Origin of the sequence: Pseudomonas fluorescens, assembly GCF_000802965.1 — a bacterium.
Lineage (GTDB): Bacteria > Pseudomonadota > Gammaproteobacteria > Pseudomonadales > Pseudomonadaceae > Aquipseudomonas > Aquipseudomonas fluorescens_A.
In genome coordinates this window covers 57672-115342 of record NZ_JSAK01000016.1, presented here as the reverse complement: position 1 = coordinate 115342, position 57671 = coordinate 57672, and the positions used below count along the sequence as shown (strand labels likewise).

Below are 57671 nucleotides of genomic sequence, written 5' to 3'. Positions count from 1 at the left end.
CTGCTGTGGCGGCCGTATGTGTTTGGTTTGCTGCGCAACACCCTTGCGCTGATGGTCGGCGTTACGCTGGCGTGCGGCGTGATCGGCCTGTCGCTGGCGTGGCTGCTGGAACGCAGTAATCTGCCGGGACGGCGGCTCTGGGGCGTGATTCTGTGCCTGCCGTTCGCCGTACCAGCGTTCGTCAGCAGCTTCACTTGGGTTTCGCTGAGCGCTCAGTTCGAAGGTTTGGGCGGGGCGATTCTGGTGATGAGCCTGTCCAAATATCCGCTGATCTTTCTGCCGGTCGCGGCAACCCTGCGCAATCTTGACCCGTCCCTGGAAGAGTCTGCCCGCACCCTCGGTCAGAATCGCTGGGGTGTGTTCTTCAAAGTCACCCTGCCCTTGCTCTGGCCATCGCTGCTTGGCGGCTCCCTGCTGATCGCCCTGCACATGCTGGTGGAGTTCGGCGCGCTGTCGATCATCGGCCTGCAAACCTTCACCACAGCGATCTATCAACAGTTTGAGCTGGAATTCAGCAACGCCAACGCCGCGATGCTGTCGGCGGTGTTGCTGGCCCTGTGCTTGATGCTGCTGTGGCTGGAATTGCGCGTTCGCGGCAAGGGCCGACACGTTCGCACAGGGCAAGGCGCAGCGAGGCAAGCGGAGCAGGTTCGTCTGGGACCGTGGGCGATCGCCGGACAACTTTACTGCCTGTTGCTGGCCATTATCGGCAGCGGCATTCCGCTGGGGATGCTGGCGTATTGGCTGGCCGTGGGCTCGTCGGCGGCATTCCCGGTGGCAGCCATCGGAGAAGCGCTGCTTTCGTCCCTGGCGCTGTCGCTGGGCGGCGCGGCGCTTTGCCTGGTTCTGGCGGTGCCGGTGGGACTGTTGGTCGTGCGATACAAAGGCCAATTGGCAATCTGGGCTGAACGCTTGCCGTATCTGCTGCATGCACTGCCAGGATTGGTCATCGCACTGACCCTGGTCTATTTCGCCTTGCACTATGTGCCAGCGCTGTACCAGACGTCGGCATTGTTGCTGATCGCTTATGCGCTGCTGTTTCTGCCGCTGGCTCAGGCACCGATCCGCACGGCGCTGAACAAGGCCGCACCGCAACTGGAAGAGGCGGCCCGTACGCTGGGTGCATCGTCGTTCAGCGCGTTCTGCCGAGTGACCCTGCCGATCATCTTTCCGGCGCTGGGAGCGGCGTTCGCGCTGGTGTTTCTGGATGCGATGAAGGAGCTGACGGCGACCTTGCTATTGAGCCCGACCGGGCTTAATACGCTGGCTACCGAAGTTTGGGCGCATACCGCGAATGTGGAATTTGCGGCGGCGGCGCCTTATGCGGCGCTACTGATATTGGTGTCGGGGTTGCCCGTCTACCTGTTAACGACCCGGATGTATTTGAGCCGCTGATAAAGCAAAAAGATCGCAGCCTGCGGCAGCTCCTACAGTGAAACGCGTATTCCCATGTAGGAGCTGCCGCAAGCTGCGATCTTTTGATCTTTAAGGCATCAAGCCCTGAACTGCCCCAGGCTCGCCTTCAACTGCGCCGCCAACCCATCCAGCACTTTGCCGCTGGCCGTGGTTTCCACCACCGCCTGAGCCGCTTTCTCGGCCTGCGCATGAATGGTCTCGACCCGACCACGCACCGCCTGTGCGCCTTGCGCCTGATGTGCCGCCGCCTGGGTCGCCAGACCGATCGCCGCATGCACTTGCTCCACCGACGCCTGCACTGATTGCTGCAACCGCGCACTGTCACGCAACACCAGCAAACCTTCGCTGGCCTGGCGCCCGGCCTGCCCGATCGCCGCCACCGCCTCGCGTGCGCCCTGCTGCAGCGCGACAATATGCGCCTGAATATCGCCCGTGGAGCTCTGGGTCTTGCTCGCCAGCGCCCGAACCTCGTCAGCCACCACCGCAAACCCGCGTCCGGTTTCCCCGGCTCGCGCCGCCTCGATGGCCGCGTTCAGCGCCAGCAGGTTGGTTTGCTCGGCGATCCCGTGAATCACCGTCAGCACCACTTCAATCTGCTCACTTTGCTGCGCCAATCGCTCGATGACTTGCGCCCCGGTATCGACCTGACCGGCCAACGCCTCGATCAGACCGCCGACTTTCGCCGAGGTCCGAGTGTTTTCATCAGTGGCCTGGCGGATATCCACAACCTGTTTCAAAGCCGCTTGCATGGCATGGCTTTCCGACTGAGCTTCGTCCGCCATCCGCGACAACGCACGCAGGCTCTCGGCCACTTCATCGCGCTGCAGGCCCGCCGCCGCATCGGCGCCGGCATTGCGCAGGGTCATGGCGCCGATTTCCACGCCGGTACGTTGGGCCACATCACCCGCCTCCCGCACGATCGGCTGCAATTTATCCACAAAACGGTTGACCGCCGAGGCCATGTCGCCGATTTCGTCCTTACTGTTGATCTGCACACGCTTGGTCAGATCACCTTCGCCAGCGGCCAGATCGTCCATGGCGGCAATCAGCATTTTCAGGCGGTTAACCACTCGACGCCCGAGTACCACGGCGAGCAACAGCAGAACGCCGGCGCCTACCAGCGCCAGGCCCATGCCGATGCGCCAGCGCAAAGTGGCTGCCGCTTCCTGCACGGTGCTGGTGGTGTTGGCTTTCATTTCAGAGGCGGTGGACTGAGCGGAGGTCAGGCGCGCACGCATTGCGGCTGCGCTGTCCGCCGCCGCGCCCTTGAGGCTGTCGCCCACCAGTTGATCGCTGCTGGCAATCAGGGCCGAGAAGCGCTTGTCGAGGGCCGCGAGATCGGTTTCCACCGAAGCCGTGGAGACACCCATCAAGACCTTGCCGATTTCCACGCCATTGGGATTGATCGAGGCCTCGAGGTAGTAGACCGACGGATCGTTCTTCGCCGCGTCCAACACCTTGTCCAGCGCCCGTTCACCCTGACCTTTTTCCAACAAGGCCTTGTTGATCGGATTTTCCCGGTTGAGGTAGCGCGTCAGGTGTTGACCTGTTGCGTCGTCGTACACGACGAACAACACGTTGGGATTGCGCTGCGCCCGGCGGGCGAATTCGGAAAGGGTCGGAACGTCGCTGTCCCACATGGCGCGGGGTGCGACCGACGCCAGAAGCTGCGCCATGTCATTGGCGGAGTCCTTCAGGTCTTTTTCCAGCGTGGCCCGCAATTGCGCCTGCTCCTCCTCCAAACGCGAGGACAAACCGGCCGTGAGTCGTTGACGCGTACTGGTGGAGAGGCTGTCGAGACTCGAGGTGACTTCACGCCCCGCCTGCTCAAGTTCGCCGGAGAGTTTTTGACTGTCCGCCCCCAGACGCACACCCAAGTCTGCTTCCAGCGCAGTCACTGTGCTCCGGGTCAGGGCAACAGCCACCAGCACCTGCACCAATAGGGCGATACCGAGGGTAACGAACACTGGCCGCAAGAGACGGCTTTGTAACAATGAGAGAACGGCCGACACTTGATATCCCTCTGCATAAGCGCCATTAAATTGATGGCACGCCAAAAGTGGCGTTTTAATCAAAGCTAATAGCAAAGGTCATGCCGTCCAACAGGCATAAACGACAAAGGCCCCGATTAAGGGGCCTTTGTGTTTTACATCAACAGCTTATCAGGCAAACGGATGGCGCAGAACGATGGTTTCGTTGCGGTCCGGACCCGTCGAAATAATGTCGATCGGTGCAGCGATCAGCTCTTCGACGCGCTTGATGTAAGCACGAGCATTAGCTGGCAGCTCTTCCAGGGTTTTGGCACCCACGGTCGACTCGGTCCAGCCAGGCACTTCTTCGTATACAGGCTGCAGACCTACGTAGCTGTCCGCATCAGTCGGGGCAACCGCATTACCTTGTGCATCTTTGTAGCCGACGCAGATATTGATGGTTTCCAGACCGTCGAGTACGTCCAGCTTGGTCAGGCAAATGCCCGAGATGCTGTTCACATCGATAGCGCGACGCAGGATTACGGCATCGAACCAGCCACAACGACGAGCACGGCCGGTCGTCGCGCCGAACTCGTGACCTTGTTTGGCCAAGTGCGCGCCGACTTCGTCGAACAGCTCTGTCGGGAATGGACCCGAACCTACACGCGTGGTGTAAGCCTTGGTGATGCCCAGAATGTAGTCCAGGAACATCGGACCAACGCCCGAACCGGTAGCAACGCCGCCAGCGGTGGTGTTCGAACTGGTCACGTACGGGTAGGTGCCGTGGTCGATGTCCAACAGGGAACCTTGGGCGCCCTCGAACATGATGTCTTTGCCAGCGCGACGCAGGTCGTGCAGCTCGGCAGTCACGTCCAGCATCAGCGGCTTGAGCAGCTCAGCGTATTCTTTGCACTCGGCCAGGGTCTTGTCGAACTCGATGGCTGGCTCTTTGTAGTAACCCACCAGCATGAAGTTGTGGTAATCCACCAGTTCACGCAGCTTGTCTTCAAAGCGCGGCATGTTGAGCAGGTCGCCCACACGCAGGCCACGACGTGCAACCTTGTCTTCGTAAGCCGGGCCGATGCCGCGACCGGTGGTACCGATCTTCAGCTCGCCACGGGCCTTTTCACGGGCCTGATCCAGCGCAACGTGGAAGGACAGGATCAGCGGGCAGGACGGGCTGATACGCAGGCGCTCGCGCACCGGCACACCCTTCTCTTCCAGCTTGGTGATCTCGCGCAGCAGGGCGTCAGGTGCAACCACCACGCCGTTACCGATCAGGCACTGCACGCCTTCGCGCAGCACGCCCGACGGGATCAGGTGCAAGACGGTTTTTTCGCCGTCGATCACCAGGGTGTGACCAGCGTTGTGGCCACCCTGGTAGCGCACTACGGCGGCAGCATGTTCGGTCAGCAGATCAACGATCTTGCCTTTGCCCTCATCACCCCATTGGGTGCCCAGGACTACGACATTCTTACCCATAACACTTGTCCTCATTCGCGCAAACTTGGTGCCGGCGGCAGCCGGCAGGAAAACTCAAGAAGCCAGTGGCGATACTTGCCAAAGCCCGTTCTGCTGAATCAATTGCCGGTCGCAGTCCGCTTCACGGGCGGCGGCCAAAGGTTGCCCAGGCAAAGCCTGAACGACACGCTGACCCTCACTGCGCAACTGGCAAACCTGCTGCCAGAGTGCCGCATCCGTACTGTCAGGCATCCAGATACCGCCAGACGGTAGCTCGATCTCAGCACGCCCCAGGGTCACCAGGGTTTTCAAATCGGTGGAGAAGCCGGTTGCCGGACGGGCGCGACCAAAATCGGCGCCGATGTCGTCGTAACGACCGCCCTGGGCAATGGACTGGCCAACACCCGGCACGAACACCGCGAACACCACACCGGTGTGGTAGTGGTAACCGCGCAACTCGCCCAGGTCGAAGTAAAGCGGCAGCTCCGGGAAACGCACGGACAGACGCTCGGCAATCGCCAGCAAATCGTCCAGCGCCGCGAGAACCGGGGCCGGCGCCTTGGCCAGACGCTCACGCGCAGCTGCCAGCACTTCACGACCGCCACACAGATCGACCAACGCCCGCAGCATGCCCGACAGATCGGTCGGCAGGCCTTCGGTCAAGGTAATGACCTCATCAATGGCCTTGCGTTGCAACGCATCGAACAACTGTTGTTCAACTTCACCGGACAAACCGGCGGCACGGGCCAGGCCGCGGTAGATACCGACATGCCCCAGATCCATGTGCACATCTGGCACATCGGCCAGTTGCAGCATGGCCAGCATCAGGCTGATGACTTCGACGTCGCTGCTCGGGCTGCCATCGCCATACAACTCGGCGCCCAACTGGATCGGGCTGCGCGAGGACGACAAGGCACGGGGCTGAGCATGCAGCACACTGCCGGCGTAGCACAGGCGGCTCGGACCTTCGCGACGCAGGGTGTGCGCATCGATACGCGCGACCTGTGGCGTGATGTCAGCGCGGAAACCCATCTGCCGGCCCGACTGCGGGTCGATGACCTTGAAGGTACGCAGATCCAGGTCCTGGCCCGCGCCGGTCAGCAGGGATTCCAGGTACTCGATATGGGGAGTCACGACGAACTCGTAACCCCAGCTCTGGAACAGATCCAACACCTGACGACGCGCGACTTCAATGCGCGCCGCTTCCGGTGGCAGTACTTCTTCGATGCCATCTGGCAGCAGCCAGCGGTCTACCGTTGCCATTACGCCATTCCCCTATGATCCGGGCGGCAAGCCTTTGGGCGAGCCTTGAGTGAAGCAGAAAATGATCAGCTCAGCGCAAACCCCGCGCATGAGCGACGAAGCGAAAAGCCTGAAATGGGCTTCGCCAAGCACTTTCCTCGTAAAACCTGTCGAGCCGTCAGGCTCGGGCATCCGCACAAAACAGCAATCAAACATGCAGACGCAAAAAAGCCGGGAATTTCCCGGCTGCCGCATCATACACACGTTTTCCCAAAGGATCACCCCGCCAGAGGTTTTAGCCGCCCGGCGGGATGAATCAGGTCAACGTCGTATCAAGGCTTGGCTTTTTCCAGGTAGTGGAAGAAGTCACTGCTTGGGTCGAGGACCATGACGTCGGATTTGTTCGCGAAGCTTTCACGGTAGGCACGCAGGCTACGATAGAACGCGTAGAACTCCTGATCCTGACCGTACGCCTTGGAGTAGATCGAAGCGGCCTGGGCATCACCGTCACCGCGAATCTCTTCGGATTCACGATAGGCTTCAGCCAGCAGCACGCGGCGTTGACGATCGGCGTCGGCACGGATGCCTTCAGCCAGCTCGTTACCCTTGGCGCGGTGCTCGCGAGCTTCACGCTCACGCTCGGTGCTCATACGTTCGAACACGCTACGGTTTACTTCTTTCGGCAGGTCGATGGTCTTGACCCGAACATCGACAACTTCGATGCCCAGTTCTTTTTCGGCCATCTTGTTCAGCGAAGCCGTGATATCCGCCATCAGCGCATCACGCTCACCGGACACGACTTCGTGCAAGGTGCGCTTACCGAACTGGTCACGCAGGCCCGATTCCAGACGACGAGACAGACGCTCGTCGGCAATCTGCTTCAGACCGGAAGTCGCGGTGTAGAAACGCTCAGCGTCCTTCACGCGCCACTTGGCGTAGGCATCGACCATTACGGCTTTCTTTTCCAGCGTCAGGAAGCGTTGCGTCGGTGCATCCAGCGTCATCAGGCGGGCGTCGAATTTACGCACCTGGTTAACGTAAGGCACTTTCACATGCAGCCCAGGCTGAACATCGGTCTGGACCACGCGACCGAACTGCAGCAACACCGCACGCTCGGTCTGAGCCACGATGTAGAAGCAGTTCCAGGCAGCGATCGCCACGACGACGCCGACAATAAGGGCGATCAGCGATTTATTGCTCATCAGCGACTCTCCCTGGTACGTGCTTGCTGTTGCTGCAGATCAGCTGCCGCACGCGCATTCGCTTCATTGCTGCTGGCTGCCGCGCCGGTCACCGGAGTGCTGGAGCTGCGACCACTTTCGACCATCTTGTCCAGCGGCAAGTACAGCAGATTGCTCTGGCCATTCTTGTTGCCGGTCACGAGAACCTTGCTGGTGTTGCTGAAGACTTCCTGCATGGTGTCCAGGTACAGACGCTGGCGGGTAACTTCAGGTGCCTTGCGATACTCGGCGACCAGTTTGGTGAAGCGATCACCCTCACCCTTGGCACGCGAGACGGTTTCGTCACGGTAACCATTGGCATCTTCGAGAATGCGCTGGGCCTGACCACGGGCTTCCGGCACGACGCCGTTGGCATAGGTTTCAGCCTGGTTACGCGAACGCTGCTCGTCTTCACGGGCACGGATTACGTCATCGAAGGCTTCCTGTACTTCACGCGGTGCCGCTGCGCTCTGCACGTTGACCTGGGTGACAGTGATACCGGTGCGATACGTATCCATGAAGCGTTGCAGACGCTCCTTGATTTCGCTGGCCATCAATTCACGACCTTCGGTCAGCACCTGGTCCATCGCGGTGGAACCCACCACATGGCGCAAGGCACTGTCGGTCGCGTGCTGCAGACTGATTTCCGGCTGATCGACGCTCAGCACGAAGTCCTGCAGGTTGCTGATCTTGTACTGCACGGTCAGCGGCACTTCGACGATGTTTTCGTCTTCGGTCAGCATCTGGCCTTGCTTGGTGTACGCACGCTCACGCGTGACGTTTTCCATGTACTTCTTGTCGATCGGCGGGAAATAGATGTTCAGACCCGGGCCGACAGTTTCGTAGTACTTGCCGAAGCGCAGCACCACGGCTTGCTCCTGCTCGTCGACTACATAGACCGCGCTGTACAGCCATACGGCCGCCAACACGACCAGACCGATGCCGAGCAGGCCGCCGAAGCCGCCACTCTTGCCCGATCCACCGCCGTCATCACCGCGTTTCTTACCACCACCGAACAACCCGTTGAGGCTTTCCTGCAGCTTTCGGAAGGCCTCGTCGAGATCTGGCGGCCCCTTGCGATCGCCGTTATTACGGCGCTTGCCACCCCAAGGATCCTGATTATTCGAGTTGCCACCCGGCTCATTCCAAGCCATAGCGCTCTCCATCTGATAAAGCAAAGACGCACCCACGGCGCGCCGACCAATGCTACAGAATGCCTGTCACCACGGCACAACCGCTTTCTCAGGCTTTTATTGCAAAGTGTGTTGCTCGATGAATTCCATCGGCTGCAATCCTTCGCGGCTTACCAGTCGATTCAACTCGACCCGGGGCAAACGAACGGCCAGCAAACTGATGCCTTCTTCGTCGTGTTCTTCTTTTTGCACCGCACCGAGTTCGAAAAACTGCGCACGCAGTCGAGCGAATCGTTGCGGCAAGCGCAGGGTACCGATAAACAAATCACCGCCGAGTAACTCGGCAATGGCTTGCTCAAGCAATTCCAGACCAGTGCCATCACGCGCAGACAGCCAGACCCGCTGGGGTTTGCCGTTTTCATCGCGCTGGATTTGTGGCTCAACGCCTTCAAGCAAATCGAGTTTGTTATAGACCTCGAGGATCGGCAAGTCCTGGGCACCAATCTCGCCCAACACCACCATCACTTGCTCGATCTGCAACATGCGATCCGGTTCGGCCGAGTCGATCACGTGCAACAACAGGTCGGAGTTGCTCGACTCTTCGAGGGTAGACCGAAATGCCTCGACCAGCTTGTGGGGCAAGTGGCGAATAAAACCTACCGTGTCCGCCAGGACAATCGGCCCCAGGTCGTCCAGATCCAGACGACGCAGGGTCGGGTCCAGCGTGGCAAACAATTGGTCAGCCGCGTAGACGTCGGATTTCGTCACGTTATTGAACAGCGTGGATTTACCGGCGTTGGTATATCCCACCAGCGACACGGTAGGGATATCTGCACGCGAACGGCCACGACGCGACTGCTCACGCTGGCTGCGCACTTTCTCCAGCCGGCCCTTGATCTGGCGCAGGCGAACCCGCAGCAAACGGCGGTCGGTTTCCAGTTGGGTTTCACCCGGGCCACGCATGCCGATACCGCCACCCTGGCGCTCAAGGTGAGTCCAGCCGCGAACCAGCCGGGTGCTCATGTGGTCAAGCTGGGCCAGTTCTACCTGGAGCTTGCCTTCATGGGTACGGGCGCGTTGGGCGAAAATATCGAGAATCAGACCGGTACGGTCGATCACGCGACACTCGAAAACACGTTCGAGGTTACGTTCCTGACTGGGCGTGAGGACGTGATTGAAAATCACCAGATCGGCTTCTTCGGCTTTAACCAGGTCGCGCAGTTCCTCGACCTTGCCGCTGCCAATCAGGAATTTGGCGGTTGGCCGATGACGCGGCACGTTAAAAAACGCAACGGTCTCGGCGCCGGCCGAATTAGCCAATTCCTGAAACTCCTGCGGATCTTCGCGCGCCTCAGGGTCCTGTCCATCCAAGTGAACGAGGATGACTCGCTCACCACCACCGTGGCGCTCAAAGAACAAAGGAGACTCCTATCAGGCGTTACCTGGCTCAGCATCACCCGCTTCCGATTCGGTTGCGCTAGGCAGACGAATTGGACGAACCGGCACTACTGTAGAGATAGCGTGTTTGTAGACCATTTGGCTGACGGTATTTTTCAGCAAAATAACGAACTGGTCGAAAGATTCGATCGTACCTTGCAATTTGATCCCGTTGACCAGGTAGATGGACACCCCAACTTTCTCTTTACGTAAAGTATTCAAGTAAGGGTCTTGTAGCGAATGCCCTTTTGACATGTGCCGCACTCCTTTAAGGATTCAATATAAAAATAGGTGAAAAAATGGCTTTGGCCGCCCCACCCCCAAGGATAGACGGCAATTGCAAGGACTCAGCTCAATATGGAGATGGTCCCCAAGTATTTCAAGGCGCGCGGCAGATTGTCGCAATCCAGGCTGTCCAGCCAGTGTAAATCAGCCCAACTGCGCAACCAGGTGAACTGGCGCTTTGCCAATTGGCGCGTGGCAATGATTCCACGCTCCTGCATCTCGGCTGACGTCAGTTTGCCATCCAGGTAATCCCAGACTTGTCGGTAGCCTACCGCACGTATAGACGGCAACCCGGCATGCAGGTCACTTCGCTTACGCAGGGCTACGACCTCGTCGATGAATCCCTGTTCCAACATTAAAGTGAATCTTTGTTTAATTCGCTCGTGAAGTACCTGACGATTTGCCGGAGCAATGGCCAAGTTCGCGACAGTATAGGGCAATTGTTGACGTCCCGAAGCGGCTGCTTCAGTACTTTGCGCAGATTGTTGCAAGCGTAGCTCAGTCATGCTCTGACCGCTCACGCGATATACTTCCAGTGCTCGACTGAGACGCTGCGGATCGTTCGGGTGAATGCGCGCAGCGGAAACCGGGTCGATGATCGCCAATTGGTCGTGCAAGGCTTGCCAGCCAAGGCGTGCAGCTTCTTCTTCGATCTGCGCACGGACCTCGGGGTCGGCTGCCGGCATGTCCGCCAGACCTTCGAGCAAAGCCTTGTAGTAGAGCATTGTGCCGCCTACCAACAGCGGAATTTTTCCTCGCGACGTGATCTCGGCCATGGCTTCGAGGGCATCACGGCGAAAATCCGCGGCCGAATAGCTCTCTGCCGGGTCAAGAATATCGATCAAGCGGTGCGGAAACTGCGCCAAAAGTTCTTTGGAAGGCTTGGCGGTGCCAATGTCCATGCCACGGTAAACCAGCGCCGAATCGACACTGATCAGTTCGCAAGGCAGGACTTTGGTGAGTTCGATGGCCAGGTCGGTCTTGCCGGCGGCGGTGGGGCCCATCAGGAAAATCGCAGGTGGGAACTGGTTCATCAACGACCGCGCAAAAACAGTTTGTCCAGATCGTCCAGGCCCAATTGGGTCCAGGTCGGTCGGCCATGGTTGCATTGACCGCTGCGCTCGGTGTTTTCCATGTCGCGCAGCAGACCATTCATTTCCGGCAGGGCCAGGCGCCGATTTGCACGAACCGCGCCGTGGCACGCCATGGTCCCAAGCAGTTCGTTGATGTGCGCCTGAATGCGATCGCTGGTGCCGTACTCCATCAGGTCGGCCAATACATCAGCGACCAACCGGTTGGCTTCCGCCTGCTTGAGCAAAGCCGGAATCTGCCGAATGGCCAGCGTTTCCGGGCCGAGGCGCTGCAATTCAAAGCCCAGGCGCTGGAACCAGGCGACATGCTCTTCAGCACAATCGGCTTCACGCTGACTGACCGCCAGGGATTCCGGCACCAGCAGCGGTTGCCCGCTCAAGCCTTCGCTGGCCATCGCGACTTTCAAGCGTTCGTACATGATCCGCTCGTGAGCGGCGTGCATGTCGACCAGCACCAACCCCTGAGCGTTTTCCGAAAGGATGTAGATGCCTTTGAGCTGCGCCAGCGCATAACCCAGCGGCGGGATGTCGTCTTGCCCGGCCGGCAGCGCTACCGCATTGGCCTCGGGCAACGGCGCGAAGAATTCGCGATAGGCCGCTTGCGCTTCAGCTACCGGCACACCGGACTGCGGGCGTGGCGTGTATTGATACTGATAACCGGCGCCAGCGCCTGAACCGGCAGGCGTGTTGAACGAAGGCTGAGCCTGTGGCTGCTCCAGCAACGCATTGGCCGCCAGGCGCATTTCGCCCTGTGGCCCGAATTCACCGGCATCCAGACCGGTCGGCCGAACTATCGCCGTCGCAACCGGCGCCGCCAGATGATCATCCGGCCGCACATCGCCCAAAGCACGGTGCAAAGTGCCGTAGAGGAAATCGTGAACCATGCGCCCTTCACGGAAGCGCACTTCGTGCTTGGTCGGGTGCACGTTGACGTCGACGCCGGTCGGATCGACTTCGAAAAACAGCACGAACGTCGGGTGCCGACCATTGAACAGCACGTCGCGATACGCCTGGCGCACTGCGTGGGCGACCAGTTTGTCGCGCACGGCACGGCCATTGACGAAGAAATACTGCAAATCCGCCTGGCTGCGGTTGAACGTCGGCAAACCGACCCAACCCCACAAATGCAGGCCATTGCGCTCGATTTCGATCGGCAGCGCCTGCTCCAGGAAACCCGGGCCGCAAATCGCCGCCACGCGCCGGGCGCGGGCCGCGTCATCGTGGGCCTCATGCAGGCTGAGGATGGTCTTGCCGTTGTGGCGCAGGTGGAACGCTACGTCGAAGCGTGCCAGGGCCAGACGCCTGATCACTTCTTGCAGGTGATCGAATTCGGTTTTTTCGGTCTTGAGAAACTTGCGTCGCGCCGGGGTGTTGAAAAACAGGTCGCGAACTTCCACCGAGGTGCCCACCGGATGGGCTGCCGGTTGCACGCGAGGCGCCATGTCCCGGCCTTCGGTCTCGACCTGCCACGCCTGATCGGCATCACGGGTGCGCGACGTCAGGGTCAGGCGCGCCACGGAGCTGATCGACGCCAGCGCCTCGCCACGAAAACCCAGGCTCATGACCTGTTCGAGGTCTTCCAGGTTGCGGATCTTGCTGGTGGCGTGACGCGCGAGGGCCAGCGGCAGGTCATCGGCAGAAATACCGCTGCCATCGTCGCGTACCCGCAGCAGCTTGACGCCGCCCTGCTCCACATCGACATCGATACGCTTGGCGCCGGAGTCGAGGCTGTTTTCCAGCAACTCCTTGATCACCGAAGCCGGGCGTTCAACCACCTCACCGGCGGCAATCTGGTTCGCCAGTCGCGGGCTGAGCAGCTCGATGCGAGCGCCGTTGAGCACGACCTGATTCATTCTTTGGCCGCCAGGTCATTACCCGGGATGGTCAGGTGCTGACCGATCTTCAGCTCATCGCTCGACAGGTTGTTCGCACTGCGCACGGCGGCCGGGGACACCTGATAACGCACGGCGATCATCGCCAGCGTCTCGCCCGGGCTTACCCGGTGGTCGCGGGGCCCCTGAGCAATTTTGCCAGAGTCACGCAGCCAGGCGATGTAAGTGCCCGGCGGCGGGTTTTGCTGGAAGAACTGCCGCACGCCGCTGCTGATCGAACGCGCCAGCGCCTGCTGGTGAGTCGCTGCCGCGAGTTTCGAGGCTTCGTTGGCGTTGGAGATAAACCCGGTTTCCACCAGGATCGACGGAATGTCCGGCGACTTCAGCACCATGAACCCGGCCTGTTCGACGCGCTGCTTGTGCAGCGGCGTGACCCGGCCAATGTTGCTCAGTACTTTTTGACCGACGTTGAGACTGGAGGTCAGGGAAGCCGTCATCGACAGATCAAGCAGCACGCCAGCGAGCATGCGGTCCTTGTCGTCGAGGCTGACGTTGCCGGCGCCACCGATCAAGTCGGAACGGTTTTCACTGTCGGCCAGCCAACGGGCAGTCTCGGAAGTCGCGCCGCGATCAGACAGGGCGAACACCGAAGCACCGAAAGCTGCGGCCGAAGGCGCGGCGTCGGCGTGGATCGAGACGAACAGGTCGGCGCCCTTCTTGCGGGCGATTTCGGTACGGCCACGCAACGGAATGAAATAGTCGCCGGTGCGGGTCAATTCGGCGCGGAAACCTTTCATGCCGTTGACCTGGCGTTGGGTTTCACGGGCAATCTGCAGCACCACGTCTTTTTCACGCTGACCGCGAGAACCGGAAGCACCAGGGTCTTCGCCACCGTGACCAGCGTCGATCACCACAACGATGTCGCGTTTGCCGGCCGGGGCTGGCGGCAACTTGATTGCCGGTTCCGTCGGCGTGACCGGCACGGCAGGCACCGTGGCCACCGAAGGCGTCGGTGCTGGCGGCGGCGCGGCATCGGCCGGGTTATCGAACAGGTCGACCACCAGTCGGTTGCCGTACTGGGCGTTGGGGGCCAGGGAGAAACTTTTCGGAGTAACGGCCTTTTTCAGGTCGATGACCACCCGCAGATCGGTCGGCGTGCGCTGTGCCGAACGCATCGCGGTGATCGGAGTGTTGGAGGTGTTAACGTTCAGCGGTGCGCCAAGGGACGCGCCGTTGATGTCGATCACCAGGCGATCCGGTGCCGACAGGGTAAAAACACTGTGCTGGACGGGACCGGTCAGGTCAAACACCAGTCGAGTGTTGTCCGGCGCCCGCCACAGGCGAACACTGTTGACCTTCGTCTCGGCCACAGCGTCGACGGTCACCGCCAAAAACAACACCCCTACGGCAGCAACCAACGCGCGAAAGCGCATACCTAACCCCATCATTTATTTGGATTCCAATGCCAAAGCGGCACACCACGACTCGCCACGCGAGCCCTGGGACAAAATTTTCAGCGAACGCCCGCTGTCTTGCGGGCTAATGGTAATGGTCAGGTCAGGCTTTGGCAAAAAGCCTGCACCCTTGTCGGGCCATTCGATCAGGCACAACGCGTCATCTTCGAAGTAGTCGCGAATGCCGAGGAACTCCAACTCTTCCGGATCGACCAGACGGTACAGGTCGAAATGGAAGGCGCGAATGTCGCCAATCTCGTAGGGTTCGACCAATGTGAACGTCGGACTTTTTACCGCCCCGACATGCCCAAGCCCGCGAATAATCCCCCGCGACAGCGTGGTTTTCCCCGCGCCCAAATCCCCTTCAAGAAAAATCAGACCGTGCCCTTGTGTCGTTTGGGCGATGCGCGTACCAAACGCGGTCATCGCCGCTTCATCAGCCAGGTACAGGGTTACTTCAGACACGGTGCTTGCTCCTCCAACAACTGACGAATGGCCGGGATCAGATCACTGGCCGCCAGCCCACGGCCAAATTTACCTTGTTGCTCGCCGGCATTGGCGTGCAACCAGACCGCCAGGCACGCGGCATCAAACGCTTTCATGCCCTGAGCAAGCAACGCGCCCACCAGACCGGCCAGCACATCGCCCAACCCTGCGGTTGCCATCGCCGGATGACCTTGATGACACACGGCCAACTGACCGTCAGGGCTGGCTATCAAACTGCCGGCGCCTTTGAGCACCACGACCGCTGTATATTTTTTGCTCAAGGCATGAGCCGCCGCAGGGCGATCGGCCTGGATTTGCGCCGTGGTCATGCCCAGCAATCGCGCCGCTTCACCCGGATGCGGTGTGATCACACACTCCTTGGGCAAAGTCACACGTTCCTCGGCCAACATGTTTAGCGCGTCGGCGTCCCAGACTTGCGGCAACGGGGCGTTGGCGGCGGCTGACAAAAGACTGCGCCCCCAACCGGCCTGCCCCAGGCCTGGTCCGACGACCAACACGGAAACTTTTTGCAGCAATTCCATCAGCTGATTGGCCGACGAAGTGCCCAATACCATCGCTTCGGGGATTCTCGCCAGCGCGGCTGGCACATGTTCGCTACGCGTCGCGACGGAAACCATGCCGGCACCGCTACGCAGCGCACTTTGCGCACTGAGCAGGATCGCACCACCCAAACCGCGATCGCCACCGATCAGCAGCACATGGCCGAACTTGCCTTTATGGGAAGCGGGTGGACGCGCGGCCAAGCGCGGCAGATTGCCCACTGTCAGACGACGAGCACTGATTGGCGCGCCTTCAAGTAACTGCGGATCGGCGTGCAAGTCGTTGAATACCAATTCGCCCACTGCATCCGCTGCATCGCCGGTGAACAGCCCCAGTTTCAAACCAATGAAAGTGACCGTCAGATCGGCGCGCACCGCATGGCCGAGTCGACGACCGGTATCAGCGCACAGCCCCGACGGAATATCCACCGCCGCCACTGACAAGCCACTGGCATTGATCGCGGCGATGGCGCTGGCAAACGGCTCACGCACTTCACCGGTCAGGCCGGTGCCGAGCAAGGCGTCCAGCACAACGCCCTGCAGTTCCGATTGCACGGTCCAGGGTTCGATGGACACTTTGGCCGATACCGCCTCGGCATGGGCCAACGCCGCATCACCCTGTAGCCGCTGGGGATCGCCCACTGCCAGCACCCGAACCGACCAACCGGCGCGCTGCGCCAGCACCGCCACCAGATAACCGTCGCCAGCGTTGTTACCGTGACCGGCCAGCACGCTCAATACATTGGCCGTCGGCCATTGGCGGACCAGCGCACGCCAGGTCGCCCGCGCCGCGCGCTGCATCAATTCGAAGCCCGGTGTGCCGGCCGCGATCAGGCTCGCATCGAGTCCTCGGACCTGCTCGGCGCTATACAGCGCGTCGGGTAAATCATCTTTAGTGTGCGGCATGCGTCTTCGGGCTCCGATGTCTGGCAGAATTATACGCACCTCAGCTCCGGTTTCTCTCGCCTCATGCCCGCAATTACCACAGACCTGCCCGCCCTCGCCCAATCCATCAAGGACTGGGGCCGCGAGCTGGGCTTCCAGCAAGTCGGCATCAGCGGTCTCGACCTGGGCGAGCATGAGCAGCATTTGGAGCGCTGGCTCGAAGCTGGCTACCATGGCGAAATGGACTACATGGGCGCCCATGGCAGCAAACGCTCGCATCCGGAAGAGCTGGTGCCGGGCACGTTGCGCGTAGTTTCCTTGCGTATGGATTACCTGGCGGGCGACACGCAAATGGCGCACATGCTCGCCCAACCGGAAAAAGCCTACGTCTCGCGTTATGCCTTGGGCCGCGATTACCACAAATTGATCCGTAAACGCGTGCAGCATCTGGCGGAAAAAATTCAGGCGGTGATCGGTCCGTTTGGTTATCGCGCGTTCGTCGACAGCGCTCCAGTGCTGGAAAAAGCCATCGCCGAACAGGCCGGCCTGGGCTGGATCGGCAAAAATACCCTGGTCTTGAATCGCAAGGCCGGCAGTTACTTCTTCCTCGCCGAACTGTTCGTCGATTTGCCGCTGCCGGTGGACCCGCCCCACGCCACCGAACACTGCGGCCGTTGCAGCGCCTGCCTCGACATCTGTCCGACCAACGCCTTTGTCGGCCCATACGTACTGGACGCCCGACGCTGCATTTCCTACCTGACCATCGAGCTCAAAGGCGCCATCCCCGAAGACCTGCGACCACTGATCGGCAACCGGGTGTTCGGTTGCGATGATTGCCAGATCGTCTGCCCGTGGAACCGCTTCGCCCGTCCGTCCGGCGAAAGCGACTTCAAGCCGCGACACAACCTGGACAACGCCGAACTTGCCGAGCTGTTCATGTGGGATGAGGAAAAATTCCTGAGCAGCACCGAAGGCTCGCCCCTGCGCCGCACCGGTTACGAAAACTGGTTGCGCAATCTGGCGGTGGGGTTGGGCAATGCGCCTTCAACGATTCCGGTGGTGGAAGCCCTCAAGGCGCGGCGTGAACATCCGTCCGAACTGGTCCGCGAACACGTCGAGTGGGCCCTGAAACAACACGGACTCCTGTAGGAGCTGCCGAAGGCTGCGATCTTTTGATTTTGATTTTTTAAGATCAAAAGATCGCAGCCCTCGGCAGCTCCTACAGGGATGGCGGTGTCAGGCTTCGTCGTTGTAGACGAATTTGGGCATTTCCCAGTGGAAACGAATGGCGAGCAAGCGCAACAGAAATCCGCCAAATAACGTGATCAGAATCGCCTGCTCTCCCGGCAAATTCAGGTACAGACAGAGCATGTAACACCACGCCGCGGCGAACGAAACGCTGGCGTAGAGCTCACGGCGGAAGATCAGCGGAATGTCGTTGCAGAAGATGTCCCGCAGGATCCCGCCAAACACCCCGGTGATCACCCCGCTGACCGAGGCGACCAACATGCCATGGCCCATTTCCAGGGCAGTCATGCAGCCAATCAGGGTGAAGGCCACCAGACCGACGGCATCGAGCACCAGAAACAGCGAACGCAAATGACGCATCCAGCGTGCGGTGAACACCGTAACCATCGCCGCGATGGAGGTCAGCACCAGGTATTCCGGGTGTTTTACCCACGTCAGCGGGTAGTGGCCGAGCAACACGTCGCGCACCGAACCACCACCCAGCGCCGTCACGCAAGCGATCAGCACCACGCCGAACCAGTCCATGCCGCGACGGCCCGCAGAGAGCGCGCCGGTCATGGCTTCGGCGGTGATGGCGATCAGGTAGAGCATCAGCAACATGGTAGCGATCCTTGCAAAAAGGCGCGCAGTCTACTCACTTCCCCAAGGCACCAAAAGAGGGCCTAAGAAGGTAATGTGGCGAGGGAGCTTGCTCCCGCGGGAGTGCGAAGCGCTCCCTTGCATTCTTCCAGTCAGACCGCATTTGCAGTCCTTACGACTGCTGCGCAGCCGAGCGGGAGCAAGCTCCCTCGCCACAAAAGCCCCGCGCCAGCCACCGAATCAGAACTTGATGAAGTGCTTGCGGTAGTGCTGCAACTCGGCGATGGACTCGCGGATGTCGTCCAGGGCCAGATGAGTGCTGCCCTTCTTGAAGCTGTCGCGCACGTCCGGCGCCCAGCGCGCGGCCAGCTCTTTGAGCGTGGACACGTCGAGGTTGCGGTAGTGGAAGAAGCTTTCCAGCGATTTCATGTGGGTATAAAGGAAGCGACGGTCCTGGCAGATGCTGTTGCCGCAAATCGGCGACTTGCCCTTCGGCACCCATTTCTCCAGGAAGGCGATGGTTTCAGCTTCGGCTTCGGCCATGCTGATGCGGCTGTCGCGTACGCGTTGCGTCAGGCCCGAGCCACCGTGTTGACGGGTATTCCACTCATCCATGCCGGCGAGAATTTCATCGCTGTGGTGAATAGCGATCACTGGGCCTTCGGCCAAAGTGTTCAAATCACTGTCGGTAACGATAGTGGCCATCTCGATGATGACGTCGGTATCAGGGTTCAGACCGGTCATTTCCAGGTCGATCCAGATCAGATTCTGCGGGTTTTGCATGTGTAGGCTCCCAGGTAATGCTGCGCAGTTTAGCCTAGGCCGGTGGCCGGGCGTGCTAAACTCGCGGCCGTTTTACCTAATCGCTGCATTCTTGATACGGAACACCCATGGCCAAACGCCAACTCAATCGTCGTCAAAACTGGCGCATCGAAAAGATTCAGGGCGAACGCGCTGCCCGCGCCGCCAAACGCGAGTCCTCGGCTGTCGAGGCACTTGAGGGCGGCGACCTGGGCCCGGAACAGACGGGCCTGGTGATCGCGCACTTCGGTGTGCAGGTCGAAGTCGAGGCCCGCGACGGCGCATTGGCCGGCCAGGTGTTCCGTTGTCACCTGCGCGCCAACCTGCCGGCGCTGGTGACCGGCGACCAGGTTGTCTGGCGTGCCGGCAACCAGGGCATCGGCGTGATCGTGGCGCAACTGCCGCGCAACACCGAACTCTGCCGTCCAGACAGCCGTGGCCAGCTAAAGCCGGTGGCGGCCAACGTCGACATGATCGTGATCGTCTTCGCCCCGCTGCCCGAGCCTCACGCCAACCTGATCGACCGCTACCTGGTAGCCGCCGAACACGCCGGCATCAAGCCGCTGCTGTTGCTGAACAAATTCGACCTGATCGACGAAAACAACGCACCCGCGCTGAATGCCTTGCTCGCGGTTTACCGCACGCTGGGCTATCCGGTACTGGAAGTGTCGGCCCATCACGGCAACGGCATGGAACAGTTGCAGAAGCAATTGGACGGGCGCATCAGCGTGTTCGTCGGCCAGTCCGGCGTCGGCAAGTCGTCGCTGGTCAACAGCCTGCTACCGGAAGTCGAAACCCGCGTCGGCCCGTTGTCCGAGCTGTCCGGCCAGGGCACTCACACCACCACCACCGCGCGACTGTTCCACTTCCCCGGCGGCGGCGAGCTGATCGACTCCCCGGGTATCCGCGAATTCGGCCTGGGCCATGTCAGCCGTGCCGACGTCGAGGCCGGGTTCATCGAGTTCAACGACCTGCTCGGCACCTGCCGCTTCCGCGACTGCAAGCATGACCGCGAACCCGGTTGCGCCCTGCTCAAGGCCCTCGAAGATGGCCGCGTTCAGCAACAGCGCATGAACAGCTACCGCTCGATCATCGCCAGCCTGCCAGAAAACGGCTATTAAACAGACGTGCCGACCGCCCCGCTGCAACGGGGCGGCCGGGCGTCTGTTTCGTCTTACAAAAATCCCGCCGCTTTAAACGTCAGACGTCTGCGTAGGACGTTTGCCCGAACATTTGCAGGGCATTTCTGATTCGCCGCGCAAGCCTTGTTAGCGCTCGCCAATTGCATACATTCGAGCCCTCTTCGCGTTCAAGCGACATCGAGGGACACCCATGCAAACCTATCATCTGTTCATCAGCCATTCGTGGAACTACTCCGACGCCCACGACAAACTGGTGAAACTGCTCACCGCGCATCCGACCTTCACCTTCAAGAATTTCTCGGTGCCACCGCATAACCCAATTGTCGGCGCGCAAACCGACAAACAACTCATCGAAGCCATCGAAAACAAGATCCGCCCCTGCTCTGCCGTACTGATCATGGCCGGGATGTATTCGACCTACAGCAAGTGGATCAACAAGGAAATCGAGATCGCCAAGCGCATGGGCAAGGTGATCATCGCGATCAAACCGTTCGGCGCCGAGCGCATTTCCACGGTGGTGCGTGATGCGGCACATGCCGAATGTGCGTGGAACACCAACAGCATCGTCAGCAGTATTCGTCAGCACACGGCGGTGTAACCATGCGCAAGGGACTGTTTATCGGCATCAATAACTACGCCCATATTTCCCAGCTAAGTGGCTGCAACAATGACGCCATGGCCATGGCCTCGGTGCTCAAGACTGACGCCAACGGCGATCCGAACTTCAAGAACATCGTGCTGACCTCCGCCGAGGATTACCTGAGCCGGGAAAAACTCGAAGACCAGATCCGCGAGCTGTTTTCCGGGGACTGCAATGTGGCGCTGCTGTACTTCGCCGGTCACGGCAGCTTCGACACCGACACCGACGAAGGCATGTTGATCCCGCAGGACTACAAGAGCGCCAAGGACGGGATTCGCCTCAGCGACATCCTCAACTGGGCGAGCAAAGCCACGAAGATCAAAAACAAAGTGATCATTCTCGATTGCTGCCAGGGCGGATCAGCGGGGGAAATACGCGCATTGCGCAGCGAAAGCAGCGTGATTGGCGAGGGCATGACCATTCTCACGGCGTGCAAAAAACAAGAGCCGGCAATGGAAGGCGCCGGGCACGGCGTCTTCACAGGTTTGCTGCTTCAGGCGCTGCACGGCGGTGCCGCGAACATCCTCGGCAAAATCACCCCGGGCAGCCTCTATTCATTTGTCGACAACGCCCTCGACGCCTGGGAACAGCGGCCAGTGTTCAAGACCAACGTTTCGCAGTTCATTTCCTTGCGCGAAGTCTCGCCACTGATCCCCAAGGAAATCCTGCGCAAACTGCCTGACTGGTTCGCCGAAGCGGAATCGGTGTACCCCCTCGCCCCCAGCTTTGAGCCCACCGAGCCTGAATTCAATCCAGAGCACGGCGAAGTCTTCGCCCAACTACAAAAGTGCAACCGCCACAGCCTGATCGAGCCGGTGGATGCCGAGCACATGTATTACGCCGCCATTCATTCCACCGGATGCCGCCTCACCGCCCTCGGCGCCTATTACCGTGAACTCGCGATCAAGGGACATTTCTGATGCCAGTGTTTATCAGCTACCGCCACATGGATCGCGCCCATGCGATCAACATCAACACGCGCCTGATGCAGGCGAACATCAAGACCTACCTCGACGTGCTGGACCCAGAATCCCAGACCACCGATGACATCACAGGCGTCATCACCCGCAACATCACCGAGTGCACGCACCTTCTGGCGGTAGTTTCGGAAAAGACCGCATCGTCCTGGTGGGTGCCGTTTGAAATCGGCGAAGCGACGATCAGCAATCGACGCATCTGCTCGTTCAAGACCGGTCCGACAGAGCTGCCGCTGTTCCTGGACAAATGGCCGAAGCTCACCAGCGACAAGGACATCGAGTTCTTCATTGATGCTTATCGCAACGAGGTGACGCTCAAGCGTTCAATCGCGCTGGAATCGGTGACCGGAAGCGAATCCGCGCGCACGTTCAACAAGACCAATGCTGATCGATTCCACAGTGACTTGAAGTCCAGGATCAATCGTGGTTTCTGAGGTCAATGCGCATCGATTTATTCCGGTCACGCCGATGGTCCGCGTAATCGTTCATCGCCAGCAAGCCGGCTCCTACTGGACTTCGAGAACGGGGCTTTTTCTTTGGGGAAAAGGACTTCACTGCCCCCCGGAAAAATGCAAACAACGCAAAACTTGTAGGAGCCGGCTTGCTGGCGATGGTCTCAAGTACGCCGAGTGGGTCCAGACAGCCCGCGTCATCGTTAACGACGATCGCCAGCAAGCCGGCTCCTACAGGAGGGGAAACGCGGTACTCCTGTAGGAGCTGCCGAAGGCTGCGATCTTTTGATCTTGATGCACCACAACAAAAAGCCGACATCTCTGTCGGCTTTTTGTTGTCGATCACTGCTTCGGTGGTTCACCCGGTTTCGGCGCCGGATCATCGAACAGGTTCAGACGCTCACGAAGTTCATGTGCCGGCAACGGTTCCTTGTCCGCCGGCAACGCATTCGGATCAGCTGGCGTCGCTGATTCAGTTGCCGGAGCAGCCGAACCTTGCGGCGCATCAGGTGCCGGTTCCGCCCCCTGCGAACCTTCGATAGCACGCTGGGCTTTCTTGGTCAGCACGATGATGTCGATACGACGGTTCACCGGATTGAACGGATGTTCGCGGTCGAACAGCGCCGACGAGGCGTAACCCACCACACGCGCCACTTGCTGGTCCGGATAGCTGCCCGCCACCAGCGCACGGCGAGCGGCGTTGGCACGGTTGGCCGAGAGTTCCCAGTTACCGAAATCGCCGGTGCCGATGTACGGCTTGGCATCGGTGTGGCCGCTGATGCTGATCTTGTTCGGCACCGCTTTGATCGTGTCGGCCATGGCCAACAGGATGTCTTCGAAGTACGGCTTCAGACGCGCCGAGCCCGAGTCAAACATCGGCCGGTTTTCCGCGTCCACGATCTGGATGCGCAAGCCGTCCGGCGTGATCTCGAACAGGATCTGGTCTTTGAATTTCTGTAGCTGCGGATTTTCTTCGACCTTGTTCTGCAATTCTTGCAGCAACAGTTCGAGGCGCTCCTTCTCGACCATCTCGGCCATGCCTTCGACCTGTTCGGCGTCGACGGTCACCTTGTCCGGCTGCGGCTGGGATTTCACCTCGGGGTTGAGGGTGTTTTCCGGCGCCAGGGTCGGTGTGCCGCCCAAGTCAATAATGTACGGCGTGCCGCTTTCGGAGAAGCCGATCGGGTCCTTGAAGTAACCGGCGATGGCGATCTTCTGTTCCGGCGTGGCCGTGGACAACAGCCACAACACCAGGAAGAACGCCATCATCGCCGTGGCGAAGTCGGCGAAGGCGATTTTCCAGGCGCCCCCGTGATGCCCGCCGGCGATGCGCTTGACGCGCTTGATGATTATCGGCTGGTTATTTTCCATTTCTTAGCGACCACGAACCGCTTGTTCCAGCTCGGCGAAGCTTGGACGGTGCGCCGGGTACAGAACCTTGCGCCCGAACTCCACGGCCAGCGACGGCGGCATGCCGGAAGCCGAAGCCACCAGCGAGGCCTTGATGGCTTCGTAAACGTTCAGCTCTTCCTTGGCATCGTGGGCCAGGGAATGAGCCAGCGGGCCGAAGAAGCCGTAGGCGGCGAGAATACCGAAGAAGGTACCCACCAGTGCCGCACCGACGTGCAGGCCGATGGACTTCTGGTCGCCCTCACCCAGGGACGCCATGGTCACCACGATACCCAGTACTGCAGCGACGATACCGAAACCGGGCATGGCGTCGGCGATGCCGTTCACCGCGTGGGAGGGGTGCTCCAGGTCTTCCTTGAGGCTGTACAGTTCCATGTCGAACAGGCCTTCCAGCTCATGGGGAGCCATGTTGCCGGAGGACATGATGCGCAGGTAATCGCAGATGAACGCGGTCATGCGCTCGTCCTTGAGGACTGCCGGGTACTTGGCGAAGATCGGGCTCGCGGCGGCGTCTTCGATGTCACCTTCGATGGCCATCATGCCTTCGCGGCGGCTCTTGTTGAGGATCTCGTAGATCAGGCCCAGCACTTCAAGGTAGAAGCCGTGGTTGAAACGCGAACCGAACATGCTCAAAGACTTCTTGAGCACGTGCATCGTCATGTAGCCGGGGTTGGCCTGCAGGAATGCACCGAGGGCCGCACCACCGATAATCATGACCTCGAAGGGTTGAATCAGGGCGGCAATTTTGCCGTGGGAGAGCACGTATCCGCCGAGCACGCTCGCGAATACGACGATGATGCCGATTATTTTAGCCATAGGTAGGAGAGCACTTACTGAGTCGGGTTCAAGGTCATATTCGGAAGTTAAAAAATCTCTTCTTCTACTTATCGGCAAAACTGCGCCAGACTATAGCCAGTTCAGGCGAAAAGCCAATTTGACCCGCTCCGGGCACCGTTAACGCTGACGATGATCGCCTCCAGACATGCCTAACGAAACGAACGTTCCGACGCTAAAACCGACCACTCTCGAAGGCTGGGTCAAGCTTCTCGATGGCGTGCGCCTGCCGGTTCCGCAACACAGCCATGACCGCGTCAGCCGGGCGATCCGCAACAGTCGCAGCTCGCTGCGCGACATCGCCGAATTGATGCAGGACAGTCCGGCCCTGGCCTTGAGCGTGATCCGCGAAGCCAACCGGCACACCCATGGCAACATGACCGAGCCGGCGGAGAACCTTGAAGTCGCGATCAATCGTCTCGGTTTGAAGCGCACCGAAGAACTGCTTGAGCGGTTGCCCGCGCTACCGCAGGCCGAGATTCCGAAAGCCCTGCGCCAACTGCAAATGATCAGCCAGCACGCCACGCAACAGGCCAACGGTTTTTTTGCCAGCCGCCTGGCGCGCCTGTGGCAGGACATCCACTGGGGCAGCCTGCTGTTTCTGTCGCCGCTGTGGCCATTGGCGTTGACTCATCCGCAATTGCTCGAAGAGTGGGAGTTGCGGGTCATCTATAAAGGTGAGTCGGCGCGAAAAGTCGAAAAACAGCTGTTTGGCGTGCCCCTGCTGAAAATCGGCCTGGCCCTGGTAGACATCTGGCGCCTGCCCATTTGGGTCCAGCAAGGCTATCGACTGCTGCTGACCGAACAACGGGAACTGGTGAAAGTCCTGCGCATCGCCCGCGACAGCGAGCACCCGTTGCGTCAGCAAAACCGCCTTGACGACGATCCGAACCTGCGCCGCTGGCTCAATCAACCGGCCAACACCGTGTTGCTGGCCAACGGTCTGGCGTTGTCGGCGCAACAGGCCTGGGACAGTCCGCACAGCGAGCGCTGGCAATACCTGACCAGCCTTTACCTGCAAATGCCGATGGATGAGTTGCAGCAACAGTTGCACCAACAGGCGGCGAACAGCGCACGGCATCACGCCATGCCTGACCTTTGGCACCCCGCCGAAGCGCTGATCTGGCCGTGGGGCATGAACCGCGTTCACGCCGGGTTGCTTGCGGCGCCAGCGCCTACCGCTGAAGACTTGGCGAAGTGGCGCAAGCAATGCGCTGAATTGCTGGTCGAGCCGAGTCGATTCACCAATGCCATGCACCTGACCACGTCCGCCCGTGACGCACTGGTCGCGTGTGGCATGCGCCGAGTGATGATTTTGATGGCCGATCGCACACACGCCAATCTGCGAGTACATCAGACCGCTGGATTACCGAAAGAAGTGGCCGGGCTTAATTTCGCGGTCAGCCAAGGCAACGTGCTGCAACGCCTGCTCGCGCAACAGGCTCAGGTACGCCTGACGCCGGCGAACAACGCGCAATTTTCTGCCCTGCTACCCAACAACCTGCGTGCGCAATTCAGCGGTGAACATCTGCTGCTACGCTCGCTGGTCAACAATGGCCGGGTGATCATGATTGTGGTCGCGGATCAGGGCGGCGGGCCGTTTTCGGAAATCACCGTGCAAGCCTTCGGCAAAACCGCGCAGTGCATCGAAAAAGCGCTGCACAGCTTTAGTGAACGCGGCAAATGAGCCTGCGTTACAATCCTCCCTTTTGTGCCCTGGAGACCTCACATGTCTGACTTCTCTGGCTTGCCGCTGGTAATCGAACCGAGCGACTTGCTCCCTCGCCTCGACGCCCGCGAACTGATCCTGGTGGACCTGACCAGCAGCGCCCGCTACACCGAAGGGCATATCCCCGGCGCACGTTTTGTCGATCCGAAACGCACGCAACTCGGTCAGCCGCCGGCGCCAGGCCTGATGCCATCGCAAGCGGCACTCGAAGCGCTGTTCGGTGAGCTGGGACACAACCCCGACGCGGTCTACGTCGTGTATGACGACGAAGGTGGCGGCTGGGCCGGGCGCTTTATCTGGCTGCTGGATGTCATTGGCCACAGCAAATACCACTATGTCGACGGCGGCCTGAAATCCTGGCTGGCGGAAGGCTTTCCGATGTCGATCCAGGTCCCGCCAGCGGTCGGCGGTCCGGTCAGCCTGACCCTCCACGACGAACCGACTGCCACCCGTGAGTACCTGCAAAGCCGTCTCGGCGCCGCCGACCTGGCGATCTGGGACGCACGCGGGCCGCTGGAATACTCGGGCGAGAAAGTGCTGGCCGCCAAGGGCGGGCACATTCCCGGCGCAGTCAATTTCGAATGGACCGCGGGCATGGATCAGGCGCGCAACCTGCGCATCCGCAGCGACATGCCGCAGATCCTCGAACAACTCGGCATCACGCCTGACAAAGAAATCATTACCCACTGCCAGACCCATCATCGGTCGGGCTTCACTTATCTGGTGGCCAAGTCCCTCGGTTATCCGCGGGTCAAAGGCTACGCCGGTTCCTGGGGCGAATGGGGCAATCACCCTGACACGCCTGTCGAGCTTTAAGGTTTTTAAGGACACCCAATGAAAGAGCGTTTGTTTATCCTCAGCCAGTACCTGCTGCCCCACCACTTGCTCTCGCGACTGGCCGGCTGCATCGCCGAATGCCGCGTGCGCTGGTTCAAGAATGCGTTCACCGCGTGGTTCGCCAAGCGTTATCAAGTGGACATGTCCCAGGCACTGGTTGAAGACCTGACCGCCTATGAGCATTTCAATGCATTCTTCACCCGTGCTTTGAAAGACGGCGCGCGCCCACTGGACGAAACACCGGGCGCGATCCTCAGCCCGGCGGATGGTGCGGTTAGCCAACTCGGCCCGATCGAACACGGTCGCGTGTTCCAGGCCAAGGGCCACAGTTTCAGCGTGCTGGAACTACTGGGGGGCGACGCGGCAAATGCTGCACCTTTCATGGGCGGTGATTTTGCGACTATTTACCTGTCGCCGAAGGACTACCACCGCGTGCACATGCCACTGGCCGGGACCCTGCGCGAGATGGTCTACATTCCCGGCCGGATTTTCTCGGTCAACCAGACCACTGCTGAAAACGTCCCGGAACTGTTCGCCCGCAACGAGCGTGTGGCGTGCATTTTCGACACCGAGCGCGGGCCGATGGCCGTGGTGCTGGTGGGCGCAATGATCGTGGCGTCGATTGAAACCGTTTGGGCCGGCCTGGTCACGCCGCCGAAACGCGAACTGAAAACCTTCCGCTACGACGAAGCCGCCCGTGCGCCGATCCACCTGGAAAAGGGTGCGGAACTGGGTCGCTTCAAACTGGGTTCGACCGCTGTCGTGCTGTTCGGGCCGGATCAAGTGCAGTGGGCTGAAGAACTGGCGGCGGGTTCGCCGGTGCAGATGGGTCAGGGTATGGGCCTGCCAAAAGCATAACCCGTGTGCTGGAACGCGGTGCGCCTGGCTCACCGCGTTCGCAAACCTGTAGGAACCGGCTTGCTGGCGATGGCGTCATCAAGAACCCCATCGCCAGCAAGCTCCTACTATTTACAACTGTCCGTCGCGATCGCGAAAGCCCAGCAAATACAGCACGCCATCCAGCCCAAGGGTGGAAATCGCCTGTTTCGCCGACTGTTTCACCAGCGGTTTGGCACGGAACGCCACGCCCAACCCGGCGATCGCCAGCATCGGCAAATCGTTGGCTCCGTCACCGACCGCAATGGTCTGCTCCAGACGCAACCCTTCCTTGTGCGCCAATTCCTTCAGCAAATCAGCCTTGCGCTGCGCATCGACAATCGGCTCGATCGCCACGCCGGTGACCTTACCGTCGACCACTTCCAGTTCGTTGGCAAACACGTAGTCGATACCCAACTTGGCCTGCAATTGCTTGGCGAAGTAGGTAAAGCCACCCGACAGAATCGCAGTCTTGTAACCCAGACGCTTGAGTTCGGCGAACAGGGTTTCGGCACCCTCGGTCAGACGCAAGGACGCGCCAATCGAGTCGAGCACGCCAACATCCAGACCTTTGAGCAAGGCCAGGCGCTCTTTGAAACTGGCGCGGAAGTCCAGTTCGCCAGCCATCGCCCGCTCGGTGATTTCCGAGACTTTGTCGCCTACACCGGCAGCCTTGGCCAACTCGTCGATGACTTCGGCTTCAATCAGGGTCGAGTCCATGTCGAACACCGCCAAACGACGATTACGACGGAACAGCGAATCTTCCTGGAAGGCGATGTCGACGTTCAGTTCCTGGGCCACGCTGAGGAATTCGGCCCGCAGCGCCTGCGGATCGGCCGCTTCGCCACGCACGGAGAATTCGATGCAACCCTTGCCCTTGTCGGCCGGAGTGTCGAGCGGCATGCGCCCGGACAATCGATCGATGTGATCGATGTTCAGGCCATATTTGGCGGTAATCGAACTCACGGCCTGCAATTGCCCGGCGGTCACTTTGCGGGTCAGCAACGTCACGATGTGGCGTTTTTTGCCCTGGTTACCGACCCACTGCTGGTAATCCTCTTCGGATACCGGCGTGAAACGTACTTGTTGATCGAGCTCGTAACCCTTGAACAGGATGTCCTTGAGCACCGACTTGCCTTGCTCGGTGTCGGGAATTTCAACCAGGATGCCGAACGACAAGGTGTCGTGGATCACCGCCTGACCGATGTCGAGAATGTTCACACCACCCTGGGCCAGAACGCCGGTAATGGCCGCAGTCAGACCCGGACGGTCGACTCCCGTGATGTTTATCAGGACGATTTCGCGCAAGGCGCACCCCCGCAGGTGGAAAAAAACCGCATTCTACCCACTTTCAGTGACCATCGGGCACCGTGAGCGCTTTGACGGCCTAGGGCCTGTCGCTATACTGCGCGTCAACTTCACGGACAAAGAGCCGAGCTCAAGTGAACCGGCCCACGCCAGTAAAAACCGATAACTTCTTCCTGCTGATCTTCCGGGCACTGCGTCACCGCCGTGTTCCGATTGCATTACGCATCGCCAGCCATAACGTGATCCTGGTCGCTCTGGCCCTGGTCATCTACGCCTGCGTGATGGGTTTGCAGTTCAAGCAGGCCATGCACGAGCAGGCGGATGCGCTGGGCGAAAGCCTGACCACGCAGACGGCCACCTCGGCCACCGAGCTGTTGGTGTCCAACGACATCCTCAGCCTCAACGTGCTGCTCAATAACCTGACCAAGAACAAGCTGGTGGCTCACGCCGCCATCTATAGCGTGGATAATCGCATCCTCGCTGAAGCCGGTCAGCGTCCCAAGCACGGTCTGTTGGGCGAAGCCGAAGGCATGTACCAGAGCAAGATCACGTTCCAGGACGTGACTGCCGGGCAGCTGCGCATCAGCCTGGACATGGATCAGTTCCAGCAACCGATGACCATCAGCCTGCAAAGCATGGGCATCCTGAGCGCGATTCTGCTGGCCTTGTCCCTGGCCTTGAGCTTGCGCCTGGGCCGGCACATCTCCACGCCGCTGCTGCAATTGCGCGTGTGGCTGCGCAATATCGACGAATACACCCCGGCCACCGAGCGTCAGGACGAGATCGGTGACCTGGCGCGTCAGCTGCACGCCAATTTCGCACCGGAGCCAGCGCCCGTACCGGAACCGGAACCGGAATTCGAGGATACCGAAGACGACGAAACCGAACCGGGCTTCGAAGTACGCAACCTGCGCGATCCGAGTTTCGACGAAAGCCGTCCAGTGGCCGCGATGAAAGCGGCGCCCCGACGCGTTGTCAGCACCGTCGAAGACGATGACGACGACGCCTTCGCCGACTTGCTCGATGACCCGGTAGAAAGCGCACCGAAGCCAGCCGTTAAACCGGTAGCCTCGAACGTGCCGCAGCACAGCGCCGTACTGGCCGTGCAACTGGGTTCTCAGGAGCAACTGCGTCGTCTGCCACGCACACGCCTGGAAGAACTGCTCAAACGCTACCGCGATTGTCTCGACCAGGCCGCTTCGCTCTATGAGAGCGAAATGCACACCCTGAACGATGGCAGCACGCTGATGCTGTTCCACACCGAAGACAGCGGCGACGACTACCTGACCAATGCCATTTGCTGCGGCGAGTTGCTGCGCGCGCTGGGTCATCAATTGCAGATCGAAGTCGCCGACAGCGGCATCACCCTACAATTGCAGCTGGGCCTGACCCTGGGCGACGAGTTGTTCGGCCTGAGCCAGATCGACCTGCTGCTGACCGATGCCGCTCAGGACGCCCTGGCCTTGTCGCAACACAGCCGCAACCTGCTGCTGGTGGAGCGCAAGATCAGCGACGACGCACTGATCCGCCAACGCGCGCGGATCCGCCCGATCGCCAGCCCTGAAGGCGCTTGCTGTGTGGAGCGGCTGATGGAGCCTTATCCGTCGATGCTGGAACGGCAGTTGGCGCGGATGCACGAACGCCGGGCGTAAAGACCCGTTATGAAAAAGCCCGCAGACGAGTGATCGTCTGCGGGCTTTTTGTTGCCTGTCCTGGCGCTATCGCCGGCAAGCCAGCTCCCACAGTGATTGATGTCGCACACAAAATCAGCGCTCAACAGATAACCTGTGGGAGCTGGCTTGCCAGCGATGAGGCCATCAGCCGCACGGAAGCCTCCAACCGCCAGAAACAACAAGGCCCGCATCTACGCGGGCCTTGTTTTGAATCCTTCCAGGCTTAGAAGCGAAACACTTCCATATCCGTCCGGATCGGTGCAGCCATCGGGATCTTCGGCTGTTTTTCCTGTTCCGCCGCAGGTGCCACAGGCTTGGCCGCCGCTTTTTTAGGCGCTTCGGCAATCGGCGGCTGGTTAGCCAATGGCTTGAGCGCGACCGACAGCTGTTCGGCGAGTTTCTGCAACAACACACCTTGAGCCTGAACCTGAGCCGCCGTACCGCCAGCGTGCTGTTCCTGCAAATGGATGATGCGGTTATCACGCACCTGACCGCGACGGTCGATCAGACGCCATTGCGCATCGAGGATCGCCGGTTGCGACTCACCCGAGTCCAGACGCGTGATGGTCAGCAGAACCTGAACATCCGGCGTGAAGCCTACCGTTGCGGGCGCGAGCACCACACGCTGGCTGTCCAGATGACCAGCCACCTGACGCAGCAACAGTTGATCGATGTCGGAAGACAAACTGCCAGCCCAACGACCGTCGGTCGAGGCTTGCAAGCTGCCATCCGGTTGACGCTGCAACAGGGTTTCGCGTTGCAGGTAGTCGGCAACGACTACCGGGCCCAGCAATACCGCCATGCCCGCACTTTGCGCAGGCGCAACCGGACTTCCGCTGTCCAGTTGATACAGCGACACCGGCTGGTGAACGCTGCAACCCGCCAGGCCTAAAACGCCAGCGAGCATCAAAATAAAAGGAAGGCGCAGAGCAGTCATCGTCCCATCCAGGTGGCCGCCACAAGGCTGACCACAGTGAAAATACTCAATAAATATGAAGAACGCTCGGCCACGCCGGCGCTTGAAAGGCCATATCATCCGTGAATATGCGTTCCGACTCCAGCGCCAATGCGTCGATCTACGCGTTAAATCGTAGATCGAGGCCTCTAGGACGCTTAATTGAGGTTTTCGACGAGCAGCGCATCTACCCTCTGGAAGCCGCGTGGCAGTTTGTTACCACGACGGCCACGTTCACCTTTGTAGTGTTCGAGGTCGTCCGCTTTCAGTGACAAGGTACGTTTTCCGGCCTGTAGCACCAATGTAGCGCCATCCGGCACAACGGCGATGTCCGTAACATACTCTTCGCGACTGGCCACACGCTCACCAGGAATCCCGATGATCTTGTTGCCTTTGCCCTTACCTAATTGTGGCAGATCGCTGATCTTGAAGATCAGCAGGCGACCTTCGGTGGTCACCGACGCCAGCCAGTTATGTTCACGATCGGCCACCGGACGCGGCAGGATCACCTTGGCGTTGTTTGGCAGGCTCAACAGCGCCTTGCCCGCCTTGTTCTTGGCCTGCAGGTCTTCACCCTTGACCACGAAACCGTAACCGGCGTCCGACGCGATGACGTACAGCGCATCGTCTTCCGGCATCAGCACGCATTCGAAGCTTGCGCCTGGCGGCGGCGTCAGACGACCGGTCAGCGGTTCGCCCTGGCCACGGGCCGATGGCAACGTGTGCGCGGCCACCGAATAGCTGCGACCGGTAGAATCGATAAACACCGCAAACTGGTTGGAACGCCCCGGCGCCAAGGCCTTGAAACCGTCCCCGGCCTTGTAGGAAAGCCCGGTGGCGTCGATGTCGTGGCCCTTGGCGGAGCGCACCCAGCCCTTTTCCGACAGCACGACGGTGACTTTCTCGTTCGGCAGCAGATCGTGCTCGGTCAGCGCCTTGGCTTCAGCGCGCTCGACGATTGGCGAGCGACGGTCGTCGCCATAGGTCTCGGCGTCCTTGATCAGCTCGGTACGGACCAGTTTTTTCAGTTTGGCTTCGCTGCCCAGCAGGGCTTGCAGCTTGGCTTGCTCCTTGAGCAGTTCGTCCTGCTCGGAGCGCAGCTTCATTTCTTCCAGTCGCGCCAATTGACGCAAACGGGTGTCGAGAATGTAGTCGGCCTGGATTTCGCTCAGGGCGAAACGCTCGATCAGCGCGGCTTTCGGATGTTCCTCGGTGCGGATGATGTGAATCACTTCATCCAGGTTGAGGTAGGCGATCAACAAACCGTCCAACAGGTGCAGGCGACGCTCGACCTTATCGAGGCGGAATTGCAGGCGACGACGCACGGTCTGCACCCGGAATTCCAGCCACTCGACCAGCAAGGCCCGCAGGTTTTTCAGCTGCGGCTTGCCGTCCAGGCCGATGATGTTGATGTTGACCCGATAGCTCGATTCCAGCTCGGTGCTGGCGAACAGGTGCTGCATCAATGCATCGTGGTCGAAGTTTTTGCGAGCGCCCGGAATGATCACGATCCGGCACGGGTTCTCGTGGTCGGATTCGTCGCGCAGGTCCGCGATTTGTGGGGCTTTCGACGGTTTGGCCTGCATCATCGCGGCGATCTGTTCCAGCACCTTGGCGCCGGAAACCTGATGCGGCAGCGCGGTGACGATGATGTCGCCGTCTTCGATGTGGTACACGGCGCGCATCCGCACCGAGCCCTTGCCGGTTTCGTAGATTTTCAGCAGGTCGGCGCGCGGCGTGATGATTTCCGCTTCGGTCGGGTAATCCGGACCCTGGATGTGTTCGCAGAGCTGTTCGACCGTGGCTTTGGGCTCGTCGAGCAAACGCACGCACGCCGTCGCGACTTCGCGCAGGTTGTGCGGCGGCACATCGGTGGCCATGCCCACGGCGATGCCGGTGGTGCCGTTGAGCAGGATGTTCGGCAAACGTGCCGGCAACACCAGCGGCTCGTCGAGTGTGCCGTCGAAGTTCGGCCCCCAGTCCGCCGTGCCCTGGCCCAATTCGCTGAGCAGCACTTCGGAGTAACGCGAAAGCCGCGCTTCGGTGTAACGCATGGCGGCGAAGGATTTGGGATCGTCCGGCGCACCCCAGTTGCCCTGGCCGTCCACCAGCGTGTAGCGGTAGCTGAACGGCTGGGCCATGAGGACCATGGCTTCGTAGCAGGCCGAATCGCCGTGGGGGTGGAATTTACCGAGCACGTCACCGACGGTACGCGCCGATTTCTTGTGCTTGGAATCGGCGTCCAGCCCCAACTCGCTCATGGCATAGATGATGCGCCGCTGTACCGGCTTCAGGCCGTCGCCGATATGCGGCAAGGCACGGTCCATGATCACGTACATGGAATAGTTGAGGTAGGCATTTTCGGTGAAGTCAGCCAGCGATCGGCGTTCTACGCCATCTAAGCTGTCTGCAAGGATGTCGCTCATGCGGGCCTCATCGGTTCGTTGTCTGGCGCAGCAGCATGGTGCCACCGCGCTGGGTAAATTCAAGTTTGTTCAGTGCGCTCATGCCGAGCAGCACTTGCTTGCCATCCAGGCCTGGCACGACGATGGCGCGCACATCGCGCAGCACAATATCGCCCAGTTGCAGCCGATCGACGCGGGTTCGATAACCCTCGGTACGACCGTTGGCGGTGCTCAGGGTTACCCCGAAGCCTTGTTCCAGTTTCAGCCGTTCGGCCATTTGCGCCGGGATCGCCACATCGGTCGCCCCGGTATCGAGCATGAAATCCACCGGCTGACCGTTGATATGGCCGCTGGCGACGAAATGCCCCTGGTCGTTGCTGACCAGTTTCACTTCGATAAAACCTTCGCCCTGCTCCGAGCTGACGACCACGTTGGGATTTTGCTGACGCTCTTCCCACTGACCAAAAAACCGTGTCGCCAGAAACAGCGCGGCGCACCACGCCAGCACCATCATTACCCGGCCAGCGCGTTTGCCCGGTGTTTGCTGACTCATGGCCTGGCGCTCCAGCCACCGTCAGGCGCGGCAAAGCGCCAGACAATCGGCCGTTTCTCGCCGTCGGCGCGAGCACCGTCGTTGTTGTCGATACCGATCCATGCGCCCTCGGTGTCCACCACCAGCGCTTCCGCCAGACCATAGGGTTGTGGATAGCGCCGATTTTCCTGCAAAGCCTCATCGGCAAACGACCAGCAGCGCTCGACCTTGGCCGACACCGCGTCGCGGCGGCAAATCTCGAACGCGTTGCGCTCAAGGGTAAACAACTTGCCGTTGAACAATGACAGATCGGCAAAGTCCCGGGAAACCGCTTTGGCCTTGGGAAATTGCGGTGGCTGCATTTCCACGCCAGCCTCGCTCAGCAGTACGCAACCACCATCGCAGTCCCAGACGGTTTGCTGGCGCTTGATGGAGATCAGGCCACGGCGCTCGCGCTCGGCGGCCAGCCACAATTGGTCGCCCGCCGGGTTGATCGCCAGCCCTTCGAACAGCGCGTTGAAGTGCAACAACATGCCGCTGGCCCGCGCTTCGCGGACCATGAGCGGTGAAATCTTCAGCCAGGTGGCCGGCCCCGTTAGCGGAATTTGCAGCACGGCGGCATGGGATTCACTGACCACGTAGCGATTACCAGCGCTGTCGCAGGTGATGCCTTCGAAATCCAGGTCACCACCACGCACAAACGCCGCCAGCCAGGCCCGCGAACGCAATCCCCAGGGCAAGCCACTGGCGGGTACCGGAGGTGCGCCGATGCCCACGGCTTCGGCGCGCCAGACGTTGCCCCCGGTATCGAGACGGTAGATCTGATCGTCGTCGCGGTCGGACACTGTCCACAGTTCCTTGCCGCACTGGGCCAGCCCCGACAGATTGCCGCCGCGCATGCCGTCGACGGCATGCTCGGACAATAGACGCAACTGCGGCGTCGGCTCGGCAGACACCGTCATCGAGGTCAGCAGCAACGCACACGCCAGGGCAAAGCCCAGACGCATCAGCCCAGCACCTCCGCCAGGTTGCCCTTGGACTCCAGCCAGGTCTTGCGGTCGCCCGCGCGTTTTTTCGCCAGCAGCATGTCCATGATTTCCGAGGTCGCCTCGAAATCATCCAGGGTCAATTGCACCAGACGCCGGGTGTTTGGGTCCATGGTGGTTTCGCGCAGTTGAGGCGGGTTCATTTCACCCAGACCTTTAAATCGGGTGACCTGCGGCTTGCCGCGTTTCTTCTCGGCCACCAGGCGATCGAGAATGCCGTCGCGTTCGGCTTCGTCCAGGGCGTAGTAAATCTCTTTACCCAGGTCGATGCGGTACAGCGGCGGCATGGCGACGTAGACGTGACCGGCATCGACCAGCGCGCGGAAGTGCTGGACGAACAAGGCGCAGAGCAAGGTTGCGATGTGCAGACCGTCGGAGTCGGCGTCGGCGAGGATGCAGATTTTGCCGTAGCGCAGCTGGGTCAAGTCTGCCGCGCCCGGATCGACACCGATGGCCACGGCAATGTTGTGCACTTCCTGGCTGGCCAGCACTTCGCTGCCATCGACTTCCCAAGTGTTGAGGATCTTGCCGCGCAACGGCAGGATCGCCTGGAATTCCTTGTCCCGCGCCTGCTTGGCCGAACCACCGGCGGAGTCACCTTCCACCAGGAACAGCTCGGAGCGCATCGGGTCCTGCCCGGCGCAGTCAGCCAGTTTGCCCGGCAGAGCCGGCCCTTGGGTGATGCGTTTGCGCTCGACTTTCTTGCTGGCCTTGAGGCGACGGCCGGCGTTGTTGATCGCCAGTTCCGCCAACAGCAAGCCGGTTTCCGGGTGAGCGTTGAGCCACAGGCTGAACGCATCCTTGACCACGCCGGAAACGAACGCCGCCGCTTCGCGAGACGACAGACGCTCCTTGGTCTGACCGGAGAATTGCGGCTCCTGCATTTTCATCGACAGCACGAAGGCGATGCGTTCCCAGACGTCTTCCGGCGCCAGCTTCACGCCGCGCGGCAACAGGCTGCGGAATTCGCAGAACTCGCGCATCGCATCGAGCAGGCCTTGGCGCAGACCGTTGACGTGGGTGCCGCCCTGGGCTGTCGGGATCAGGTTGACGTAGCTTTCCTGCACCGCGTCGCCACCTTCCGGCAACCACAGCAGCGCCCAGTCCACGGCTTCCTTGTTACCGGCCAGGCTGCCGCAGAACGGCTCGTCCGGCAGACGCTCGAATTCGCTGACCGCGTCGACCAGATAGGAACGCAGGCCGTCTTCGTAATGCCATTCGACTTTCTCGCCGGTGGCCTTGTCTTCAAAACTGACCAGCAGCCCCGGGCACAGGACGGCCTTGGCCTTGAGCACGTGCTTGAGGCGGCTGATGGAGAATTTTGGTGAGTCGAAGTACTTCGGGTCCGGGGCAAAGAACACGCTGGTCCCGGTGTTGCGCTTGCCCACAGTACCGACGATTTCCAGCTCGGTTTTCTTGTAACCGTCGGCAAAGGTCATCTGGTATTCGTTGCCGTCACGCTTCACGCGCACCCGGACTTCGGTCGACAAGGCGTTGACCACTGAAATACCCACCCCGTGCAGACCGCCGGAGAACTGGTAGTTCTTGTTGGAAAACTTGCCGCCCGCGTGGAGCTTGGTGAGGATCAGCTCGACGCCCGACACGCCTTCTTCCGGGTGAATGTCCACCGGCATGCCACGGCCGTCATCGCTGACTTCCAGCGAATGGTCGGCGTGCAGGATGACCTGCACCGATTTGGCGTGCCCGGCCAAGGCTTCGTCGACGCTGTTGTCGATGACTTCCTGGGCGAGGTGGTTCGGCCGACTGGTGTCGGTGTACATGCCGGGGCGTTTGCGCACCGGGTCGAGGCCCGAGAGGACTTCGATGGCGTCGGCGTTATAAGAGCTAGCGCTGGGAGTGGCCATGGGGTCTCGTCGTCAGTGTGTCAGTGATAAGGGGCGAGATATCACAGGGCAGTGAAATCAATCGCCTGATACAAATCGGCGCCAATGCCGGCAAAACTCAGCATGGCGGGAAGCTGTGTGGCAAACCCCTGGAAACTATGGTCGCCGCCGGCCTGGATCCGCAAGGCACAGGCCCGGTAATACTGTTGGGCGAGGCGATAATCCAGCGTTTCGTCACCGGTCTGCAACCACACCTGATAGCGCTGCGGGTCCTGCGGTGCCGGCACTTCCAGTTCGGCCAGGGCCGTCACATGGTCGTGGGTCAGCTCCCAGGCCTCATCGGTATACAGGTTTTTCTGTGTCCCCAGAAACCCGTCGAACATCCGGTGCGGGCTGACAGCAGGGTTGATCAACAGGGCCTTCAGGCCATGGCGTTCGGCCAAGTGAGTCGCATAGTAGCCGCCGAGTGAGCTGCCGACCAGCAGTGGCCGCCCGAGCGCTTCAATCGCCTGCTCCAGCTGACCGATGGCTTCGCGGGGATGGTGATGCAGGGCCGGCACCCGCAGTTGATCGCTCAAACCCAGGCGCTCCATCACTGCGCTCAACTGCGTGGCCTTCTTTGACGCAGGCGCACTGTTGAAACCATGGATATAAAGGATCGAGCCGGACATTTGAACTCCCTGTGCGTCGGGTAAAGAGGCGGAGTTTACAGGGAATCGGGGATAGATATAGAAATCGGCGGCGTCTGTGCGGACGCCATCGCGAGCAGGCTCGCTCTCACATTGATTCTGCGTTGACCACTAATCCCTGTGGGAGTGAGCCTGCTCGCGATGGCCGCGCCCCGATATATGGAAATGACCAATATGTCAGTAGCCGTTTGAGCCGTAATCGACCTGGAAGTCGAAGCCAGTCACGCGCTCCACGCCCGTTTCCAGCCGTCCATCCGGCAACAACCGCAACCAGCGATACCCTGGTGCCTGCTCCCCGACCTTGAAATCTTCGCTGCCCGGCTCGAACTGAATGCAGGTCGACGGCGAGGCGATCAGACGCACGCCGTTACGCATTTGATCGATTTCCTGATGCACGTGCCCCCACAGCACTGCACGCGCCTGCGGAAAACGATCGAGCACTTCAAAAAAGGCTTCTGGATTGCGCAAGCCTATCGGCTCCATCCATTCGCAACCGATCGACACCGGATGATGATGGAAACACACCAGATGATGGCGCTCGGGCGCTTCGCTCAGCGCCTGGGCCAGCAACTGCAACTGTTCATCCTGCAGAAACCCTGGCACCGAGCCCGGCACGGCGGAATCCAGCAGCGTGACCCGCCAGTTACCGATATCCACCACCGGTTCCAGCAAAGCACTTTGCACCGCGGCCTCGGCCATGATCCGCGGCTCGTCGTGATTGCCGGGAATCCAGCGCGCCGGCGCATCGAGTTGCCCGGTCTGCTCTCGAAACTGCTGGTAGGACTCCAGCGTGCCGTCCTGGGATATATCGCCGGTGGCCAGGATCAGGTCGATCTGCGGCTGCTGCGCGCGCACCAGTTCGATGACTTTTTGCAGACTGTCGCGAGTATTCATGCCCAGCAGCGTACCGTCCGCCTCGGCGAACAGATGGCTGTCGGAAATTTGCACCAGCAACGCCGGATCGGCGGTGGTCAGGGTGGATACGCTCGGCAAGGTGGTCTCCCAGGGCGTGATCGCGGGATTGGATAATGGCGCAATTATGCTGGGGGATGATCGAAAATGGGAATCCGTGAACCTGACGCAGTTCACAACAACGTTAACGGACCACTTCGTACTCGTGCCCCAACGCCAGGCAATGGCTCAACCATTCGCCCAGGAACATGTTCAGTTGGGCCTTTTCGTCGGGTTGGTGCATCGAGGCGTTCGGATAAGGATAGATGCCACGAAAGCGTCGCGCATGTTCGGCGCTGACCACTTCGGCCATGCAGGCGTCGTGATACACCTGCACTTCCAGTTGCGGCACCGGCAGCCACGGCAAGCTGTGTTCCTGGCGCACTTGCAGGGTCGTGGTGTACGGACAGACCTGCAGCACTTCCAGCGCCAGCACGCCGAGCATCTGCTCGCCATGGGTCACGGCGATGCGCCGCGCGGCGGGCTCGCTGCGCATGTCCGGCAGCAGTCGCATCAGGCGCGCATAGTTCGCCTCACACGAGGCTTGCAGCCCCACGAGGTCAACCCGATAGCGATCGCGCAGCTTGTTTACGACCATAACCCCCTCACTTCAACGCGGTTCAGTGCCAGCCATTGCAAGGCAATGATGCTGGCCGCGTTGGCAATACGACCGTCGCGCACGGCTTGCAGGGCATCTTCGAAAGCCCACACCGTTACGCGGATATCTTCTGCTTCTTCCTCCAGCCCATGCAGGCCGCCGACCCCGGTTGTCTCGCAACGCCCCAGGTACAAATGCACGAATTCATTGCTGCCGCCCGGCGATGGAAAATATTTGGTCATCGGCCACAGCGCCCCGAATACAAGCCCAGCTTCCTCCTGCCCTTCGCGGTGAGCAACTTCTTCCGGCACTTCATCCTTGTCGATCAGACCAGCGACCAGTTCGACCAGCCACGGATTGTCGGTCTTGCCCATGGCGCCGACCCGGAATTGCTCGATCAGCACCACTTCGTCACGCTGCGGATCGTAAGGCAGTACGCAAACCGCGTCGTGGCGCACGAATACTTCACGATTGATCTCGCGACTCATGCCGCCGGCGAACAATTCGTGGCGCAAGTGCACGCGATCAAGCTTGTAGAAGCCCTCGTAGCACTTTTCGCGCCGAACGATATCAACGGCGGTCGGAATGGCGTTGGCAAAATCAGTCATGACAATCCTCGTAACGACAACGAGGCTCCAGCCTCGACTTCGCGCCATCCTAACGCGCCCGTGACGTTTGATGCAGCCCCTTTCCCGTCAGCGGGATAGACGGTGAGGGAGAAACCCACTCTAATTAGCTTAGTGGCGAACTGACTGCTCCGTTGACAGTCGAAGCGGGTAACTTTTCGCCTTTCCCTGTTTTATGAAGGACAACCATGTCGCTTTTTAAAATCGCCTCCGTGGCCGCCATCGCCCTGACCCTGGGCGCTTGCCAGAGCCTGTTCCAGCCCAACTATCGGGCGCCGCTGGAAACCACCCGCGACGCCACTGAACAGCTCAAGCCAGGCTGCACGGACCAGGACTGTCCGCTGGTGAACATCGACACCCTGCACTTCCCCGCCGAACCTGCACTGGACGGCATCATCGAAAAACGCTTGCTGCAAATGACCCGCACCTCGCCCGACGCCCCGGTGGCGCCGACGCTGGCAGCTTATCGCGAACAGTTTTTGCGCACCGCCGGCCCGCGCAACAGCATTTACTTGCAGGCCAAGGTACGTGAGCAGCATGACGGCTTGGTGATCATCGAGTTGTCCAGCTACCTGGACACCGGCGGTGCCCATGGCACGCCGGGTCGGGGTTTCATCAACTATTCGCGTCAGCAGCAGAAAGTGCTGACGCTCTCGGACATGCTGGTGCCCGGCCAGGAAGAGGCGTTCTGGAAAGCGGCGCAGGTGGCGCACAACAGCTGGCTGATCAGCACCAAGCTCGATCAGGAACCGGAGTTCGTGAAGAGCTGGCCGTTCCAGAAAACCCAGAACGTGGCGCTGACCTATGGCGGGGTGATCCTCAAGTACGAAACCAGCAGCATCGCGCCGTACGCGCTGGGCCATGTCGAACTGAAGATCCCCTACCCTCGCCTGAACGGCATCATCAAGCCCGAGCTGTTTCCCGGCCGTAACTGAAGGCCCGGCCCAGCACGAGCTGAAGCAGCCCTGCCAGGATCAGCGCCGGCAGGGTTGCACCAACGTCCGGATACAGATTGGCCAGCAAATGATAGGTGCTGACACCGCCCAACCAGGCGAGCAGCGCCGGCCAGCGCAATGCGGCTGACGCCACCTGGCCACTGCGTTTGCGCAGGATGAAGTGATCCACCAGCACCACGCCGAACAACGGCGCAAACACCGAGCCGATCAACAGCAGGAAGTTCTGGTACTGAGCCAATGGCGCCAGCAAGGCGATAAGGGTACAGACCACACCGATGGCCAACGCCAGGTGTTCGACTTTCAGGCGCAACAGAATCCCGCTCGACACCGCCGCCGAGTGAATATCGGCAAAGGCGTTTTCCGATTCATCCAGCAGAATCAGCAGCAGCGGAATCCCCAGGCCGGCACCGGCCAGCGCCAACAGCAAGGCATTGACTTCACCGCTCGGCGCGAACGCCAGGGTGTAGGCCACGCCCAGGCTCATCAGCCAGAAGTTACCGATAAAGAAACCGATCGCGGTGCCACCGAAGACATTCTTCGCCCGCTTGCCGAAACGCGAGTAGTCGGCAATCAGCGGCAGCCACGACAACGGCATGGCGATGGCAATGTCGAAACCCACCGCGAACGGCATCGAGCCATCGCCGGCCTGGGCCCACAACGCGGCCAGATCAGCCTTGGCGAACAGGTTCCAGGTCAGCCAGATGCACGCGGCCAGCAGCAGCCAGATGCCCCACTTGCGCAGGATCTGCCGTACGAAGGTCAACGGACCGCTGACAGCCAGCAAGGTTGCCAATGCACCGAAGAACAGCGTCCACAGCATAGGACTCGACAGCAGGCTGCCTTCGCTGAAGGCCTTCGCGCCCAACAGGCTGGCGGCATCGCGCATGACGATGATTTCGAACGAACCCCAACCGATCAGTTGCACCAGGTTCAGCACCGCCGGCAGGCTCGCGCCACGTTTGCCGAGGCTGAGCTTGAGTGCTGCCATGGACGACAGGCCGGTGTCGCTGCCGATCACGCCGACGGCGGCCAGCAGCAGAACGCCGACCAGCGTGCCTAGAAAAATCGCCAGCAACGAGCCGGAAAGCCCCAAACCTGGCGCCAACAGTGCGCCGGTCTGCAGCACCATCAGGCCAATGCCGAGGGAGAACCACAGGGAAAACAGATCACGGCCGCCGAAGACACGTTTGTCGGTCGGCACCGCGATATCAGGTGAGTAAGTGCTGGGTTGAATGCTCAAGGGCGTTATCTCAGAGGGACATTTGTTGTTGTGGTCTGCACGGTCCTGTAGGAGCTGGCTTGCCAGCGATCAAAGCGACGCGGTGCATCAGGTGCACCGCCATCGCCGGCAAGCCGGCTCCCACAGTTGGCATCAAACTTTCTGGTAAAGCTGACTGCCTTCCTGCTTGAAGCGCTCAGCCTGCTCAGCCATGCCTTGGGCGACGTCCACGTCAACCGCTTCGATCCGCTGGTTGGCCGCGTACTCGCGGACTTCCTGGGTGATTTTCATCGAGCAGAATTTCGGCCCGCACATCGAGCAGAAGTGCGCGACCTTGGCCGAATCCTTCGGCAACGTCTCATCGTGATACGAACGCGCGGTGTCCGGATCCAGGCCAAGGTTGAACTGGTCTTCCCAGCGGAATTCGAAGCGCGCCTTGCTCAAGGCGTTGTCACGAATCTGCGCGCCCGGATGACCCTTCGCCAGATCGGCAGCATGCGCGGCGATCTTGTAGGTGATGATCCCGGTCTTCACGTCATCCTTGTTCGGCAGGCCCAAGTGCTCCTTCGGCGTCACGTAGCAGAGCATGGCGCAACCGAACCAGCCGATCATCGCCGCACCGATACCGGAGGTGATGTGGTCATAGCCTGGCGCGATGTCGGTGGTCAGGGGGCCAAGGGTGTAGAACGGCGCCTCGTCGCAGCACTCGAGCTGCTTGTCCATGTTCTCTTTGATCAACTGCATCGGCACGTGGCCCGGGCCTTCGATCATGCACTGCACGTCGTGTTTCCAGGCGATCTTGGTCAGCTCGCCAAGGGTCTCCAGTTCGCCGAACTGCGCTTCATCGTTGGCATCGGCAATCGAGCCCGGACGCAGGCCATCGCCCAGCGAGAAGCTGACGTCGTAGGCCTTCATGATTTCGCAGATGTCTTCGAAATGGGTGTAGAGGAAGTTCTCTTTGTGGTGCGCCAGGCACCATTTGGCCATGATCGAACCGCCACGGGAAACGATGCCGGTCACGCGCTTGGCGGTCATCGGCACGTAGCGCAGCAACACGCCGGCGTGGATGGTGAAGTAGTCGACGCCCTGCTCGGCTTGCTCGATCAGCGTGTCGCGGAACAGCTCCCAGGTCAGGTCTTCGGCCACGCCGCCGACTTTTTCCAGGGCCTGGTAGATCGGCACGGTACCGATCGGCACCGGCGAGTTGCGGATGATCCACTCGCGGGTTTCGTGGATGTGCTTGCCGGTGGACAGGTCCATGACCGTGTCCGAACCCCAGCGAATCCCCCAGGTCAGTTTCGCCACTTCTTCTTCGATGGACGAACCCAAAGCGCTGTTGCCGATGTTGCCGTTGATCTTCACCAGGAAGTTACGGCCGATGATCATCGGTTCCAGTTCGGTGTGGTTGATGTTGGCCGGAATGATCGCGCGGCCACGGGCGATTTCGTCACGGACGAATTCCGGGGTGATGATTTTCGGCACGCTGGCGCCGAAGCTGTGACCGGCGTGTTGCTGGTCCAGCAGGCCGGCGGCGCGGGCCACTTCCAGCTTCATGTTTTCGCGGATGGCGACGTATTCCATCTCGGCGGTAATGATGCCTTGGCGCGCGTAGTGCATCTGGCTGACGTTGGCGCCCGGTTTGGCCCGACGCGGGTTGTTGACGTGGGCGAAGCGCAGCTTGGTCAGCTCAGGGTCGGCGAGGCGTTCCTGGCCGAAGTTGGAGCTCAGGCCACTCAGGCGCTCGGTGTCGCCACGGGATTCGATCCACGGCGAACGCACATCGGCTAGGCCTTTGCGCACGTCGATGATCACGTTGGGATCGGTGTAAGGGCCCGAGGTGTCATACACCACCACCGGTGCGTTGACCTCGCCGCCGAAGTCGGTCGGCGTCACGTCGAGGCTGATTTCGCGCATTGGCACGAGGATGTCCGGGCGGGTGCCCTGAACGTAAATTTTTTGCGAGCGGGTAAACGGCTGCACCGATTGCTGATCGACCTTGGCCGAGTCACTCAGGTTGGTGGCGATTTTTGCTTTTGTAGTCATCACGGGCTCTCCAGACAGCATCCAGGCAGTGGAATTTTGTCGGAGCGAACCTGTAACGAATGGACGCGACCAATCAGCGATGAAAAAGCTGTTGGTGCTGTGCTCAGTGCTCGAGGGGTGTTCGATTGTCGAACAACATCCCGGACGAAGCACAAGAGGACTCGCCGGGTGACGAGAAATCTTGTTCCCTACGCAGGCGCTAACCTGATCAGGTTCAACGGGATCCGAAATTATTCGATCTCAGCCTCATAGCAAGGCACCCCGACAAGAACCCGGCCAGTCTAGACACAACTGGCAAGGAACGCCAACACCGCTGCAAACACCGTGATGAATGGCGCAATTACCGGGAACGGCAGGATTGTTGCCGCTCGTCTGCGCAACTACACTCGCTACGGCCATGCTGCGCATTGACGCTGCATGTGCCGCGCCGTAGCCTTGGCGCTCAAATTATCAGCGTAATTTTTAAGGGATCGCCTCATGCTGCGCAAACTCTCACTGGCCCTCGCCGTGTCTTGTGCGTCCAACGGAATGGCTTGGGCAGCAGAAGCGCCCTTATCGAGCAAAACCGATCTGGTCAGCGTCTATCAGGAAGCGGTGAACAACAACGCCGACCTCGCCGCTGCCATCGCTCAATATGGCGCCCAGAAAGAAGTCGTGCCCCAGGCCCGCGCCGGGTTGCTGCCCAATCTCTCGGGCGGCGCCGATATTGCCAGCGTGCGCACCTCGATCGATCAGCCGTCGGCCACCGCCAACCGCAACGCTCATTCGTATCAGGCGACCCTGGCGCAGCCACTGTTCCGTGCCGATCGCTGGTTCCAGTTCCAGGCAGCCAAGGACGTCAACGAACAGGCCGCCCTGCAACTTTCGGCGACTGAACAAAACCTGATCCTGCAAACCGCTGACAGTTACTTCAACGTTCTGCGCAGCCAGGACAACCTGGCGTCGACCAAAGCCGAGGAAGCCGCGTTCAAGCGTCAACTCGATCAGTCCAACGAGCGCTTCGATGTCGGCCTCTCGGACAAGACCGACGTGCTGAACTCACAGGCCAGCTACGACACCGCACGCGCCAACCGTATCGTTGCGCAGCGTCAGGTGGATGATGCTTTCGAAGCCCTGATCACCTTGACCAACCGTCAATACAACTCGATCCAGGGCATCAGCCACAACCTGCCGATTCTGCCGCCAGCGCCGAACGACGCCAAAGCCTGGGTCGAAACCGCCGCCCGGCAGAACCTCAATCTGTTGGCCAGCAACTACGCGGTCAGCGCCGCCGAGCAAACCCTCAAGCAGCGCAAGGCCGGCCATGCGCCGACCGTCGATGCGATTGCGAAATACGAGAAAGGTGATAACGATGCGCTGGGCTTCAGCAACCCGAGTGCCTTCGGTGTTCCCTACAAAGGCGATGTCGAGCAAACGCAGATCGGACTGCAATTGAACATCCCGATCTACAGCGGTGGTCTGATCAACTCCCAGGTGCGCCAATCCTATGCGCAACTGGACCAGACCGAGCAGCAACGCGAATCCCTGCGTCGGCAAATCGTCGAAAACACCCGCGACCTGCACCGCGCGGTGAACACCGATGTCGAGCAGGTGCAGGCGCGCAAGCAGTCGATCATCTCCAACCAGAGCGCGGTGGAAGCAACCGAAATCGGCTATCAGGTGGGCACGCGAAACATCGTCGACGTGCTGGATGCGCAGCGCTCGCTCTACACCTCGGTACGTGATTACAACAACACCCGGTACGACTACATCCTCGACAACCTGCGCCTGAAGCAACAGGCCGGCACGTTGAACCCGGGGGATTTGCAGGACCTGGCACGCTGGCTCAACCCCAACTACAACCCGGACAAGGACTTCCTGCCGCCGGATCTGGCGAAGGCGGCGGCTGAGCAGTTGAAGGCAAGACCGGGTCAGTAAAAGCAAAAGATCGCAGCCTGCGGCAGCTCCTACAGGGGAAAGCAAAACCTGTAGGAGCCGGCTTGCTGGCGATGGCGTCAGCGAGATTGCCATCGCGAGCAAGCTTGCTCCTACGAAAATCGGTGTGCCGCTCGATCCGGGCATGACGCAAAACCTGTAGGAGCCGGCTTGCTGGCGATAGCGTCAGCGAGATGCCTTCGCGAGCAAGCTTGCTCCTACGAGACGGTACGCCGCTCGATCCGGGCATGACGCAAATCCTGTAGGAGCCGACTTGTTGGCGATAGCGGTTTCAAGGACGCCATCGCCAGCAAGCCGGCTCCTGCGAATTAGCGGTCGATCAAACGGCCTAGCCCATCGAGCAAACGCTGCAACGCGCCCTGATTGGTGCGCATCACTTTCAGACCCGCCTCCGCCATCCGCTGCGCATCCCGCGGCAATTCGAACAACCGCTGCACCGCCAACGCCAACCCTTCGGCATCTTCCACTTCCTGCAACGCTCCGGCACCGCGCAACTGCGCGGCGATTTCGAGGAAGTTGAACAGGTGCGGGCCACTCAGCACCGGTTTGGCCAAGGCCGCCGGTTCCAGCAAGTTATGGCCGCCGTTCGGTACCAGGCTGCCGCCAACGAACGCACTGTCGGCCAAGGCATAAAGAAACAGCAACTCGCCCATGGTGTCGCCCAACAGCACCGAAGTCGCGGCAGTCACCGGTTCGCCGCTGGAACGACGGACCGTGGCAAAGCCCTGCTGGCGACACAGGTCGAACATCGGATTGAAGCGCTCCGGATGGCGCGGCACCAGAATCAGCAAGGCATCGGGATGGCCCGCCAGCAACTGACGATGGGCTGCTAGCACCACCTCGTCTTCGCCCTCGTGAGTACTGGCGGCGATCCACACCGGGCGCTCCTGCGCCTGCCATTGGCCACGCAGCTCGGCGGCACGCAGCAACAGTTGCGGGTCGATGGTCAGGTCGAACTTGATCGAGCCGGTGACTTCGACGGTTTCCGACCGAGCGCCCAAATCACGAAAACGCTGGGCCTCGGCTTCGGTCTGCACCGCGAACAGGCTCATCTCGGCGAGCATCGGCGCGGTCAGTTTGCGGAAACGGCCATAGCCCCTCGCCGAACGCTCGGACAGTCGCGCATTGGCCAGCGCCACGGGAATCCCGCGTTTGGCACATTGATGGATATGGTTGGGCCAGAGTTCGGTTTCCATGATCACCGCCAATTTTGGCTGGACCCGGTCAAGAAAGCGCTTGGCCGCGCACGGCAAGTCGTAAGGCAAATAGCAGTGCTGGATGCGCGGTTCGTTGGCGAACAACGCCTGGATGCGCTCCGAACCGGTCGGCGTCATGCACGTCACGGTGATCGGCAGCTGTGGATAACGTTGCAGCAACGCGCGAATCATCGGTGCGGCGGCAATGCTTTCGCCTACGGATACCGCATGCACCCATATTCCACCGGGTTTCATCGTCGGCATGCCGTAGGAGAAACGCTCGCCAATGCGTTTGGCGTAGGCCGGCGCCTTGCGCGCCCGCAGCCACAGCCGAATCGCTACCAATGGCAGCCCCAGGTAAAACAGCGCGGTGTAGAGAGTTCTATTCATGGCGGCGGAGTTTATCGGGTTTTTCACCGATCGCCTGCAGATGCACGGCAAAACGTTCCGCCAGCCAGCGAGCCGCCGGACCGAGCGGTTCATCACGGCGCCAGACCAGTTCCACCACCAGCGCCGGCGGGGTCCATTCGCTGGCCAGTTCGACCATCAAATCCTGATACGCCGGGTACTGCACCACGTGACGCGGCAGCCAGGCCCAGCCGAGGCCGCGCACCAGCCATTCGGCCATCACATAGAAACTGTCGGCGCGCCAGACCTGCGGGCTGGCCGCTTCGCTTCCGGGGTAGACACTGGACTGCGTGGACATCAGCAACTGACGATGCTGCGCCAGTTCCTGGCAGTTCACTTCAGGATTCGCCGCCAGCGGATGCCCGACGCCGCACACCGTGACCATCTCGACGCTCCCCAGCACACGCCGTTCAAGGGCTTCCGGAATCTGATCGTGATAAAACAGCAAACCCAAATCCGCCCGGCGCTCCACCAGTTTGCGCGCCACATCGCCCTGGGCGGCGCTGGTCAGTTGCACTTCAAGGCTGGGAAATTTTTCCGCCAACGCTTCAAAGCTTTCAATGACGGGTTGGTAAGGCATCGCCTCGTCCTGGGCCAGACGCAGGCGGGCTTCCTGGCCGCGCATCATCGCCAGCGCCCGGCCATTGAGACGCTCGCATTGGCGCAGCACTTCCCGTGCTTCTTCGAGCAAGGCATTGCCAGCCTCAGTGAGTTTCGGCTGGCGGCCGCTGCTGCGATCGAACAGGCTCACGCCCAGGTCTTCCTCTAATAGCGCAATCGCACTACTGACCGCCGACTGGGCTTTGCGCTGCTCCCGAGCGACAGCAGAAAACGAACGCTGCTCCGCCACACCGACAAACAAGCGCAGTTGTTCAAGATTCCATTGCATCGGCAAACCCATCTTCAGAGCAGATAGGTAATGACTTTACCGCATCTGGAGAATCCCTAAAATGCCGAACTCAGCAAGCAACACTTCATACGAGGATTGACCCATGACCGCTTACTACTACCTGGCCATCGCCATCTGCGCCGAAGTGATTGCCACTGTTTCGATGAAAGCGGTCAAGGGCTTCAGCACGCCGTTGCCGTTGTTGCTGGTCATCGTCGGGTACGGCATTGCCTTCTGGATGCTCACGCTGGTGGTGCGCAGCGTACCCGTGGGTGTTGCCTACGCGGTGTGGGCCGGCATGGGCATCGTCATGGTCAGCGTGGCGGCGCTGTTTATCTATGGGCAAAAGCTGGATGTGCCGGCGATGTTGGGGATGGCGTTGATTGTGTTGGGTGTCGTGGTGATTCAGCTGTTCTCGAAAACTGCCGGACACTAACTGAAATAACAACATTTTGTGGCGAGGGAGCTTGCTCCCGCTGGGTGGCGAAGCCGCCCTAGGCCCTCAATCCGCATTTATCCTGGCACACCGAGGCAGCCGAATTTGCGACTGCTTCGCAGCCGAGCGGGAGCAAGCTCCCTCGCCACAGTGATCACACACCGCTATCGCTACAGGGGTATGCATTCCAATGTAGTAGCTGCCGAAGGCTGCGATCTTTTTTCCCGTCTCAGCTCTGTATACTGCGCCCTCGTCTTGAACACTGAGGTCGCCGCATGCCATCCGTAATTTCCACCGACGTTCTGATTGTCGGCGCTGGTGTCGCCGGCCTCTGGCTGAATGCGCGCCTGCGTCGCCAGGGTTTTTCGACCGTGCTGGTGGAAAGCGCCAGCCTCGGCGGCGGGCAGAGTGTGAAGTCCCAGGGCATCATCCACGGCGGCGCCAAGTACGCGCTGCATGGCGCCCTGACCGGCGCCTCGGAAGCCATCGCCGACATGCCGCGGCGCTGGCGTGAAGCCCTCGCTGGCGACGGGGAGTTGGACCTGTCCGGCGTACGCCTGTTGTCCGAAGCCCACTACTTGTGGTCCCCCGGCACGATCGCCGGCAACCTCACCAGCTTCTTTGCCAGCAAAGCCGTGCGCGGTCGTGTCGATCAGGTCAAGGGCGATCAACTGCCGCCCGCGCTGCAAGACAAGCGCTTCAAAGGCAAAGTCTATCGCCTGGCGGAACTGGTCATCGATGTGCCGAGCCTGGTTCAGCGCCTGGCCGATCTGGCGGGCGACGGCTTGCTCGCCGGCCAAAAAATCGAACCGTTGCTTGAAGGTGGCGTGTTGGTCGGCCTGAAGGTGGACGAGCGCGAAATCCGTGCTCAACGCATCGTCTTGAGCGCCGGCGCCGGGACAGCGGCGCTGCTCGAAGCGCTGGGCCTGAGCCAGCCCGCCATGCAGCGTCGGCCGCTGCACATGATCATCGCCAAAGGCCCGGGGCTCAAACCGCTGTACGCCCACTGCCTGGGCGGTGGGACCAAACCGCGCATCACCGTGACCACCCACCCGGCCGCTGATGGTCAATGGGTCTGGTACATGGGCGGCGACATCGCCGAAGCCGAAGGCGTGGCCCGTGAACCTGCCGAGCAAATCGCCACCGCGCAGAAAGAACTCGGCCAGTTGCTGCCCTGGATCGACTTGAGCACGGCGCAATGGGCGACCTTGCGCGTGGACCGCGCCGAGCCGCTGCAATCAGGGCTAACCCGCCCTGACAATGCGTTTGTTGCCGAGGAAGGTCGCCTGCTGGTGGGCTGGCCAACCAAACTGGCGCTGGCACCAGACTTTGCCGACCGCGTGATTGCAAGCCTGGCCCGCGATGGCATTCAACCTGGTCCGCTCACACCGCTACCCGAATTGCCAAAGCCGCCCATGGGCGTCCCGGCCTGGGAGCAACTGCTGCCATGAGCATACCGACCCTGCACGACTTGCATCGCCCGCTGGGCAGCACCGGCCTGCTGGTGTCGCCGCTGGGCCTGGGCACGGTAAAACTCGGCCGCGATCAAGGGGTGAAATACCCCAACGGTTTCCAGATTCCCGATGATGACGAAGCGCGCATGCTGCTCAAACTAGCCCGCGACCTCGGCATCAATCTGATCGACACCGCGCCGGCCTATGGTCGCAGCGAAGAACGCCTCGGCCCGCTGTTGCGCGGTCAGCGCAAGGATTGGGTGATTGTCAGCAAGGTCGGTGAAGAATTTGCCGACGGCCTGTCGCGCCACGATTTCAGCGCCGCCCATACCCGGCTCTCGGTGGAACGCAGCCTGCAACGTCTGGAAACGGATTTCATCGACCTGGTGCTGGTGCACTCCGACGGCAACGATTTGGCGATCCTCAACGACTGCGAGGTCTATGCGACGCTCGCCGAACTCAAGGCCGAAGGCAAGATTCGCGGCTTCGGCTTTTCCGGGAAAACCGTCGAAGGCGGTTTGAAGGCTCTGGAGCAAGGCGATTGCGCGATGGTCACCTACAATCTGAACGAGCAAACCGAAAAGGCCGTCATTGACTATGCTGCTGCTCACGGCAAAGCCATTCTGGTCAAAAAAGCCCTCGCCAGCGGTCACGTGTGCCTGAGTCCGGGCGTGGACCCGGTGCGCGCCAGTTTCGAGTTGTTGTTCGAACATCCGGGTGTGGCCAGTGCTATTGTCGGGACCATCAATCCGCTGCACCTCGCCCACAACGTCGCGACCGTTGCCCAGGTCCTACGTAGCAACTGACGCCGCCCACGCGGCCTTAAGCAGGAGCCGACATGCCGCGTACGCTCATAAGAAAGAACCCGAGCAACTTCAAGACCCTGCCATTATTCGTCGAAGCGACTCCCGAAGGCCTGAGCTATCAGAGCGTCGGGAGACCGCTGAATTTCTCTCAGATCCTTCAACGTCGGCGCCCGGTAACGGTCGCCGACTCGAACCGGTTTTCCCTTGAACTGGCCAACCTCGGCGTTTCGGTACGCCTGACGCTGCATTGGCAGAATCGCGATTACTGGGTGCTGGTGCGTCAACGCCGACAAGACCGCGGCGATGTCGTGCTCAAGCTGATTTCCGGCTACGTGCCGGCCCATGAACTGAATCTGCCGCTGCACACGGCGATCCAGGAGATTGCCGAGGAATGCTTGCTGGAAACCCCGGAAGGCTGGCTCGGCGGGCGCTTCAACGACACTTGGTTGCCGGCGCCCTACTCGTCGGCGCTGCATTACCGCGAGGCGCTGCCGTTTCGCCTGTCCCCGCTGTCCGGCTCAGCACGGCCGGTGCGTTGCGCCAACCTGCAGTTGATCGAGCGCCCGCGCGCCTATGTGCACTTGCCGACCGCCTCGCTGCAATTGATCTACGACTTGCGCCTGGACGTGCCCAAGGAAGCAAAATCCTTGAGCCTGTTCCATGTCGATGAACGGCTGGAAGGTGATCAGCTCGTCGCTCGCCTCGATCGCAAGCGTCCCGACTTGTATCTCATGCCTTTGCAGGACGGCCATCCCATGGCCGAGCTCTACACCTTGAAGAAGGATCAGTTATACCCGGCGAGCACGCGCGGCTTGTACCTGGCCGAAAGCTTTGCCCGGCAAGAAGGTTGGCTGGTGAGGGATGAGCGGATTCGCTGGAAGGATTGGGTCAGGCAGCAGGGGTTGACGCCGCCGGGGAAAGATTCGGGACTGGCGCGGTTGCGCGGGAAGGCGAAGATGCTGCTGAAGAAGATCGTGCCGCGAAAAGCAGCACGATAAGAAGCAGTGGAGGTTTGTGGCGAGGGAGCTTGCTCCCGCTCGACTGCGCAGCAGTCGTAAGACCATCAGACACAAACCCACCTGGATAACCGCGGTGTATGGCTTTAGGGCCGCTTCGCGACCCAGCGGGAGCAAGCTCCCTCGCCACAGTGATCGAACGTCACTCGGACTTGCGGATCTTCTCGACGATCGCGGTCGTGGAGCTGTTTTCCACCAACCCCAGGACTTTCACGGTGCCGCCGTAAGCGGTCACGATGTCGGCGCCGACCACTTGGTCGATCCCGTAGTCCCCACCCTTGACCAACACATCCGGCTTGACCTCGCGCAGCAGGTTTTCCGGGGTGCCTTCAGGGAAGCTGATCACCCAATCCACCGCGCCCAGACCCGCCAGCACAGCCATGCGCCGGTCGACGCTGTTGATCGGTCGACCCGGCCCTTTCAGGCGGCTGACCGAGGCATCGTCGTTGACCGCAACGATCAGGCGATCGCCTTGCGCCCGCGCCTGCTCCAGGTACGTCACGTGGCCGGCATGCAGGATGTCGAAGCAGCCGTTGGTGAACACGATCTTCTCTTTATGCGCACGGGCATCGTCGACCGCCAGCAGCAGCTGCTCGAGACCCAACACACCGCGCTCGGAACCCTCTTCACGCTGGATAGCACGACGCAGTTCCGGCGCGCTGATCGCCGCCGTACCGAGCTTGCCGACCACGATGCCCGCCGCCAGGTTGGCCAGGCCGACCGCATGCGGCAGTTCTTCGCCAGCGGCAATCGCCGCCGCCAGGGTGGAAATCACCGTGTCGCCGGCGCCGGTCACGTCGAACACTTCACGGGCGCGGGCCGGCAGGTGCAGCGCCGGATGATCCGGGCGCAGCAGTGTCATGCCGTGCTCGCCACGGGTGACCAGCAAGGCGCCGAGCTCGAGGTCGTGCATCAGCTGCGCGCCCTTGCTCACCAATTCGTGCTCATCGGCGCAACCGCCGACGATGGTTTCGAATTCGCTGAGGTTCGGCGTGATCAGGCTCGCACCACGGTAGATCGAAAAATCCTTGCCCTTTGGGTCGGCCAGCACCGGAATGCCACGGGCACGGGCGGCCTGGATCAACACCTGATGGTTTTTCAGTGCGCCTTTGCCGTAGTCGGACAGGACCAGCACCTTGATGCCTTCGAGCAATTCGTCGACCTGCGCGGACAACGCCAGGGCGTCGGTGGCGAACGGCTCTTCGAAGTCGATGCGCAGCAGTTGCTGGTGACGGCTCATCACCCGCAGCTTGACGATGGTCGGCTGGTGCGCGATGCGCTGGAACAACGCCCGCACGCCTGCACCCTTGAGGCTATTGACCAGGCTGTCGGCGGCTTCATCGTCGCCGGTCACACCGACCAGCGAAGCGGGCGCGCCGAGCGCAGCAATGTTCAACGCAACGTTGGCGGCACCGCCCGGGCGGTCCTCGATGTTCTCGACCTTGACTACCGGTACTGGCGCCTCAGGGGAAATCCGTGAGGTACCACCATGCCAGTAACGGTCGAGCATGACATCGCCGACCACCAAGACAGGGGCTTGATCGAATCGCGGCATGGACAACTTCATGGAGCAACCCACATACAAAATGAACAGGGGCGCGATATTAACACAGGGTGGGCACGGGCTTGTGCGACGGCTGCAACCGGATCGCTGAACAGGGGTTTCTGCTCATTTTTTGAGCAGAAACTCCGACAAACGCCTGCAGGCATCTGACGTTTCCAATACGTGGGTATCAATTTCGTACTCTGCATCAAGGGGTGCCTCGTAGGGACTGTCGATCCCCGTGAAGTCCTTGATACGTCCTTGACGCGCAGCCCGGTATAAACCCTTGGGGTCGCGCTGGGCGCAGACCGCAAACGGCGTACTCACATACACTTCGATGAAGTCGCCCTCGGCGAACAGCCGACGCGCAGCCTCGCGTTCGGCGCGGAACGGCGAGATCGCCGCGACAATCACAATCAGGCCCGCATCGACCATCAGGCGAGCTACCTCGGCAATGCGCCGGATGTTTTCCCGACGACTTTCCGCGTCCATCCCCAAATCGTTACAAAGGCCGGCGCGCAAGTTGTCGCCATCGAGCACAAAGGTGTGCAGGGCGAGTTGGTTGAGCTGCAACTCCAGGCCATTGGCCAACGTTGATTTACCCGCCCCGGACAACCCCGTCAGCCAGATGCAGCGCGGGCGCTGCGATTTGATTGCCGCACGGTCACGGTTCGAGAGCGCTAATGCATAGGGCTTGATTCGGGGAGCCGGGATCGGCAGCGCCTCATTCATAACCGAGCATCTCGTAATCGCGCTGATACACCCGACGAACCAGGCGCCGGGTACGGACCGAGCAGAAATCGCGAGCAAGCCCGAAACGCCGCTGTTGAGAATTATTGATGCGGGGCAACTGTACGCTGTACCCCAGTTGTTCGCATACCCAGCTGAAATCCCGCTCCAGATGCTCCTGATGGCCAATGAAGTCGAGTGCCAGGTGCCCTAGAGAATCGGTGAGGAAGTCTGTCTGTGCAGCGAAATGCAGTTGACGGTGAATGCTCTCGGGGTGCAGCCAACGGGCGACAAAATCGTCGAAGTCGCGGTATTGCTTCACCAGTTTCTGCGCTGAATGATCGCGCGGCCCCAGTTCGTTGCCTCGCAGATACGCGTAAGCCGAGTACGCCCTCTCCAAAGGATCGCGGACAAAGGCAAATTTGAAGCTATTGCCAAACTGTTGCGGGAATTGTTCTTCGTACCAGTACAACGGCAGGTGACCCGGTCTCCAGTTATCAAACAGCGCTTCGCAGACGCTGCTCCCGGCGCATTTGGGTACGTGGATAAACAGACAGGAACGCTGCGCGAAGGGCTGGGGGAAGCCCAGATTGGCCGACATCGACTTGTTCACCACCTGACGGTCCACGACCGACAGACGCCCCAGCAAGAACTGCCGTTGCGACTTGGGCAACAGTTTCCAGAGATAACGCTGCAACATAACCGGCACCCGCGCGAAAGGGATGGCCCTCTCGATTGAAGTCAAAATTCGTTCAGGAACCTTAACAAGCGCGATGCCGAGATTTATTCCGGTTTGGTCAAGAAACGTAAAGGTCTGGATACATATCGCCTGGCGCATTGCGCGCCCGGCGTGTACAAAGGCGAGTCACGCTCCCCCTTGTGCCGTAATCAGGCGATGTCTTGCGCCGGAGCGTCGAGGCCCATCGCATGCAGGCGCGAGTAGTAGCCATTTTGCGCCAGCAGTTGCGAGTGAGTGCCACGCTCGACGATTTGCCCCTGGTCCATCACCAGAATCAGGTCAGCCTTCTCGATGGTCGACAGGCGGTGAGCGATCACCAGAGTGGTACGGCCCTTCATGACGTGATCCAGCGCGGCCTGAATGTGGCGCTCGGATTCGGTATCGAGCGCCGAAGTCGCCTCGTCGAGAATCAGCAGTGGTGCATTCTTCAACAGCGCCCGGGCAATCGCCAGACGCTGGCGCTGTCCGCCGGACAGCAGCACACCGTTTTCACCGACCTGGGTGTCCAGGCCTTCCGGCATCTGCGCGATGAAGTCCATCGCGTAAGCATCCGCGGCAGCTTTTTCAATGTCGGCGCGAGGTGCGCCGGCCAGGTCACCGTAGGCAATGTTGTTGGCAATGGTGTCGTTGAACAGGGTCACATGCTGCGTGACCTGAGCAACATGTCGACGCAAATTACGCAGGCGATAGTCTTCGATTTCGACGTCATCGAGCAGGATTTCACCGATGTCATGGTGATAGAAACGCGGAATCAGGCTCGCCAGGGTCGACTTGCCGCTGCCGGAACGGCCAACCAGCGCAATCATTTGCCCCGGCGCCGCACTGAAGCTGATGTTCTTCAACACCTCGCGTTCGGTCCCCGGATACGTGAAACTGAGGTTGCGCACTTCCAGATGACCGTTGACCCGATCACGCTCGACCGTGCCGTTATCCACTTCAGGCTCAACATCCAGTTGCTCGAAGATGCTCTCGGCACCGGCGACACCTTTCTGGATGGTCGAGCTGACTTCCGACAATTGCCGGATCGGCTTGGGCAGCAAGCCTGCGGCAGTGATGTAGGCCACCAGGTCACCGGCCGTGGCGTCGCCACGCAGGAACAGCACCAAGAACATCAGCACCGCCATGGCGGTGTAGATCACCAACTGCAGCATGGGGGTGTAGACCGCACCGGTCTTGGTCATGCGCAATTGTTTGTCGGTGTTGCCCTGGCTGGCGGCGGCAAAGCGCTGCTCTTCGTAACTCTCGCCACCGAAGCTGCGCACCACGCGATAGCCCTGAATGGTTTCGGAAGCCACGTGAGTGACATCGCCCATGGCCACCTGGATTTTCTTGCTCTGCTTGCGGAATTTCTTGCTGGTATTACCCACCATGAATGCAATCAGCGGCAGGATGGCCAGCATCACCAGGGTCAGTTTCCAGTTCATCCACAGCAGATAGGCGAACAGGAAAACCACGGTCAGGCCTTCGCGGATCACCACTTTGATGGCATCCGTGGCGGCACCCGTCACCATGGTCACGTTGAACGTGATGCGCGAAATCAGATGCCCGGAGTTGTGGGTATCGAAGTAGCGGTTGGGCAGCACCAGCAGTTTGTTGAACAACTCGATGCGCAAGTCATGCACCAGCCCCAACGAAACCTTCGCCAGATAATAGTTGCCGAGAAACGAACCCAGCCCCT

51 protein-coding genes and 1 riboswitch (2 of these 52 cut by a window edge) are annotated in these 57671 nt (G+C 60.6%); of the genes, 16 read left to right on the top strand and 35 right to left on the bottom strand.

Annotated elements, in window-relative coordinates; translation table 11 throughout:
- A protein-coding gene (locus NL64_RS14445; protein WP_034148748.1) for an ABC transporter permease crosses the window boundary here: on the top strand, positions 1 to 1395 show its 3' portion. Its footprint begins 171 nt before the window's first position; the window shows 1395 of its 1566 coding nt (coding positions 172-1566); the start codon falls outside the window, past its left edge; it ends in the stop codon at positions 1393 to 1395.
- Between the two features lie 98 nt (positions 1396 to 1493).
- Here NL64_RS14445 and NL64_RS14440 read toward each other — a convergent pair whose 3' ends face one another.
- From NL64_RS14440 to NL64_RS14385, 12 genes are all read right to left on the bottom strand, one after another.
- Entirely contained in the window at positions 1494 to 3428 is a 1935-nt protein-coding gene (locus tag NL64_RS14440) for a methyl-accepting chemotaxis protein (protein WP_034148747.1), read from the bottom strand.
- Between the two features lie 150 nt (positions 3429 to 3578).
- Complete coding sequence (locus tag NL64_RS14435; protein ID WP_034148746.1) at positions 3579 to 4868, bottom strand: adenylosuccinate synthase; 1290 nt, start codon at positions 4866 to 4868, stop codon at positions 3579 to 3581.
- Positions 4869 to 4922: 54 nt separating this feature from the next.
- Positions 4923 to 6110, bottom strand: coding sequence for an ATP phosphoribosyltransferase regulatory subunit (locus NL64_RS14430; protein ID WP_034148745.1), 1188 nt, complete (start codon positions 6108 to 6110; stop codon positions 4923 to 4925).
- A gap of 311 nt (positions 6111 to 6421) precedes the next feature.
- Positions 6422 to 7291: a protease modulator HflC gene (hflC, locus tag NL64_RS14425; protein ID WP_008064109.1), complete on the bottom strand. Its 870-nt coding sequence runs from the start codon at positions 7289 to 7291 to the stop codon at positions 6422 to 6424.
- The gene (gene hflK, locus NL64_RS14420) at positions 7291 to 8463 is read right to left on the bottom strand and encodes an FtsH protease activity modulator HflK (protein WP_034148744.1); all 1173 of its coding nucleotides are present in this window, start codon (positions 8461 to 8463) and stop codon (positions 7291 to 7293) included. The genes hflC and hflK overlap by 1 nt, the downstream gene beginning before the upstream one ends.
- Before the next feature lie 96 nt (positions 8464 to 8559).
- Positions 8560 to 9861 (bottom strand): ribosome rescue GTPase HflX, encoded by a 1302-nt coding sequence (gene hflX, locus NL64_RS14415; RefSeq protein ID WP_034148743.1) that lies wholly within the window; start codon positions 9859 to 9861, stop codon positions 8560 to 8562.
- 12 nt (positions 9862 to 9873) lie between these two features.
- Complete coding sequence (gene hfq / locus NL64_RS14410) at positions 9874 to 10134, bottom strand: RNA chaperone Hfq (protein ID WP_007902656.1); 261 nt, start codon at positions 10132 to 10134, stop codon at positions 9874 to 9876.
- Between the two features lie 92 nt (positions 10135 to 10226).
- Positions 10227 to 11198 carry a tRNA (adenosine(37)-N6)-dimethylallyltransferase MiaA gene (gene miaA / locus NL64_RS14405; RefSeq protein WP_034148742.1) on the bottom strand — a complete coding sequence of 324 codons (972 nt, stop codon included), beginning with the start codon at positions 11196 to 11198 and terminating at the stop codon, positions 10227 to 10229.
- Complete coding sequence (gene mutL, locus NL64_RS14400; protein WP_034148741.1) at positions 11198 to 13108, bottom strand: DNA mismatch repair endonuclease MutL; 1911 nt, start codon at positions 13106 to 13108, stop codon at positions 11198 to 11200. The genes miaA and mutL overlap by 1 nt, the downstream gene beginning before the upstream one ends.
- A complete protein-coding gene (locus NL64_RS14395) occupies positions 13105 to 14535 on the bottom strand; it encodes an N-acetylmuramoyl-L-alanine amidase (RefSeq protein ID WP_034148740.1) in 1431 nt (476 codons plus the stop codon). The genes mutL and NL64_RS14395 overlap by 4 nt, the downstream gene beginning before the upstream one ends.
- Positions 14536 to 15006: a tRNA (adenosine(37)-N6)-threonylcarbamoyltransferase complex ATPase subunit type 1 TsaE gene (gene tsaE / locus NL64_RS14390; protein ID WP_034148739.1), complete on the bottom strand. Its 471-nt coding sequence runs from the start codon at positions 15004 to 15006 to the stop codon at positions 14536 to 14538.
- On the bottom strand, positions 14994 to 16493 hold the full coding sequence (locus tag NL64_RS14385; protein WP_034148738.1) for a bifunctional ADP-dependent NAD(P)H-hydrate dehydratase/NAD(P)H-hydrate epimerase: 1500 nt from the start codon (positions 16491 to 16493) through the stop codon (positions 14994 to 14996). The genes tsaE and NL64_RS14385 overlap by 13 nt, the downstream gene beginning before the upstream one ends.
- A gap of 63 nt (positions 16494 to 16556) precedes the next feature.
- On the opposite strand from NL64_RS14385, the gene queG reads away from it, so the two are divergent.
- A complete protein-coding gene (gene queG / locus NL64_RS14380) occupies positions 16557 to 17621 on the top strand; it encodes a tRNA epoxyqueuosine(34) reductase QueG (RefSeq protein ID WP_034148737.1) in 1065 nt (354 codons plus the stop codon).
- Between the two features lie 87 nt (positions 17622 to 17708).
- Here the strand turns inward: queG and NL64_RS14375 are convergent, their stop codons facing one another.
- Together NL64_RS14375 and orn are read right to left on the bottom strand one after the other, a co-directional pair.
- Positions 17709 to 18320 (bottom strand): trimeric intracellular cation channel family protein, encoded by a 612-nt coding sequence (locus NL64_RS14375; protein WP_034148736.1) that lies wholly within the window; start codon positions 18318 to 18320, stop codon positions 17709 to 17711.
- Between the two features lie 219 nt (positions 18321 to 18539).
- Complete coding sequence (gene orn / locus NL64_RS14370) at positions 18540 to 19082, bottom strand: oligoribonuclease (protein ID WP_008035288.1); 543 nt, start codon at positions 19080 to 19082, stop codon at positions 18540 to 18542.
- 107 nt (positions 19083 to 19189) lie between these two features.
- Between orn and rsgA the strand changes: the two genes are divergently transcribed.
- The 4 genes from rsgA to NL64_RS14350 all read left to right on the top strand — a co-directional run bounded on the left by rsgA (position 19190) and on the right by NL64_RS14350 (position 22293).
- Entirely contained in the window at positions 19190 to 20221 is a 1032-nt protein-coding gene (gene rsgA / locus NL64_RS14365) for a small ribosomal subunit biogenesis GTPase RsgA (protein ID WP_034148735.1), read from the top strand.
- A gap of 211 nt (positions 20222 to 20432) precedes the next feature.
- Entirely contained in the window at positions 20433 to 20840 is a 408-nt protein-coding gene (locus tag NL64_RS14360; RefSeq protein ID WP_034148734.1) for a TIR domain-containing protein, read from the top strand.
- Between the two features lie 2 nt (positions 20841 to 20842).
- Entirely contained in the window at positions 20843 to 21802 is a 960-nt protein-coding gene (locus tag NL64_RS14355) for a caspase family protein (RefSeq protein ID WP_034148733.1), read from the top strand.
- Positions 21802 to 22293, top strand: coding sequence for a toll/interleukin-1 receptor domain-containing protein (locus tag NL64_RS14350; protein WP_034148732.1), 492 nt, complete (start codon positions 21802 to 21804; stop codon positions 22291 to 22293). Before NL64_RS14355 ends, NL64_RS14350 begins: the two co-directional genes overlap by 1 nt.
- Here the strand turns inward: NL64_RS14350 and NL64_RS14345 are convergent.
- From NL64_RS14345 to motA, 3 genes are all read right to left on the bottom strand, one after another.
- On the bottom strand, positions 22277 to 22534 hold the full coding sequence (locus NL64_RS14345) for a hypothetical protein (protein ID WP_034148731.1): 258 nt from the start codon (positions 22532 to 22534) through the stop codon (positions 22277 to 22279). The genes NL64_RS14350 and NL64_RS14345 overlap by 17 nt on opposite strands.
- A gap of 119 nt (positions 22535 to 22653) precedes the next feature.
- A complete protein-coding gene (gene motB / locus NL64_RS14340) occupies positions 22654 to 23682 on the bottom strand; it encodes a flagellar motor protein MotB (protein WP_034148730.1) in 1029 nt (342 codons plus the stop codon).
- Positions 23683 to 23685: 3 nt separating this feature from the next.
- Complete coding sequence (motA, locus tag NL64_RS14335) at positions 23686 to 24537, bottom strand: flagellar motor stator protein MotA (RefSeq protein WP_034148729.1); 852 nt, start codon at positions 24535 to 24537, stop codon at positions 23686 to 23688.
- Between the two features lie 166 nt (positions 24538 to 24703).
- Here motA and NL64_RS14330 point away from each other — a divergent pair, with 166 nt between their 5' ends.
- From NL64_RS14330 to asd, 3 genes are read left to right on the top strand one after another with little or no spacing between them, the layout of a single operon-like run.
- Complete coding sequence (locus tag NL64_RS14330; RefSeq protein WP_034148728.1) at positions 24704 to 26242, top strand: HDOD domain-containing protein; 1539 nt, start codon at positions 24704 to 24706, stop codon at positions 26240 to 26242.
- Positions 26243 to 26284: 42 nt separating this feature from the next.
- The gene (locus NL64_RS14325) at positions 26285 to 27100 is read left to right on the top strand and encodes a rhodanese-like domain-containing protein (RefSeq protein ID WP_034148727.1); all 816 of its coding nucleotides are present in this window, start codon (positions 26285 to 26287) and stop codon (positions 27098 to 27100) included.
- Between the two features lie 18 nt (positions 27101 to 27118).
- Complete coding sequence (gene asd / locus NL64_RS14320) at positions 27119 to 27979, top strand: archaetidylserine decarboxylase (protein ID WP_034148726.1); 861 nt, start codon at positions 27119 to 27121, stop codon at positions 27977 to 27979.
- A gap of 111 nt (positions 27980 to 28090) precedes the next feature.
- Here the strand turns inward: asd and serB are convergent, their stop codons facing one another.
- The gene (gene serB, locus NL64_RS14315; protein ID WP_034148725.1) at positions 28091 to 29305 is read right to left on the bottom strand and encodes a phosphoserine phosphatase SerB; all 1215 of its coding nucleotides are present in this window, start codon (positions 29303 to 29305) and stop codon (positions 28091 to 28093) included.
- Positions 29306 to 29439: 134 nt separating this feature from the next.
- Here serB and NL64_RS14310 point away from each other — a divergent pair, with 134 nt between their 5' ends.
- Entirely contained in the window at positions 29440 to 30957 is a 1518-nt protein-coding gene (locus tag NL64_RS14310) for an AhpA/YtjB family protein (RefSeq protein WP_034148724.1), read from the top strand.
- Positions 30958 to 31201: 244 nt separating this feature from the next.
- Here NL64_RS14310 and NL64_RS14305 read toward each other — a convergent pair whose 3' ends face one another.
- The 9 genes from NL64_RS14305 to NL64_RS14265 form a co-directional block, all read right to left on the bottom strand.
- Positions 31202 to 31915 (bottom strand): PqiC family protein, encoded by a 714-nt coding sequence (locus NL64_RS14305; RefSeq protein ID WP_034148723.1) that lies wholly within the window; start codon positions 31913 to 31915, stop codon positions 31202 to 31204.
- Between the two features lie 176 nt (positions 31916 to 32091).
- Positions 32092 to 34359: a DNA topoisomerase IV subunit A gene (gene parC, locus NL64_RS14300; RefSeq protein ID WP_034148722.1), complete on the bottom strand. Its 2268-nt coding sequence runs from the start codon at positions 34357 to 34359 to the stop codon at positions 32092 to 32094.
- A gap of 7 nt (positions 34360 to 34366) precedes the next feature.
- Positions 34367 to 34891 (bottom strand): retropepsin-like aspartic protease family protein, encoded by a 525-nt coding sequence (locus NL64_RS14295; protein ID WP_034148721.1) that lies wholly within the window; start codon positions 34889 to 34891, stop codon positions 34367 to 34369.
- Positions 34888 to 35877 carry an esterase-like activity of phytase family protein gene (locus tag NL64_RS14290; protein WP_034148720.1) on the bottom strand — a complete coding sequence of 330 codons (990 nt, stop codon included), beginning with the start codon at positions 35875 to 35877 and terminating at the stop codon, positions 34888 to 34890. The genes NL64_RS14295 and NL64_RS14290 overlap by 4 nt, the downstream gene beginning before the upstream one ends.
- Positions 35877 to 37781 (bottom strand): DNA topoisomerase IV subunit B, encoded by a 1905-nt coding sequence (parE, locus tag NL64_RS14285; protein ID WP_034148719.1) that lies wholly within the window; start codon positions 37779 to 37781, stop codon positions 35877 to 35879. The genes NL64_RS14290 and parE overlap by 1 nt, the downstream gene beginning before the upstream one ends.
- 41 nt (positions 37782 to 37822) lie before the next feature.
- Positions 37823 to 38431 (bottom strand): YqiA/YcfP family alpha/beta fold hydrolase, encoded by a 609-nt coding sequence (locus NL64_RS14280; protein ID WP_034148718.1) that lies wholly within the window; start codon positions 38429 to 38431, stop codon positions 37823 to 37825.
- Positions 38432 to 38626: 195 nt separating this feature from the next.
- Positions 38627 to 39442 (bottom strand): 3',5'-cyclic-AMP phosphodiesterase, encoded by an 816-nt coding sequence (gene cpdA / locus NL64_RS14275; protein ID WP_034148717.1) that lies wholly within the window; start codon positions 39440 to 39442, stop codon positions 38627 to 38629.
- Positions 39443 to 39545: 103 nt separating this feature from the next.
- Positions 39546 to 39998, bottom strand: coding sequence for a DUF1249 domain-containing protein (locus tag NL64_RS14270; RefSeq protein ID WP_034148716.1), 453 nt, complete (start codon positions 39996 to 39998; stop codon positions 39546 to 39548).
- Positions 39989 to 40606 carry an NUDIX domain-containing protein gene (locus tag NL64_RS14265; RefSeq protein WP_034148715.1) on the bottom strand — a complete coding sequence of 206 codons (618 nt, stop codon included), beginning with the start codon at positions 40604 to 40606 and terminating at the stop codon, positions 39989 to 39991. The genes NL64_RS14270 and NL64_RS14265 overlap by 10 nt, the downstream gene beginning before the upstream one ends.
- A 206-nt stretch (positions 40607 to 40812) precedes the next feature.
- Here NL64_RS14265 and NL64_RS14260 point away from each other — a divergent pair, with 206 nt between their 5' ends.
- Complete coding sequence (locus NL64_RS14260) at positions 40813 to 41559, top strand: RsiV family protein (RefSeq protein ID WP_034148714.1); 747 nt, start codon at positions 40813 to 40815, stop codon at positions 41557 to 41559.
- Here the strand turns inward: NL64_RS14260 and cytX are convergent.
- Positions 41528 to 42820 carry a putative hydroxymethylpyrimidine transporter CytX gene (cytX, locus tag NL64_RS14255; protein WP_034148713.1) on the bottom strand — a complete coding sequence of 431 codons (1293 nt, stop codon included), beginning with the start codon at positions 42818 to 42820 and terminating at the stop codon, positions 41528 to 41530. The genes NL64_RS14260 and cytX overlap by 32 nt on opposite strands.
- A 132-nt stretch (positions 42821 to 42952) precedes the next feature.
- The gene (gene thiC / locus NL64_RS14250) at positions 42953 to 44842 is read right to left on the bottom strand and encodes a phosphomethylpyrimidine synthase ThiC (protein WP_034148712.1); all 1890 of its coding nucleotides are present in this window, start codon (positions 44840 to 44842) and stop codon (positions 42953 to 42955) included.
- Positions 44843 to 45010: 168 nt separating this feature from the next.
- A riboswitch (TPP riboswitch) is annotated at positions 45011 to 45116 on the bottom strand.
- Between the two features lie 203 nt (positions 45117 to 45319).
- On the opposite strand from thiC, the gene NL64_RS14245 reads away from it, so the two are divergent.
- Positions 45320 to 46759, top strand: a complete 1440-nt coding sequence (locus tag NL64_RS14245; protein WP_034148711.1) for a TolC family outer membrane protein — start codon at positions 45320 to 45322, stop codon at positions 46757 to 46759.
- Positions 46760 to 47085: 326 nt separating this feature from the next.
- On the opposite strand, the gene waaA is transcribed toward NL64_RS14245, so the two are convergent.
- Positions 47086 to 48363 carry a lipid IV(A) 3-deoxy-D-manno-octulosonic acid transferase gene (gene waaA / locus NL64_RS14240; RefSeq protein ID WP_034148710.1) on the bottom strand — a complete coding sequence of 426 codons (1278 nt, stop codon included), beginning with the start codon at positions 48361 to 48363 and terminating at the stop codon, positions 47086 to 47088.
- The gene (locus NL64_RS14235) at positions 48356 to 49270 is read right to left on the bottom strand and encodes a LysR family transcriptional regulator (RefSeq protein ID WP_034148753.1); all 915 of its coding nucleotides are present in this window, start codon (positions 49268 to 49270) and stop codon (positions 48356 to 48358) included. The genes waaA and NL64_RS14235 overlap by 8 nt, the downstream gene beginning before the upstream one ends.
- Positions 49271 to 49373: 103 nt before the next feature.
- Between NL64_RS14235 and NL64_RS14230 the strand changes: the two genes are divergently transcribed.
- The 4 genes from NL64_RS14230 (at position 49374) to NL64_RS14215 (ending at position 52964) form a co-directional block, all read left to right on the top strand.
- A complete protein-coding gene (locus NL64_RS14230) occupies positions 49374 to 49706 on the top strand; it encodes a DMT family transporter (protein WP_008004867.1) in 333 nt (110 codons plus the stop codon).
- Positions 49707 to 49981: 275 nt separating this feature from the next.
- Positions 49982 to 51157, top strand: a complete 1176-nt coding sequence (locus NL64_RS14225) for an NAD(P)/FAD-dependent oxidoreductase (RefSeq protein WP_034148709.1) — start codon at positions 49982 to 49984, stop codon at positions 51155 to 51157.
- A complete protein-coding gene (locus NL64_RS14220) occupies positions 51154 to 51966 on the top strand; it encodes an aldo/keto reductase (protein ID WP_034148708.1) in 813 nt (270 codons plus the stop codon). Before NL64_RS14225 ends, NL64_RS14220 begins: the two co-directional genes overlap by 4 nt.
- A gap of 32 nt (positions 51967 to 51998) precedes the next feature.
- Positions 51999 to 52964 (top strand): hypothetical protein, encoded by a 966-nt coding sequence (locus NL64_RS14215; protein WP_034148707.1) that lies wholly within the window; start codon positions 51999 to 52001, stop codon positions 52962 to 52964.
- 160 nt (positions 52965 to 53124) lie between these two features.
- On the opposite strand, the gene hldE is transcribed toward NL64_RS14215, so the two are convergent.
- The 4 genes from hldE to msbA form a co-directional block, all read right to left on the bottom strand.
- Positions 53125 to 54549: a bifunctional D-glycero-beta-D-manno-heptose-7-phosphate kinase/D-glycero-beta-D-manno-heptose 1-phosphate adenylyltransferase HldE gene (gene hldE, locus NL64_RS14210; RefSeq protein ID WP_034148706.1), complete on the bottom strand. Its 1425-nt coding sequence runs from the start codon at positions 54547 to 54549 to the stop codon at positions 53125 to 53127.
- A 102-nt stretch (positions 54550 to 54651) separates the two neighbouring features.
- Positions 54652 to 55257, bottom strand: coding sequence for an adenylyl-sulfate kinase (cysC, locus tag NL64_RS14205; protein WP_034148705.1), 606 nt, complete (start codon positions 55255 to 55257; stop codon positions 54652 to 54654).
- Positions 55250 to 55954, bottom strand: a complete 705-nt coding sequence (locus NL64_RS14200; protein ID WP_034148704.1) for a sulfotransferase family 2 domain-containing protein — start codon at positions 55952 to 55954, stop codon at positions 55250 to 55252. The genes cysC and NL64_RS14200 overlap by 8 nt, the downstream gene beginning before the upstream one ends.
- A 188-nt stretch (positions 55955 to 56142) precedes the next feature.
- Positions 56143 to 57671 carry the 3' portion of a lipid A export permease/ATP-binding protein MsbA gene (msbA, locus tag NL64_RS14195; protein WP_034148703.1) on the bottom strand. It continues 277 nt past the right edge of the window, so the window shows 1529 of its 1806 coding nt (coding positions 278-1806); the start codon falls outside the window, past its right edge; the stop codon is at positions 56143 to 56145.

What these genes read in the sequence shown, in the direction of transcription:
- NL64_RS14395 (WP_034148740.1), bottom strand. Translation starts at nt 14,535, where the DNA reads ATGATGGGGTTAGGTATGCGCTTTCGCGCGTTGGTTGCTGCCGTAGGG.
- orn (WP_008035288.1), bottom strand. Translation starts at nt 19,082, where the DNA reads ATGCAAAACCCGCAGAATCTGATCTGGATCGACCTGGAAATGACCGGT.
- NL64_RS14290 (WP_034148720.1), bottom strand. Translation starts at nt 35,877, where the DNA reads ATGCGTCTGGGCTTTGCCCTGGCGTGTGCGTTGCTGCTGACCTCGATG.
- parC (WP_034148722.1), bottom strand. Translation starts at nt 34,359, where the DNA reads ATGAGCGACATCCTTGCAGACAGCTTAGATGGCGTAGAACGCCGATCG.
- NL64_RS14225 (WP_034148709.1), top strand. Translation starts at nt 49,982, where the DNA reads ATGCCATCCGTAATTTCCACCGACGTTCTGATTGTCGGCGCTGGTGTC.
- NL64_RS14220 (WP_034148708.1), top strand. Translation starts at nt 51,154, where the DNA reads ATGAGCATACCGACCCTGCACGACTTGCATCGCCCGCTGGGCAGCACC.
- waaA (WP_034148710.1), bottom strand. Translation starts at nt 48,363, where the DNA reads ATGAATAGAACTCTCTACACCGCGCTGTTTTACCTGGGGCTGCCATTG.
- queG (WP_034148737.1), top strand. Translation starts at nt 16,557, where the DNA reads ATGCCCGCAATTACCACAGACCTGCCCGCCCTCGCCCAATCCATCAAG.
- parE (WP_034148719.1), bottom strand. Translation starts at nt 37,781, where the DNA reads ATGGCCACTCCCAGCGCTAGCTCTTATAACGCCGACGCCATCGAAGTC.
- NL64_RS14260 (WP_034148714.1), top strand. Translation starts at nt 40,813, where the DNA reads ATGTCGCTTTTTAAAATCGCCTCCGTGGCCGCCATCGCCCTGACCCTG.
- NL64_RS14385 (WP_034148738.1), bottom strand. Translation starts at nt 16,493, where the DNA reads ATGCCGCACACTAAAGATGATTTACCCGACGCGCTGTATAGCGCCGAG.
- NL64_RS14235 (WP_034148753.1), bottom strand. Translation starts at nt 49,270, where the DNA reads ATGCAATGGAATCTTGAACAACTGCGCTTGTTTGTCGGTGTGGCGGAG.
- cysC (WP_034148705.1), bottom strand. Translation starts at nt 55,257, where the DNA reads ATGAATGAGGCGCTGCCGATCCCGGCTCCCCGAATCAAGCCCTATGCA.
- hldE (WP_034148706.1), bottom strand. Translation starts at nt 54,549, where the DNA reads ATGAAGTTGTCCATGCCGCGATTCGATCAAGCCCCTGTCTTGGTGGTC.
- NL64_RS14325 (WP_034148727.1), top strand. Translation starts at nt 26,285, where the DNA reads ATGTCTGACTTCTCTGGCTTGCCGCTGGTAATCGAACCGAGCGACTTG.
- asd (WP_034148726.1), top strand. Translation starts at nt 27,119, where the DNA reads ATGAAAGAGCGTTTGTTTATCCTCAGCCAGTACCTGCTGCCCCACCAC.
- hflK (WP_034148744.1), bottom strand. Translation starts at nt 8,463, where the DNA reads ATGGCTTGGAATGAGCCGGGTGGCAACTCGAATAATCAGGATCCTTGG.
- hflC (WP_008064109.1), bottom strand. Translation starts at nt 7,291, where the DNA reads ATGAGCAATAAATCGCTGATCGCCCTTATTGTCGGCGTCGTCGTGGCG.
- NL64_RS14375 (WP_034148736.1), bottom strand. Translation starts at nt 18,320, where the DNA reads ATGTTGCTGATGCTCTACCTGATCGCCATCACCGCCGAAGCCATGACC.
- NL64_RS14435 (WP_034148746.1), bottom strand. Translation starts at nt 4,868, where the DNA reads ATGGGTAAGAATGTCGTAGTCCTGGGCACCCAATGGGGTGATGAGGGC.
- miaA (WP_034148742.1), bottom strand. Translation starts at nt 11,198, where the DNA reads ATGAACCAGTTCCCACCTGCGATTTTCCTGATGGGCCCCACCGCCGCC.
- NL64_RS14230 (WP_008004867.1), top strand. Translation starts at nt 49,374, where the DNA reads ATGACCGCTTACTACTACCTGGCCATCGCCATCTGCGCCGAAGTGATT.
- NL64_RS14305 (WP_034148723.1), bottom strand. Translation starts at nt 31,915, where the DNA reads ATGACTGCTCTGCGCCTTCCTTTTATTTTGATGCTCGCTGGCGTTTTA.
- NL64_RS14215 (WP_034148707.1), top strand. Translation starts at nt 51,999, where the DNA reads ATGCCGCGTACGCTCATAAGAAAGAACCCGAGCAACTTCAAGACCCTG.
- NL64_RS14295 (WP_034148721.1), bottom strand. Translation starts at nt 34,891, where the DNA reads ATGAGTCAGCAAACACCGGGCAAACGCGCTGGCCGGGTAATGATGGTG.
- NL64_RS14430 (WP_034148745.1), bottom strand. Translation starts at nt 6,110, where the DNA reads ATGGCAACGGTAGACCGCTGGCTGCTGCCAGATGGCATCGAAGAAGTA.
- NL64_RS14350 (WP_034148732.1), top strand. Translation starts at nt 21,802, where the DNA reads ATGCCAGTGTTTATCAGCTACCGCCACATGGATCGCGCCCATGCGATC.
- motA (WP_034148729.1), bottom strand. Translation starts at nt 24,537, where the DNA reads ATGGCTAAAATAATCGGCATCATCGTCGTATTCGCGAGCGTGCTCGGC.
- NL64_RS14245 (WP_034148711.1), top strand. Translation starts at nt 45,320, where the DNA reads ATGCTGCGCAAACTCTCACTGGCCCTCGCCGTGTCTTGTGCGTCCAAC.
- NL64_RS14330 (WP_034148728.1), top strand. Translation starts at nt 24,704, where the DNA reads ATGCCTAACGAAACGAACGTTCCGACGCTAAAACCGACCACTCTCGAA.
- thiC (WP_034148712.1), bottom strand. Translation starts at nt 44,842, where the DNA reads ATGACTACAAAAGCAAAAATCGCCACCAACCTGAGTGACTCGGCCAAG.
- NL64_RS14360 (WP_034148734.1), top strand. Translation starts at nt 20,433, where the DNA reads ATGCAAACCTATCATCTGTTCATCAGCCATTCGTGGAACTACTCCGAC.
- NL64_RS14280 (WP_034148718.1), bottom strand. Translation starts at nt 38,431, where the DNA reads ATGTCCGGCTCGATCCTTTATATCCATGGTTTCAACAGTGCGCCTGCG.
- rsgA (WP_034148735.1), top strand. Translation starts at nt 19,190, where the DNA reads ATGGCCAAACGCCAACTCAATCGTCGTCAAAACTGGCGCATCGAAAAG.
- hfq (WP_007902656.1), bottom strand. Translation starts at nt 10,134, where the DNA reads ATGTCAAAAGGGCATTCGCTACAAGACCCTTACTTGAATACTTTACGT.
- mutL (WP_034148741.1), bottom strand. Translation starts at nt 13,108, where the DNA reads ATGAATCAGGTCGTGCTCAACGGCGCTCGCATCGAGCTGCTCAGCCCG.
- NL64_RS14355 (WP_034148733.1), top strand. Translation starts at nt 20,843, where the DNA reads ATGCGCAAGGGACTGTTTATCGGCATCAATAACTACGCCCATATTTCC.
- motB (WP_034148730.1), bottom strand. Translation starts at nt 23,682, where the DNA reads ATGGAAAATAACCAGCCGATAATCATCAAGCGCGTCAAGCGCATCGCC.
- NL64_RS14265 (WP_034148715.1), bottom strand. Translation starts at nt 40,606, where the DNA reads ATGACTGATTTTGCCAACGCCATTCCGACCGCCGTTGATATCGTTCGG.
- NL64_RS14270 (WP_034148716.1), bottom strand. Translation starts at nt 39,998, where the DNA reads ATGGTCGTAAACAAGCTGCGCGATCGCTATCGGGTTGACCTCGTGGGG.
- NL64_RS14200 (WP_034148704.1), bottom strand. Translation starts at nt 55,954, where the DNA reads ATGTTGCAGCGTTATCTCTGGAAACTGTTGCCCAAGTCGCAACGGCAG.